Annotated in this window: 52 protein-coding genes, 1 rRNA gene and 1 riboswitch (1 of these 54 cut by a window edge); of the genes, 41 read left to right on the top strand and 12 right to left on the bottom strand. The window is 39.7% G+C overall.

The genetic code is table 11. The features are described from left to right. Positions 1–82: 82 nt before the first annotated feature. Positions 83–385 carry an EthD family reductase gene (locus tag RCG25_RS21215; RefSeq protein ID WP_308080798.1) on the bottom strand — a complete coding sequence of 101 codons (303 nt, stop codon included), beginning with the start codon at positions 383–385 and terminating at the stop codon, positions 83–85. A gap of 392 nt (positions 386–777) precedes the next feature. Between RCG25_RS21215 and RCG25_RS21210 the strand changes: the two genes are divergently transcribed. The 23 genes from RCG25_RS21210 (at position 778) to RCG25_RS21100 (ending at position 30019) form a co-directional block, all read left to right on the top strand. Then, entirely contained in the window at positions 778–969 is a 192-nt protein-coding gene (locus RCG25_RS21210) for a hypothetical protein (protein WP_308080797.1), read from the top strand. A 263-nt stretch (positions 970–1232) separates the two neighbouring features. Beyond that, the gene (locus RCG25_RS21205) at positions 1233–2000 is read left to right on the top strand and encodes a MerR family transcriptional regulator (RefSeq protein WP_308080796.1); all 768 of its coding nucleotides are present in this window, start codon (positions 1233–1235) and stop codon (positions 1998–2000) included. Positions 2001–2162: 162 nt separating this feature from the next. Next, positions 2163–3776, top strand: coding sequence for an acyl-CoA dehydrogenase family protein (locus RCG25_RS21200; RefSeq protein WP_308080795.1), 1614 nt, complete (start codon positions 2163–2165; stop codon positions 3774–3776). 206 nt (positions 3777–3982) lie between these two features. Then, on the top strand, positions 3983–4993 hold the full coding sequence (locus tag RCG25_RS21195; RefSeq protein ID WP_308080794.1) for an ABC transporter ATP-binding protein: 1011 nt from the start codon (positions 3983–3985) through the stop codon (positions 4991–4993). Then, positions 4974–5942 carry an ABC transporter ATP-binding protein gene (locus RCG25_RS21190; protein ID WP_308080793.1) on the top strand — a complete coding sequence of 323 codons (969 nt, stop codon included), beginning with the start codon at positions 4974–4976 and terminating at the stop codon, positions 5940–5942. Before RCG25_RS21195 ends, RCG25_RS21190 begins: the two co-directional genes overlap by 20 nt. Before the next feature lie 51 nt (positions 5943–5993). Beyond that, entirely contained in the window at positions 5994–7613 is a 1620-nt protein-coding gene (locus RCG25_RS21185; protein ID WP_308080792.1) for an ABC transporter substrate-binding protein, read from the top strand. An 88-nt stretch (positions 7614–7701) separates the two neighbouring features. Next, complete coding sequence (locus RCG25_RS21180) at positions 7702–8709, top strand: ABC transporter permease (protein WP_308080791.1); 1008 nt, start codon at positions 7702–7704, stop codon at positions 8707–8709. A 12-nt stretch (positions 8710–8721) separates the two neighbouring features. Next, positions 8722–9621, top strand: a complete 900-nt coding sequence (gene nikC / locus RCG25_RS21175) for a nickel transporter permease (protein WP_308080790.1) — start codon at positions 8722–8724, stop codon at positions 9619–9621. Positions 9622–9732: 111 nt separating this feature from the next. Continuing rightward, a complete protein-coding gene (locus tag RCG25_RS21170; RefSeq protein WP_374121011.1) occupies positions 9733–10269 on the top strand; it encodes a shikimate kinase in 537 nt (178 codons plus the stop codon). A gap of 5 nt (positions 10270–10274) precedes the next feature. Continuing rightward, entirely contained in the window at positions 10275–11048 is a 774-nt protein-coding gene (gene aroD / locus RCG25_RS21165) for a type I 3-dehydroquinate dehydratase (protein ID WP_308080789.1), read from the top strand. Between the two features lie 119 nt (positions 11049–11167). Next, positions 11168–12331, top strand: coding sequence for a DUF4317 domain-containing protein (locus RCG25_RS21160; RefSeq protein WP_308080788.1), 1164 nt, complete (start codon positions 11168–11170; stop codon positions 12329–12331). Between the two features lie 543 nt (positions 12332–12874). Next, positions 12875–13303, top strand: coding sequence for a DUF4395 domain-containing protein (locus RCG25_RS21155; RefSeq protein WP_308080787.1), 429 nt, complete (start codon positions 12875–12877; stop codon positions 13301–13303). Positions 13304–14382: 1079 nt separating this feature from the next. Next, positions 14383–15420 carry an N-acetyl-gamma-glutamyl-phosphate reductase gene (gene argC, locus RCG25_RS21150; protein WP_308080786.1) on the top strand — a complete coding sequence of 346 codons (1038 nt, stop codon included), beginning with the start codon at positions 14383–14385 and terminating at the stop codon, positions 15418–15420. Positions 15421–15460: 40 nt separating this feature from the next. Further along, the gene (argJ, locus tag RCG25_RS21145) at positions 15461–16690 is read left to right on the top strand and encodes a bifunctional ornithine acetyltransferase/N-acetylglutamate synthase (RefSeq protein ID WP_308080785.1); all 1230 of its coding nucleotides are present in this window, start codon (positions 15461–15463) and stop codon (positions 16688–16690) included. 12 nt (positions 16691–16702) lie between these two features. Then, on the top strand, positions 16703–17500 hold the full coding sequence (gene argB / locus RCG25_RS21140) for an acetylglutamate kinase (protein ID WP_308080784.1): 798 nt from the start codon (positions 16703–16705) through the stop codon (positions 17498–17500). Then, entirely contained in the window at positions 17501–18700 is a 1200-nt protein-coding gene (locus RCG25_RS21135) for an acetylornithine transaminase (RefSeq protein WP_308080783.1), read from the top strand. Between the two features lie 6 nt (positions 18701–18706). Beyond that, on the top strand, positions 18707–19783 hold the full coding sequence (locus RCG25_RS21130; protein WP_308084240.1) for a carbamoyl phosphate synthase small subunit: 1077 nt from the start codon (positions 18707–18709) through the stop codon (positions 19781–19783). Next, complete coding sequence (carB, locus tag RCG25_RS21125; protein WP_308080782.1) at positions 19770–22997, top strand: carbamoyl-phosphate synthase (glutamine-hydrolyzing) large subunit; 3228 nt, start codon at positions 19770–19772, stop codon at positions 22995–22997. Before RCG25_RS21130 ends, carB begins: the two co-directional genes overlap by 14 nt. Then, a complete protein-coding gene (argF, locus tag RCG25_RS21120; RefSeq protein WP_308080781.1) occupies positions 22990–23958 on the top strand; it encodes an ornithine carbamoyltransferase in 969 nt (322 codons plus the stop codon). The genes carB and argF overlap by 8 nt, the downstream gene beginning before the upstream one ends. A gap of 81 nt (positions 23959–24039) precedes the next feature. Continuing rightward, complete coding sequence (locus RCG25_RS21115; protein WP_308080780.1) at positions 24040–25251, top strand: argininosuccinate synthase; 1212 nt, start codon at positions 24040–24042, stop codon at positions 25249–25251. 63 nt (positions 25252–25314) lie between these two features. Beyond that, positions 25315–26691: an argininosuccinate lyase gene (gene argH / locus RCG25_RS21110; protein WP_308080779.1), complete on the top strand. Its 1377-nt coding sequence runs from the start codon at positions 25315–25317 to the stop codon at positions 26689–26691. 629 nt (positions 26692–27320) lie between these two features. Next, positions 27321–27432, top strand: a riboswitch (SAM riboswitch). A gap of 41 nt (positions 27433–27473) precedes the next feature. Further along, a complete protein-coding gene (locus tag RCG25_RS21105; RefSeq protein ID WP_308080778.1) occupies positions 27474–28757 on the top strand; it encodes a homoserine dehydrogenase in 1284 nt (427 codons plus the stop codon). Between the two features lie 767 nt (positions 28758–29524). Next, positions 29525–30019 (top strand): DoxX family membrane protein, encoded by a 495-nt coding sequence (locus RCG25_RS21100; protein ID WP_308080777.1) that lies wholly within the window; start codon positions 29525–29527, stop codon positions 30017–30019. A gap of 126 nt (positions 30020–30145) precedes the next feature. Here the strand turns inward: RCG25_RS21100 and RCG25_RS21095 are convergent, their stop codons facing one another. From RCG25_RS21095 to RCG25_RS21085, 3 genes are all read right to left on the bottom strand, one after another. Continuing rightward, the gene (locus RCG25_RS21095) at positions 30146–30331 is read right to left on the bottom strand and encodes a YfhD family protein (RefSeq protein ID WP_308080776.1); all 186 of its coding nucleotides are present in this window, start codon (positions 30329–30331) and stop codon (positions 30146–30148) included. 135 nt (positions 30332–30466) lie between these two features. Next, positions 30467–30601, bottom strand: a complete 135-nt coding sequence (locus tag RCG25_RS21090) for a YfhE family protein (protein ID WP_308080775.1) — start codon at positions 30599–30601, stop codon at positions 30467–30469. A gap of 121 nt (positions 30602–30722) precedes the next feature. Further along, positions 30723–31628: a TIGR01777 family oxidoreductase gene (locus RCG25_RS21085; protein ID WP_308080774.1), complete on the bottom strand. Its 906-nt coding sequence runs from the start codon at positions 31626–31628 to the stop codon at positions 30723–30725. Between the two features lie 264 nt (positions 31629–31892). On the opposite strand from RCG25_RS21085, the gene recX reads away from it, so the two are divergent. Continuing rightward, positions 31893–32714 carry a recombination regulator RecX gene (gene recX / locus RCG25_RS21080; RefSeq protein WP_308080773.1) on the top strand — a complete coding sequence of 274 codons (822 nt, stop codon included), beginning with the start codon at positions 31893–31895 and terminating at the stop codon, positions 32712–32714. Between the two features lie 47 nt (positions 32715–32761). Here the strand turns inward: recX and RCG25_RS21075 are convergent, their stop codons facing one another. Further along, on the bottom strand, positions 32762–33433 hold the full coding sequence (locus RCG25_RS21075; RefSeq protein WP_308080772.1) for an SDR family NAD(P)-dependent oxidoreductase: 672 nt from the start codon (positions 33431–33433) through the stop codon (positions 32762–32764). A gap of 90 nt (positions 33434–33523) precedes the next feature. Here RCG25_RS21075 and RCG25_RS21070 point away from each other — a divergent pair, with 90 nt between their 5' ends. Then, complete coding sequence (locus tag RCG25_RS21070) at positions 33524–33847, top strand: YfhH family protein (protein ID WP_308080771.1); 324 nt, start codon at positions 33524–33526, stop codon at positions 33845–33847. Between the two features lie 201 nt (positions 33848–34048). Here the strand turns inward: RCG25_RS21070 and RCG25_RS21065 are convergent, their stop codons facing one another. Continuing rightward, positions 34049–34219: a small, acid-soluble spore protein K gene (locus RCG25_RS21065; protein ID WP_308080770.1), complete on the bottom strand. Its 171-nt coding sequence runs from the start codon at positions 34217–34219 to the stop codon at positions 34049–34051. Between the two features lie 131 nt (positions 34220–34350). Here RCG25_RS21065 and RCG25_RS21060 point away from each other — a divergent pair, with 131 nt between their 5' ends. Further along, the gene (locus RCG25_RS21060) at positions 34351–34620 is read left to right on the top strand and encodes a YfhJ family protein (protein WP_308080769.1); all 270 of its coding nucleotides are present in this window, start codon (positions 34351–34353) and stop codon (positions 34618–34620) included. A gap of 39 nt (positions 34621–34659) precedes the next feature. Here the strand turns inward: RCG25_RS21060 and RCG25_RS21055 are convergent, their stop codons facing one another. Beyond that, on the bottom strand, positions 34660–35637 hold the full coding sequence (locus RCG25_RS21055) for a metal-dependent hydrolase (RefSeq protein ID WP_308080768.1): 978 nt from the start codon (positions 35635–35637) through the stop codon (positions 34660–34662). A gap of 125 nt (positions 35638–35762) precedes the next feature. Here RCG25_RS21055 and mutY point away from each other — a divergent pair, with 125 nt between their 5' ends. Next, a complete protein-coding gene (gene mutY, locus RCG25_RS21050; RefSeq protein ID WP_308080767.1) occupies positions 35763–36866 on the top strand; it encodes an A/G-specific adenine glycosylase in 1104 nt (367 codons plus the stop codon). A gap of 73 nt (positions 36867–36939) precedes the next feature. Here mutY and RCG25_RS21045 read toward each other — a convergent pair whose 3' ends face one another. Next, positions 36940–37164, bottom strand: coding sequence for a hypothetical protein (locus tag RCG25_RS21045; RefSeq protein ID WP_308080766.1), 225 nt, complete (start codon positions 37162–37164; stop codon positions 36940–36942). 155 nt (positions 37165–37319) lie between these two features. Here RCG25_RS21045 and fabL point away from each other — a divergent pair, with 155 nt between their 5' ends. The 5 genes from fabL to RCG25_RS21020 all read left to right on the top strand — a co-directional run bounded on the left by fabL (position 37320) and on the right by RCG25_RS21020 (position 41659). Beyond that, positions 37320–38069, top strand: a complete 750-nt coding sequence (gene fabL, locus RCG25_RS21040; protein WP_308080765.1) for an enoyl-[acyl-carrier-protein] reductase FabL — start codon at positions 37320–37322, stop codon at positions 38067–38069. Positions 38070–38328: 259 nt separating this feature from the next. Continuing rightward, positions 38329–38649, top strand: a complete 321-nt coding sequence (locus RCG25_RS21035) for a gamma-type small acid-soluble spore protein (RefSeq protein ID WP_308080764.1) — start codon at positions 38329–38331, stop codon at positions 38647–38649. Between the two features lie 173 nt (positions 38650–38822). Further along, positions 38823–39080, top strand: a complete 258-nt coding sequence (locus RCG25_RS21030; RefSeq protein WP_308080763.1) for a YgaB family protein — start codon at positions 38823–38825, stop codon at positions 39078–39080. Between the two features lie 199 nt (positions 39081–39279). Continuing rightward, the gene (locus RCG25_RS21025) at positions 39280–39810 is read left to right on the top strand and encodes a nucleoside tri-diphosphate phosphatase (RefSeq protein ID WP_307289779.1); all 531 of its coding nucleotides are present in this window, start codon (positions 39280–39282) and stop codon (positions 39808–39810) included. Between the two features lie 79 nt (positions 39811–39889). Further along, a complete protein-coding gene (locus RCG25_RS21020) occupies positions 39890–41659 on the top strand; it encodes an ABC transporter ATP-binding protein (protein WP_308080762.1) in 1770 nt (589 codons plus the stop codon). Between the two features lie 176 nt (positions 41660–41835). Here the strand turns inward: RCG25_RS21020 and RCG25_RS21015 are convergent, their stop codons facing one another. The 3 genes from RCG25_RS21015 to RCG25_RS21005 form a co-directional block, all read right to left on the bottom strand. Then, the gene (locus RCG25_RS21015; RefSeq protein ID WP_308080761.1) at positions 41836–42909 is read right to left on the bottom strand and encodes an FUSC family protein; all 1074 of its coding nucleotides are present in this window, start codon (positions 42907–42909) and stop codon (positions 41836–41838) included. Between the two features lie 183 nt (positions 42910–43092). Further along, positions 43093–47562: a glutamate synthase-related protein gene (locus RCG25_RS21010; protein ID WP_308080760.1), complete on the bottom strand. Its 4470-nt coding sequence runs from the start codon at positions 47560–47562 to the stop codon at positions 43093–43095. Positions 47563–47883: 321 nt separating this feature from the next. After that, positions 47884–49179: a glutamate-1-semialdehyde 2,1-aminomutase gene (locus tag RCG25_RS21005; protein ID WP_308080759.1), complete on the bottom strand. Its 1296-nt coding sequence runs from the start codon at positions 49177–49179 to the stop codon at positions 47884–47886. Positions 49180–49513: 334 nt separating this feature from the next. Between RCG25_RS21005 and RCG25_RS21000 the strand changes: the two genes are divergently transcribed. From RCG25_RS21000 to perR, 7 genes are all read left to right on the top strand, one after another. Further along, a complete protein-coding gene (locus tag RCG25_RS21000) occupies positions 49514–50521 on the top strand; it encodes an ABC transporter ATP-binding protein (RefSeq protein WP_308080758.1) in 1008 nt (335 codons plus the stop codon). Continuing rightward, positions 50522–51313 carry an ABC transporter permease gene (locus RCG25_RS20995; RefSeq protein ID WP_308080757.1) on the top strand — a complete coding sequence of 264 codons (792 nt, stop codon included), beginning with the start codon at positions 50522–50524 and terminating at the stop codon, positions 51311–51313. A 3-nt stretch (positions 51314–51316) separates the two neighbouring features. Beyond that, entirely contained in the window at positions 51317–52102 is a 786-nt protein-coding gene (locus tag RCG25_RS20990) for an ABC transporter permease (RefSeq protein WP_308080756.1), read from the top strand. Between the two features lie 103 nt (positions 52103–52205). Beyond that, positions 52206–52598, top strand: a complete 393-nt coding sequence (locus RCG25_RS20985) for an ion channel (RefSeq protein WP_308080755.1) — start codon at positions 52206–52208, stop codon at positions 52596–52598. 83 nt (positions 52599–52681) lie between these two features. Next, positions 52682–53152 carry a thioredoxin-dependent thiol peroxidase gene (gene bcp, locus RCG25_RS20980; protein WP_308080754.1) on the top strand — a complete coding sequence of 157 codons (471 nt, stop codon included), beginning with the start codon at positions 52682–52684 and terminating at the stop codon, positions 53150–53152. A gap of 227 nt (positions 53153–53379) precedes the next feature. After that, positions 53380–53937: a cob(I)yrinic acid a,c-diamide adenosyltransferase gene (locus RCG25_RS20975; RefSeq protein WP_308080753.1), complete on the top strand. Its 558-nt coding sequence runs from the start codon at positions 53380–53382 to the stop codon at positions 53935–53937. Between the two features lie 102 nt (positions 53938–54039). Next, positions 54040–54477 (top strand): peroxide-responsive transcriptional repressor PerR, encoded by a 438-nt coding sequence (gene perR / locus RCG25_RS20970; protein ID WP_308080752.1) that lies wholly within the window; start codon positions 54040–54042, stop codon positions 54475–54477. Between the two features lie 95 nt (positions 54478–54572). On the opposite strand, the gene RCG25_RS20965 is transcribed toward perR, so the two are convergent. Further along, positions 54573–54920, bottom strand: coding sequence for a YgzB family protein (locus RCG25_RS20965; protein WP_308084239.1), 348 nt, complete (start codon positions 54918–54920; stop codon positions 54573–54575). Between the two features lie 146 nt (positions 54921–55066). Between RCG25_RS20965 and RCG25_RS20960 the strand changes: the two genes are divergently transcribed. Next, the gene (locus tag RCG25_RS20960; protein WP_308080751.1) at positions 55067–55942 is read left to right on the top strand and encodes a nucleotidyltransferase-like protein; all 876 of its coding nucleotides are present in this window, start codon (positions 55067–55069) and stop codon (positions 55940–55942) included. A 271-nt stretch (positions 55943–56213) separates the two neighbouring features. Continuing rightward, positions 56214–57671, top strand: a 16S ribosomal RNA gene (locus RCG25_RS20955); it runs 90 nt beyond the window's last position.

Raw genomic sequence — 57671 nt, 5'->3', positions numbered from 1 at the left:
GATGGTCGCTTTTATATACATTTTGGATTTTTGTGACAGGTAACGGAACCCGTTACTTTGTGGGACCTTTTTTTGTGGGGAATTAATCTACTATTGAAATTACCGGTGGTTTATCCAAGAATCTCATCAGATTTAATACGTCACCTTGAACTTCCTTTCCTTCAGGGGATGCTAATGCTTGACTTAATTCTACGGGATTATCAAAATGTAGCTCAGCAAAAAGGTATAAAGGTTCTGTCGTGTTTTGAAATTGTAAGACACGATGAACTTCAGCACCTTTAAGATGTGGAAGTTTCTGTACTAGTGGAATATGTACATTGTAATAATATTGTTCAAATCCTTCCTGATCCTTAGGTTGATTATAAATAACGTAAAGTTTAGCCATCTAATCGCTCCTTTTATTATGGGGATTTTTACCTAACTCTATTATAAAAGGAGAAAAGAACTATTATTATCAAAACTAGTCGACAACTTTTTTGGTGTAACATTCCCTAGTCAGTGTGTGCCCGAAGTGGTAGATGAAAAGGGAAGAGGGTAACGTAGAAGCGGTCTATGTTACCGAAGCGGTAGGTGAAAAAGGGAATGGGTAACGTAGAAGCCGTCTATGTTACCGAAGCGGTCTATGTTACCGAAGCGGTAGATGAAAAAGGGAACGGGTAACGTAGAAGCCGTCTATGTTACCGAAGCGGTAGATGAAAAAGGGAATGGGTGACGTAGAAGCTTCTATGTTACCGAAGCGGTAGATGAAAAAGGGAATGGGTGACGTAGAAGAGGTCTATGTTACCGAAGCGGTTGATGAAACGAAGAATGGGTAACGTAGAAGAGGTCTATGTTACCGAAGTGGTAGATGAAAAGGGAATGGGTAACGTAGAAGCGGTCTATGTTACCGAAGCGGTAGATGAAAAGGGAATGGGTAACGTAGAAGCGGTCTATGTTACCGAAGTGGTAGATGAAACGAAGAACGGGTAACGTAGAAGCGGTCTATGTTACCGAAGTGGTAGATGAAACGAAGAACGGGTAACGTAGAAGCGGTCTATGTGCCTGAAGTGGTAGATGAAAAGGGAAGAGGGTAACATAGAGGCCGTCTAAGTGCCCGAGATGATACAGGTAAAGAGGAACGGGTAGCATAGTGGAGCTTGATTAGTGTAGAACCCATACAAAAAAATAGGCAAACTAGTGATTGACATTAACGCAGCGTAAAGGTGTATCGTTTAGTTATAGGAGGTGAACGAATGGAGTATACAGTGCAAAAGCTGGCACAATTGGCGGGTGTCAGCACCAGAACCCTTCGGTACTATGATGAAATTGGAATTCTTAAGCCGGCAAGAATAAATTCATCAGGTTATCGAATTTACGGCCAAGCAGAAGTGGACCGCCTGCAGCAAATCATGTTTTATCGAGAACTAGACATCAACTTAGAAAGCATAAAGGATATCATAACTGCCCCTGATTTTGATGGTGCCGCTGTACTTAGAGAACATCGTAAAAAACTCCTTGAGAGAAAAGAACAATTAGATCGCTTAATTGCCAATGTAGATAAAACAATTGCATTAACAGAAGGGAGAAGAATAGAGATGTCTAATAAAGAAAAATTCGAAGGCTTTAAGAAAAAAATGATCGACGACAACGAGAAAAAGTACGGAAAGGAAATCCGTTCAAAGTACGGAAATGACACGGTTGACCAATCCAATGCGAAACTTCAGAACATGACGGAAGAACAATATGACCATGCTACAAAGTTAGCAGAAGAAGTGACAATAACCTTAGCAGAGGCGTTCAAAACAGGAGATCCCGCAGGTGAACTCGCACAAAAAGCGGCCGACCTTCACAAGCAGTGGTTAGGTTATTATTGGAATAAATATAGCAAGGAGGCGCATGCCGGCCTCGCCCAAATGTACGTAGATGATGAGCGATTTACCGCATATTATGATAAAGAACAGCCTGGTACGGCAGAATTTTTAAGAGATGCCATTCACATCTACACAGGTTTGAAAAAATAAGATAACTAAGACCCTGATACTAGGCTAGCCGCCAGTACAGGGTTTTTTTATGGGAATGTTGAGAATGTTATTTCGTAAAAATGTCATTGTCCTTAGCGAGTGGGAACGTTTATAATTAAATTGAATTTTTAGAATAATTTAACAAAAAGGAGTGAATTAACTATGAACATCGCTTCTCAAGGCACTGAGAAAAGAGGAGAAAATACCTATACATTTGATGCATTTGTTGAAAAGCGCGACAACCTGGATTGGTATCAAGATGAGCCATTTTTACAAAAAGCAGTGAAACATTTTACTGGGAGTCGGTATGAACAAATTCATAAAAAAATTACGGAATTTTCACCTACAGTATCTAATGAATGGAATCGTCTAGCTGAACGAACGGCTAGACCAGAGGTACGTCCATATATGCTCCACTTTGATGCATTTAACCATCGAATTGACCGGGTTGTCCGTCCGATGGAAGTTCACAAACTTGAACAAGGTGTTTTCGGTGAAGGGTTATTTTCTAGTCAAATGGAGCCGTGGGAGAGCTTTGTGAAGAGAATGTTAATTCACCAATTAGGAGAGGCAGGAGTAACTTGTCCAATGACCTGTACGCATGGACTCATTGCCCTCCTTGATCAATTTCCAAATGAAGAATATCCCGAACTTCAAGATATATTACAGCATTCAAAAGAAGGAATAAGTGGAGAGTTTGCTATTGGGGCACAATTTATGTCAGAGATTCAAGGTGGTTCTGACTTACCAGCTAATCTTCTTGAGGCGGTTCCGGAGGGAAAGAATTTCCGCTTATATGGAAATAAATTCTTCTGTTCGGTAGCCCATGCTGATTATTCTGTGGTAACAGCAAAAGTAACGGGTACTAATAAAGTTTCGACCTTTATTGTCCCGTCCTGGCTACCGGGGGACAAAGAAAAGGAGAAGAGAAATGGCTATCAAATTAATCGAATAAAATGGAAAATGGGAACGTCTGAAGTACCAACAGGTGAAATTCAATACAATGGTGCACTGGCCTATCCAATCGGTCCTTTAGATAAAGGAGTGGCAGTGGCGGTAGGAATCGTACTTACCCTGTCCCGTTTGGAAATCGGGATTGCCTGTGCTGGGTTTATGCTTCGTGCTTCTAGAGAAGCAAAGTTATATAGTGATTTTAGAACGGTTTTTGGAAAAAAAGTGAAAGATTATCCGCTGGCTGCGAGCAAATTAAAACGGATTGAAAATGCTGCCGAGCGTACCACAGCGGGGGCATTTAAAGTATATGATTTGTTCTTGAAGCTAGAGCAGCCACTGAACCCAGGAATAAAATCGAACCATCCGTTGGAAGTCCAAAAACAGTTATTCAATCTACGGGAACTGATTTTATTGCAAAAAATGTGTGTGACTAATGAAGGAGCCGAAGTATTACGAGAGGCCATTTCCGTTTTCGCTGGGCATGGAGTAATGGAGGAGTTCTCCTCGCTACCACGCATTTTCCGAGATGTAGTAGTCAATGAGCAATGGGAAGGTCCGCGTAATTTATTGTTAACACAAGTATACCGTGATCTTCAGAGAGTATCAGAGTGGTATGCTCCCGCTGAATTTGTGGAAAGTGTATTGGAAGGGGCATCTATAGAAACGATTAAACAGTTCACGGAACAATTAGAAGATTTACTGCAAAGGCCTGTGTTAGGAGAGGTAAGCGAAGCGTCAATCGAAGCAGCTGAAGAATGGGATTCATATTGTGATTCCCTCTTCAAAACCTATCAAAGAATAGCATTAACAGAACTGAATTAATAGTTTTTGGTGCCTGACCCCCGGTGCGTTAATACGTTAGCGTGCCGCGGTGTTAGGCACTTTTTTAAATTTTTTTTACTTAATTGACAAATTTCGATGGTAACTCTAAAGTAATATATGTCATAATAATTTTAATATTTTATAAATTTTAATATTTCAGAAGAATGTTTAGATTTACGAAATAAATAGTTAAAGTAGGTGTAAATGTGGACAAAGATCCTATTCTTCGCATAAAGGATTTAAAGGTGTCTTTTCAATCAGGGAAGAAGCTTGTCCCAGCTGTGGATGGTATTAGTTTTGATTTAAGGGACGGAGAAATCCTTGGAATCGTAGGGGAATCAGGAAGTGGGAAAAGTGTAACGTCCTTAGCTACGATGGGCCTAATTCCTTCTCCTCCAGGAAAGATCGAGAATGGAGAAATCATTTTTGAAGGAAGAGATCTGAAAAACATTTCGGAAAAAGAGTGGCGGAAGATCCGCGGAAATCAAATATCAATGATTTTCCAAGAACCCATGACCTCATTAAATCCCTTATTTACAATAGGGAATCAACTAATGGAAGCCATCAAATTACATACTGACCTAACAAAGGTCCAAATTAAGCAGCGTTGTATCGAACTACTAAAATTAGTCGGAATCCCACGGGCAGAAGGAATTCTTAAAGAATATCCACACCAGTTATCAGGAGGAATGAGGCAAAGGGTTATGATTGCCATGGCTATGGCCTGTAATCCAAAGGTGCTCATTGCGGACGAGCCCACCACTGCTCTTGATGTAACTATTCAAGCGCAGATTCTCGCATTAATGAAGGATTTAAACCAAAAGACGAATACCTCTATCATATTAATTACTCATGATTTAGGTGTGGTAGCGGAAATCTGTGAACGAGTCATTGTTATGTATTCCGGTCAAATCGTTGAACAAGGTGATGTACGAACGATACTCAAAAATCCTCAGCATCCTTACACCATTGGATTGCTAAAATCGGTTCCAGACTTAAGAGGGAAAAAGGAGCGGCTCTACAGTATTCCCGGAACAGTTCCTACACCAGGGTCTATTCACATGGGATGCCGATTTGCCGCAAGATGTTCTGAGGTATTATCACAATGCTATGAAGAAACGCCACAATTATATAAAACGGAAAAAGACGGACATGAAGTACGCTGTTTCCTACATACATTGAAGGGGAGTGACAAACATGTCGGAGTTACTTCTTGAGGTAAACGGACTGAAAAAATACTTTCCAATTACAGGTGGCCTTTTGGGAAGGAAGCAAGGAGAAGTCAAAGCGGTTGATGATGTTTCTTTTTATGTGAAAAAAGGAGAGACCTTAGGAATCGTAGGGGAAAGTGGTTGCGGAAAATCAACGACGGGCCGACTACTCATGCGCTTAATCGAAGCAAGTGACGGGAAAATCGTTTTTGAAGATAAAGAGATTACCAGCTTGTCAAAGTCTGAGTTAAGAAAAACACGAAGAGATATCCAAATGGTGTTCCAGGATCCCTATGCCTCATTAAACCCAAGGCATTCAATCGAGCAAATCCTTGAGGAGCCTTTGATTGTTCATGGAATAGGGACAAAAGAGGAACGAAAGAAGCATGTAAGAGAGATGCTCGAGGTGGTGGGCTTAAGCAGCTACCATGCGAAAAGATATCCGCATCAATTTAGCGGCGGGCAGCGTCAGCGAATTGGAATTGCCAAGGCGTTAATGACAAAACCAAAGTTAATTATTGCGGATGAACCTGTATCTGCACTTGATGTATCGATTCAGGCTCAAGTTCTCAACCTGATGAAGGAAATCCAAAAGGAATTTCAACTTACCTACATATTTATCGCACATGATCTTGGGGTGGTTCGTCATATTAGTGATCGTGTGGGTGTTATGTATTTAGGAAGATTAATAGAGTTAGCAGAGAGTGAGGAGCTTTACGAGAATCCCAAGCATCCATACACAAAAGCACTTCTTTCTGCAGTACCGATACCAGATCCTGATGTTAAGAAGAAAACGATTTTAATTGAAGGGGAGTTGCCTAGTCCAGCTAATCCTCCTTCAGGCTGTGCATTCCATACAAGATGCAAGGAATGTATGGACATTTGCAAAACTACTAGACCGCAGGAAAGCAATCTCAATGGTCATTTTGTAGCCTGTCACTTATATAACCAGTGATTGGCAGCATTGATGATATAAAAACAAAGCATATAGGGGGTAAAAACACTTATGAAGAAAAAAACGTTTAAGCTGCTGCTAGTTTCGTTATTAGCCATCAGCATGTTCTTAGTTGGCTGCAGCAGCAAAAGCAATAACGACGCTAAAGGTGGTAAAGAAACAGGCAACAATAGTGCTTCTGGAAAGGATACATTAATCTATGCCCGCGGTGTAGACTCTGTATCACTTGACCCAATCACAACGACTGAAGGCGATACCTTTAAAGTTACTGAAAACATCTATGACACTTTGCTAGATTACGGTGATACAGATACAACCCTTAAGCCGAAGCTTGCAAAAAGCTGGGAAGTTACTCCTGATGGCTTGACCTATACCTTTAAGCTCCAAGAAGGTGTAAAGTTCCATGACGGTACCGATTTTAATGCGGATGCAGTGGTGTTCAACTTTAACCGTTGGATGAATGGGGATGAAGATAAATTCCCTTATTACACGATGTTTGGCGGCTATGTGAAAGATGAAGGCCATGTTATTAAAGAGGTTAAAGCACTTGATGCTAATACAGTTCAATTTGTGCTAAAGCGCCCTATGGCTCCATTCTTAAAGAACTTGGCGATGTCACCATTTGCTATTGCCAGCCCAGCAGCTGTTGAGAAATATGGTGATGATTACAGAAGTCATCCAGTTGGTACAGGTCCATTCAAATTTGTTGAGTGGAAGCAAAACGACCGAATCACCCTAGAAAAGAACCCTGATTACTGGGTAAAAGGTCTTCCAAAACTAAACAAAGTGATTTTCCGTGTAATCCCTGAAAACACAGCACGTCTTAACGCGCTTGTGAACGGTGAGATTGACATTATGGATGGTCTTAACGATTCCGATGCTAAAGCAGTTACTAGCAACGATAAGCTGAAAATCTATGAGCGCCCATCCATGAACGTTGCGTATTTAAGCTTTACGCTTACTCGTAAGCCATTTGACAATAAGCTTGTTCGTCAAGCTTTAAACTACGCAATTGATAAAAAGGCGATTATTGATGCATTCTACGGTGGTAATGCAATTCCTGCTAAGAATCCAATGCCTCCTTCCATTGAAGGTTACAATGATTCAATTGAAGAATATAAGTATGATCCAGAGAAAGCAAAAGAATTATTAAAAGAAGCAGGATATCCGAACGGCTTCGAAATGGAATTATGGGCAATGAATATCGCTCGTCTATACATGGCTGAACCACCAAAAGTAGCTGAAGTCATTCAAGACAATCTAAGCAAAGTGGGCATTAAAGTGAAGCTTAACACTTTAGAGTGGGCTACTTATTTAGATAAAGCTGCAAAAGGCGACTTCGATGCCTTCCTGATGGGTTGGACAGGTGACAATGGTGACCCTGATAACTTCTTATACACATTGTTAGATAAGGATGCCATTGGTGCAAACAACTATTCAAGATATAGCAGTGATCCGTTACATGATCTTTTAATTCAAGCTCAACAAGGAACAGATCAAGAAAAACGTAACGAGCTTTACAAGAAAGCACAAGAGATTATCCATGAGGATGCTCCATGGGTACCATTACTTCACTCTAAGCCATTGTCTGCAGCAAGTAAGGATGTAGTTGGTTATATTCCACATCCAACTGGTTCTGAATCCCTTGATAAGGTTGAATTTAAGAAATAGGCAGCAATGAAGGAGGGGAGGGAGTGATCCCTCCCCTTTTGTTAAAAAAGTAGTCTTTATGTTCATCTTTATGAAAGAAGGTGAGAGCGTGTTAACTTACACAGTTCGCCGTATTTTTTCCTTAATTCCCGTCTTATTTGGGATGACTTTGATTGTTTTTTCTGTTATACACGCTATTCCTGGAGACCCTGCCCGTATCATTCTTGGACAAAGGGCAACACCAGAAGCCCTTGCGGCACTTACAGAACAACTGGGGTTAAATCGTCCGTGGTACATACAATATTTTGAATATCTTAAAACCCTCATTCACGGTGATTTAGGGATTTCTCTTCGTTCGAGAGGACCTATTAATGCCGAGATTTGGCCGTATTTAGCGGCAACGGTTGAACTTACGATTGTAGCAATGCTGATTGCGGTTGTAGTTGGAGTAAATGCTGGTATTATTAGTGCCTGGTTCTCCAAATCATGGTTTGATTATGGTGCAATGGTACTAGCATTAATCGGTGTATCCATGCCGATCTTTTGGCTTGGTTTAATGCTTCAGTGGGCCTTTGCTATTGACTTAGGCTGGCTTCCAACGACAGGAAGAGAGGATGCCAGGGACCCTATTTCAGCGATCACCAACATTTATTTACTGGATACACTTTTGCAGGGAAGATTTGATCAATTCATTGTCGTTCTTAAGCATATTATTTTACCGGCTTCTGCTCTTGCTACGATTCCAATGGCAATTATAGCAAGGATGACCCGCGCAACGATGCTAGAGGTGATGAAATCCGATTATATCCGGACTGCAAGAGCAAAGGGATTAAGAATGTTTTGGGTAGTTTATAAGCACTCTTTAAAAAATGCAGTCATTCCAGTGTTGACGATCATCGGCTTACAAACGGGGCTACTTTTGGGAGGAGCAATTCTAACGGAGACCATCTTCGGGTGGCCGGGAATAGGCAGGTATTTATACGATGCTATTGCTTATCGTGATTATCCTGTTATCCAGTCAGGGATTTTAATTATTGCAGCAATCTTTGTACTCATTAATTTAATCGTGGATCTTTTGTATGTATTGGTGGATCCAAGGATTAAATACACGAAATAGGAGGGATGAGTAGTGGCAGAACTTGCAAAAAGCACAGCAGATTTATCTGTGAAAGCTGTTGAAGAAAAGCTGACACCTCCGTGGAAGGAAGCTTTGCAATCCTTTGCTAAAAATAAATTAGCGGTTGCTGGCTTAGGAATTGTTGTCTTCTTTATTATTATTGCTATTTTAGCTCCTGTCATTTCACCATATAGTTACAAGGAGCAGGTGCTGTCCGACCGAATGCTGGCACCTTCTAGTGAACATTGGTTTGGTACAGACGATTTTGGACGAGATATTTTTTCGCGAATCGTGTATGGTGCTAGGATATCCTTATGGGTAGGGACATTCTCTGTCATAGGATCCGTTGTTTTTGGAACAATCCTAGGAATCGTAGCAGGTTATTATGGTCGTTGGGTGGACGGTATTATCTCCCGTATTTTTGATATTATGCTTGCCTTTCCTAGTATTCTATTAGCTATCGCAGTTGTTGCAATTCTTGGACCATCCTTAAAAAATGCTTTAATTGCGATTGCGGTTATTAATATTCCGAACTTTGGTCGTCTGGTTCGCTCAAAGGTACTTAGTGTTAAGCAGGAAGAATATATTATGGCAGCCCGTGCAGTTGGAATGAGAGATACACGAATTCTCTTCCGTCATATTTTGCCAAATAGTATTTCTCCTGTAATCGTACAAGCGACTCTTGCCATCGCTACTGCCATTATTGAGGCTGCAGCTCTTGGCTTCCTTGGAATGGGGGCACAGGCTCCAACACCTGAGTGGGGTAAAATGCTGGCCGATTCGAAAAATTATATCACGCAGGCTCCATGGACTTTATTCTTTCCGGGTGTTGCCATTATGCTTACCGTCCTAGGATTTAACCTAATGGGCGATGGGCTCCGTGATATCCTTGATCCTAAGATGAAAAATTAAGTGGTGCCTTCCGCACCACTTTTTATTTTGGACTCACTATTAGTTTCATAATTTTCGATTAACCCTTATAATTATCTAAATAGTTTGTTCATTATGGGGGATTGAAGGATTTTGAAAAATAGCGACAGAAGTATAGTGTTTATCGGGTTTATGGGTGTTGGTAAGACAACAGTTGGAAAGCTCGTTGCCAAAAAGCTTAATCGTTCTTTTATCGATATAGATGAAGAAATTGAAAAGGAATATCAAATGCCTGTCTCACAAATTTTCAAACAAATTGGTGAGAAGGCTTTTAGACAAAGAGAGAAAGGTTTGATTTCGAATCTAGCTGAACAAGAGCAGAAGATTATTTCTGTTGGCGGGGGTGCTTTTTTACAGGAAGAAATCAGACAAGTATGCTTAACCTCATGCATTGTCATTTATCTCAATATATCGTTGGAAAACTGGAAAAATAGATTGGATTTGATTATTGAGAGCCGGCCTGTGTTACAAGGTAAATCAAAAGAGGAAATGGAAGATTTATTTTATACAAGACAAGCAATCTATTCACAGCATCATTTAAAAATAGAAACAGATAACAAAGCTCCGGGTGAAATTGCAGACGAAATAGCCGATACACTAGTAACGAACTTCGGTGTAAAGAAAAGGTGAAGAAGATGACACGAAAAACTATTACCGTTAAAGGGATTACGATTGGAGAAGGCCAGCCTAAAATATGCGTTTCAATGATAGGGAGTTCAGTGGCACAGTTATTGGAGGAAGCCAAGCATATTAAAATTCTCGGAGCGGACGTGGTGGAATGGCGTGTTGACTTTTTTGAACAGGTCGAAGAAATGGATGCAGTGAAAGAGGCATTAAGGGAAATTCGTGCGGTTTTAACAGAGATTCCCTTGATTTTCACATTTAGAAGTGCAAAAGAGGGTGGCGAAAAGGAAGTCAGCCCGGCTTACTATTTTGAATTAAACAAAAGCATTGTGCTAACTGGATTAGTAGATTTGATTGATATTGAGTTATTTAATGAAGAAAATGATGTTAAAGCCGTAATTGAAGCGGCGCATGCACACGAGGTTTTCGTTATTCTTTCAAACCATGATTTTCATAAGACACCACCGAGAGAAGAAATTATTTCTCGTATGTGTAAAGCGCAGGAATTGGGCGGAGATATCCCTAAAATTGCAGTTATGCCTACCAGTTCAACCGATGTGCTGACACTCTTAGAGGCCACTAATACAATGAATGAACAATTCGCTGATCGACCATTTATCACGATGTCAATGGCAGGCAAGGGGCTCATCAGTCGATTGGCAGGTGAAGTATTTGGTTCAGCCCTAACGTTTGGTGCGGCGAAAAAGGCTTCTGCTCCAGGACAGGTGCCCGTTAAGGAATTACGTTACGTTTTAAACTTATTGCATGAGAATCTGAAACAATAAATCAAAATCGAGCATCAAATCTTAACGATTTGTATGCTCATTTTTTTCTAATATCATGGTCTCAATTATTACAATTTATATTTTTGAACAGTATAATCAAGAATAGGAGTTGAGACCAAATGAATAAAAAAGATATCGCTAATATCCGCAAGCAATTTAAACTAGACAATTACAACCTACAAATTCGAGAAATCTTTAATGTGTATGTCCAAAAGGAATCGGGCGAGATTTATCATCAAGTAAGTCAGCCTTTTCCAATGTTAGAACAGGAAACACAGGAATTATTTTTAGCCAACTTTAAAAAAGTGTTAACAGGACAACTTGATGCTAAACTGTTTGAACTGAAATTCATGCGGGATGTGGAAGACAGCACCCAAATGTTCCTTTACGAAGGATTACAACAAGAAACAACGGAAGACTGGAAAGAATACATGTTGGAAATTGTCGTGAAAATGTTTGCTAAAACGGTTTATGAATTTGATACCGTGGTAACGTTTATTCGGGGAGAATATCGAAAGCCGACCCGAAAACGCAATGCGGAATCTGAAGAAGGCGGGGATGACCAGGTCTATTCCAACGGGTTTATTCTATGCAGTCTCAATAAAACGGATGTGCCGAAAAAAGCCCTGATGTTTGATTATATTGAGAAGGAATACAAATCCTACAACGTCTTTGATCCCATTATTAATTTAGATTCTCCCTTATCAGGCTTCCTTTTCCCTGCCTTAAACGATAATGCAGCGGATGTAAACCGTATTCTCTACTGTGCAGGGAAAGCAAATCAACCGGATTTTAAATTTATGGAAGAAGTGCTTAATTGTGAAGAGATTATAACTGCCCAGGAAGATAAGGACTGCTTCGATTTCATCTTAAAAGAAGTGATAGGGGACGAAGTGGATTCCCGCGTGATTTCCAATGTGTATGAGGAAATCGATAAGCTGGTTCAGGAGAATCAAGAGAATGAAGAAAGTGAAATACCTACGTTGGATTCTCGGGATATTGAACGTATTTTAACGGTAAGCGGGGTTGAAAATGTAGAGACGGCCAAAGTGGAACATGCCCTTAAGGCAATCGTTGATGATGAAAAACACGAATTTAAGGCCAGCAACTTAGTTCCGAAAACCATCAAAATCGAGACCAAGGTTGCCAATCTTTCGATCAACCCAAAAGATCTAAAATATGTAAAATACATTACGTTCCAAGGTAAACGATGCTTATTGTTGGAAATAGATGAAGACGTGGTCGTGGAGGGTTTCCGACTTGAAGAATCAGAGACATACTAATGTGTTCTAGGCTCTACAGGGAATGATCGGTCGACCAGATGTTGTTTAAAGCAGGATGCTTCCTGCTTTTTTTTTGTGAGCTTATCGGGTTGGGAATTTGTTTCCAGCTTTTGTAGAATTATTCTATTAATTTGTAGAGTAAATTGAAATTTTGTAGAATTGTCTCTTTATATTGTAGAATAACTCTAGGAATGGGCCCTTTTGAAGTGAAATTGGGAGTGATTTACCAATCTATGTAGAATCCAATCTCGATTTTGTAGAATTAATTAAAATTTTGTAGAATTCCTCCCCAATTTTGTAGAATTCCTTCCTCATTGTATAGAACTTTCTTCTAAATTTTGTTATAAAACAAAAAATGCATAAAACCTTCCGTATATTCTCTCTATTTTTTCCGGAACTACGCTTTCCCAAACGAAAGGATGGAGTGAACATGGCACTTTATTATTTGGACGGTGATTATTGAATTATTTACTATACAAAGATGACTAATCGAGTTAAAATAACAGTAAACATATAATTCCAATAAGAAAGGTTGGTATTAAAATGTCAGAAGCTATTCGTTCAATTCCTCGTCCACTTGTAAAGACGAATCAAGTGGTGATTGTTATAAGTGTATTGTTAACATGGTTCTCTGGTTTGGAGTGGTTTTTATTGATACCGTTACTCTCTGGGCTAAGTGGACTTTTTTTAGACTTTAATCCGATTATGCGGCTAGGAAAACTATTTTTAAAGAAGGATCCAAATGCGTATATTCCCGAAGATTGGGGACAGCAGCAATTTAATCAAACGATTGCTGTGATTTGCCTCGGTATCGGATTTATCAGCTTTTTACTAGGGTGGAATGTCCTCGGATATATTTTCACCATCATGGTGGCATTAGCAGCATTTGTGGCCATTCTCGGTTTTTGTGTCGGCTGTTTCATCCACTTCCAATGGAATCAATATAAATATAGACGAACTCTTCAACAATAAAAAGTCATATTTTTTCTAATCGAAGCTCTTGCTACTAGCAAGGGCTTTTTTTAAAGGTTAGAAAAATTTTTCACAGCTTTAATCCCTAATATTGTGGTATTTTATGTCCCAATTCAATGGAAAGAAGCCCGACCGGAAAATAGAGGAAGTTTCTAATGCCCGTGGCAAGAGAAAAAGTGCGTGACCGGTAAATAGGAGGGTTTCAAATGCCCGTGGCAAGAGAAAAAGTGCATGACCGGTAAATAGGAGAGGTTTCTAATGCCCGTGACAAAAGAAAAAGTGCGTGACCGGTAAATAGGGAAGTTTCTAATGCCCGTGGCAAGAGAAAAAGTGCGTGACCGGTAAATAGAAGAAGTTTCTAATGCCCGAGCAAAGAGAAAAAGTGCGTGACCGGTAAATAGGGGAAGTTTCTAATGCCCGGGTAAAGAGAAAAACCAGCGATCGGTAAATAGGAGAGGTTTCTAATGCCCGCGACAAGAGAAAAAGCCAGCGACCGGTAAATAGGAGAGGTTTCTAATGCCCGTGACAATAGAAAAAGTGCGTGACCGGTAAATAGGGGAAGTTTCTAATGCCCGCGACAAGAGAAAAAGCCAGTTACCGGTAAATAGGAGAGGTTTCTAATGCCCGCGACAAGAGAAAAAGCCAGCGACCGGTAAATAGGAGAGGTTTCTAATGCCCGTGACAATAGAAAAAGTGCGTGACCGGTAAATAGAAGAAATTTCTAATGCCCAAGTTAAAAGAAAAAGTGAGCATCAGTATATAGAAGAATTTCTAATGTACATGGCAAGGTTGCCTGGCTACTAAAGGATAAGGACTTTTGTACGCTTAAGTGCGACTAGGTCTTTCTGCGCTCCGCTAAATCGACCAGTCTTCTTGATTGGGGATGATCAAGACACTTGCGCTTTTCCTTATGAATATGCATGGAATCTGTATAATCTTACAAACATTCATGTAAGCGTTTTCAAAATAATATATAATAATTTTCAGTTAAAAGCGAAAATTAGGTAATTTTTATATTGAATAATTATATATGTGTATGTATAATAATTCATTATGTAAGCAACATGGGAGTTGAAGAAATGAAAGCAGCAATCATTGGTGGAACAGGGTATGGGTCTGTAGAACTTATTCGCTTGATTCAGAAGCACCCATATTTGGAGGTGGGTTCAGTAGTATCCAACTCTAAAGCGGGCTATAGCTTTAGTGAAACATATCCTCATCTTTCTGAGATAATGGATCAACCATTAGAGACATTTGATGCAAAAAGATTATCTGAAACGAACGATATTACTTTCCTTGCTACTCCATCTGGTGTCAGCAGTAAGCTTGTTCCGCAGCTGCTAGAGCACGGTATGAAATGTATTGACCTCTCAGGTGACTTTCGATTACGGTCAGGCGCAGAATACGAAACCTGGTACAATCACACACCTGCAGATGAGCAGTATTTAGAGAAAGCAATTTATGGTTTAAGTGAGATTTATAGCGAAAAAATTAAGACTGCTAATTTAATAGCCAATCCAGGCTGTTATCCTACCGCATCCAGTTTGGGCCTACTCCCAATCTTAAAATCGCAGCTAGCTGATAAAAATTCAATCATCATTGACGCGAAATCAGGCGTGTCAGGTGCAGGAAGGGGACTTTCATTAACCGCACACTACGCCGAAATCAATGAAAATTTTAAAGCTTATAAACTTGGAAAACATCAACACATTCCAGAAATTGAGCAAGTCCTTACAGATGAGAGTGGAGATTCCATCACGGTTTCTTTTACTACCCACCTTGTCCCAATGACACGAGGAATCATGTGTACGATGTATGTGAATCTAAAAGAAAAGATTTCAACAAAAAAAGTTATCGATTTATATAAACAATTTTATCAAGACTCTCATTTTATAAGGGTACGGCCTGAGGGAACGATCCCTTCTACAAAAGAAGTATCCGGGTCAAACTATTGTGATATTGGACTACATGTCGATGAACGAACCAACCGCTTAACGATTATCTCTGTTATCGATAATTTAGTTAAAGGAGCGGCCGGGCAGGCAATCCAAAATGTAAACCTGATGAATGGCTGGGATGAACAAACGGGGCTAACCGATATACCAATGTATCCATAGGGAAATTCGACCCATAGGGGATTTGAAGGGGGAAATTAAATTGACACAAGCAACATCAACAAATGAAATCGTGGTACTAGAAGAAGGAAGTGTCACTTTACCAAAGGGGTATAAAGCAGGTGGCATGCACTGTGGAATTAAAAGAAAAAGACTCGATCTTGGCTACATCGTATCGGAAGTTCCAGCAACCGCTGCAGGCGTGTATACAACAAATATTTTTCAAGCGGCTCCTTTATTAGTTACTCAAGAAAGCGTAGCAAAAGAAAATAAACTCCAAGCCATTATCGTTAATTCTGGTAACGCCAATGCTTGTACAGGGGAACAAGGATTACTTGATGCCTACACCATGCAAAAGGATTTTGCAAATGAACTTGGAATTGAAGAGCATCTTGTTGCAGTGACTTCCACAGGGGTCATCGGAGAATTGATGCCGATGGATAAAGTGAGAGCTGGTGTTACACAAATACTTAATAAAGAATATGAAAATGAGAGCTTATTTAAAGAAGCCATTCTAACTACTGATACATGTGTCAAACATACAGCTGTGCAAATGACTATCGATGGAAAAACGGTTAGCATCGGCGGCGCATCAAAGGGTTCTGGAATGATCCACCCAAACATGGCTACTATGCTTGGATTCGTAACTACAGATGCAAATATAGCACAGGAAGACCTGGTAGCCGCCCTTCGAGACGTCACCAATCAAACCTTCAATATGATCACGGTTGATGGCGATACAAGTACGAATGACATGGTTCTCGTCTTGGCCAATGGGTTAGCAGAAAACAGTCAACTAACCAAGGACCATCCGGATTGGGATGTGTTTAAACAGGGTTTGAAAATGGTTTGTGAATCACTTGCTAAAAAGATCGCACGAGATGGCGAGGGGGCTACCAAGCTAGTAGAAGTTCAAGTGACTGGCTCCTACAGCCGAAATGCTGCAAGTGCTGTCGGTAAAGCCATTATTTCTTCTAACCTAGTAAAAACAGCTATTTATGGAACAGATCCAAACTGGGGAAGAATTGTGACGGCAATAGGCTACAGTGGTGTTCCAGTTGAACCGAATGCCATAAAAGTATCAATCGGACCTTATACGGTATTCGAAAACGGTCTACCAAGTATGTTTGTAGAAGAAGAGGTTAAAGAATACTTACAACTTGATGTTATTAAAATACATGTTGAATTAAACCAGGGTGAATATAGTGCAACTGCATGGGGATGCGACCTTACCTACGATTACGTAAAAATAAATGCATCCTACCGCACGTAAGGGAGGACGAAAATGAAATACCTAGTCATTAAGTGTGGCGGAAGTGTGTTAGAAAATCTGCCAAGATCTTTTTATGAAGATGTCGTTCAGATGCATCAATCAGGTGAATGGACACCTATCATAGTTCATGGCGGAGGTCCTCTTATAACGTCCTTATTAAAAAATTTAAATGTGGAAACTACTTTTGTAAATGGTTTACGGGTAACCAACCATGACGTGCTAGATATTGTGGAAATGGTTCTGAGTGGTTCGGTTAATAAGCTAGTTGTCAGAAACCTAGTCGAGGTTGGCGGAAATGCTTTTGGCATAAGTGGAGTAGACGGCGGATTATTGAAAGCAGTTCCGATAGCAGATGCAAAAACGTTAGGGTTTGTGGGTGAAGTAGTTGGTGTAAATCAAAGTGTCATAGAAGGAATCGTCAATCAAGGGTATATACCGGTTATTTCTCCCATCGGCATTGATGCTAGTGGTCAACGCTACAATATCAATGGAGACATAGCAGCTAGCGCGATTGCAAAAGCACTGGGAGCCAATCTTTGTTTTATTAGTGATATTCCAGGGATATTAATTGAAAAAAATGGTGTGAAAACAAAGCTTGATAAAGCAACCAAAACAACCATTGAAGAACTAATCGATAATCAAACCATTTACGGTGGCATGATTCCGAAGGTAAAGGCTGCCATAGACGGCCTTGTTCACAACATACCTGAAGTGGGGATTATCAATGGTTTTGATAAAAATAGTCTGATAGATTACACAGCAGGTAAAGATATCGGTACAAAAATTGTCTTAGAAGAGGAGATTGCGTAAATGGTAAACGATACTTCCGTTTCTCTATCCTCCCCAATAATGGCCACGTACAGCCGTTTCCCGGTCACTTTAGTAAAGGGAAAAGGAAGTTATGTGTGGGACGATCAAGGGAAGCAATATTTAGATTTCACGTCTGGGATTGCAACTTGTAATTTAGGTCATGTTCCAGACGCTGTAAAAGAAAAACTAGAAGAACAGTTGCAAGACCTATGGCACTGTACAAACCTTTATCATATTCCAAATCAGGAAAAGCTTGCGGCACTACTTGCTGCCAATAGCTGTGGAGATCAGGTTTTCTTCTGCAACAGTGGGGCGGAAGCAAATGAAGCAGCGATTAAGCTGGCAAGAAGATATGCGAACAAGGTAAAGGGAAGCGGATCTTCTGAAGTCGTGACCTTTCAGCAATCCTTCCACGGTAGAACACTAGCAACCTTAACAGCAACCGGTCAGGAAAAAATCCAACAGGGTTTTTCACCACTTATGCCAGGTTTTAGTTATCTTCCATTTAATGATGAAGAAGCGCTTGAAGAGCTAACCACACGAAAGCCTGCAGCAGTCTTACTTGAGCTTGTCCAAGGTGAAGGCGGAGTCATACCAGCAAACCCTGAATGGGTAAAAAAACTAGCAGCAATTTGTAAGGATAACGGTATTCTGCTGATGGTCGATGAAATTCAAACTGGGATTGGCAGAACGGGTACACTTTTTGCTTATGAACAGTACGGAATTGAACCAGATGTCATTAGTCTTGCAAAGGGGCTAGGTTCAGGTTTCCCAATTGGAGCCATCATCGCAAAAGAAGAAGCGGCCAAGGGATTTGAACCGGGCAGCCATGGTAGTACTTTTGGCGGAAATCCATTAGCGACGGCTGCAGGACTGGCAACTGTTACTCATATACTTGAAACCAACTTACTAAAACAAGTGAAAGAAGTCGTGACATACCTTGATAGTCAGCTGGAAATGTTGAAGGAAAAATACGAGTTTATTAAAAATATACGTGGTAAAGGACTGCTAAAGGGACTGCTTGTTGAAACGAACGCACTTGGTATCGTACAAAAAGCGATTGCAAACAACCTTCTTATTTTAACAGCCGGACCGAATGTCGTTCGGATTTTACCACCGTTAACGGTAACAAAAGAAGAGATAAATGAATTTATTGAAGCATTGGAAAAAACATTCCAAGGTATAGAGAAAGGCGAGTGAGTGTTTTTGGAACAGGGATACCTTACTTTGGAAACGGGAGAAGTGTTTGAAGGTGTACTAATTGGTGCAGAAAAGGATTCTCTCGGGGAAGTAGTTTTTAATACAAGTATGACTGGCTATCAGGAAATCATCACGGATCCTTCCTACGCTGGGCAAATGATTACATTCTGCTATCCGATTATTGGAAGCTATGGAATCAATGCAATGGACGATGAAAGCATTACACCCGCTTTATCAGCGGTAATCATTAGTGATTTATGTGAAACACCAAGTCATTATCAATCCATTCACAAATTTTCAGAAAAACTGAAGCAGGCTGACGTTCCGGGAATCGCCGGTGTTGATACAAGGCTCCTTGTGAAAACCATTCGCAGCCGCGGGACAGTCAAAGGCTATTTAAGCAAAACAAAACAAGGGGATTTTTCTGCAAACGAAAAATCAACGTTATGGGTGGAGAAAGTATCCACTAAGAAGATGCAATATTTCAATAATAGAGGACCACATGTGGTATTAATGGACTATGGCTTTAAAAAGTCGATCCTTACTGCTTTATTAGAAGAAAATTGTGCAGTAACAGTGGTTCCTTATTATACTCCTTTTGAAAAAGTAAAATCCTTGAATCCTGATGGTGTTCTATTTAGCAACGGACCTGGAGATCCAATGGATTTAAAGAAATGGTTCCCAGAAATTAAAAAAATTAGCCAGCATTATCCTACACTTGGAATTTGTTTAGGCCACCAGCTAATCGCTTTAGCATATGGGGCAAAAACAGCAAAGCTTGCCTATGGTCATAGGGGCGGTAATCACCCGGTGAAAGAGATTATGACTGGAAAAGTGAAAATAACGGCACAAAATCATGGGTATGTCGTTGTTGACGATAGCATCGACCAAACGGTCTTTGATATTACTTACAGAAATGTCAATGATCAATCAATTGAAGGACTAAAACATCAAAGCTATCCAATCCAAACGGTGCAATTTCATCCGGAAGCACATCCCGGACCAACCGATACCGCACACATTATTACAGAATTCGTAAGCCAGATAGCTTCATTGGGAGAGACCGTATATGCCATTAAATAAAAACTTAAAAAAAGTACTTGTCATTGGGTCTGGTCCGATTGTCATTGGTCAGGCAGCAGAATTTGATTATGCCGGAACACAAGCTTGTATCGCCTTGAAAGAGGAAGGAATTGAAGTTGTTTTAATTAATAATAATCCGGCAACCATTATGACTGATGAGGCCATTGCTGATAAGGTTTATATTGAACCTTTAAACGTGGCTACCATCGAAAAAATCATTCAAAAAGAAAAACCCGATGGGGTCATTGGCACCCTAGGGGGGCAAACGGGCTTAAATTTAACCGTTCAGTTATATGAACAAAAGATTTTAGAAAAATACGATGTAGCGCTATTAGGAACTTCGGTTGAATCGATCAAAAACGGTGAAGATCGGGAAAGATTCCGTAATCTCATGCTTACAATCGGCGAACCTATTCCTGAATCTGCAATTATTCACAGCTACGAAGAAGGGGTAAAGTTCGTTCAAGAAATTGGATTTCCAGTGATTATCCGTCCTGCCTATACATTAGGGGGAGAGGGCGGTGGCTTCGCTTACACCTTCGATGAACTTGAAATTGTTTTGAAAAAAGGGCTAGCTGCCAGTCCAATTGGTCAGGTACTGGTTGAAAAAAGTATTAAAGGCTGGAAGGAAATCGAGTACGAAGTCATGCGTGATGCAAATGACACGTGCATCATTGTGTGTAATATGGAAAACATGGATCCTGTCGGCGTTCATACAGGGGATTCCATTGTAGTTGCTCCGTCGCAGACACTTAATGACGTTCAATATCAAATGCTTCGTGATGTGTCCATTAAAGTCATTAGAGAATTAGCAATCATCGGAGGCTGCAATATTCAGTTTGCCCTCCACCCAGAATCCAATCAGTATTATATTATTGAAGTAAATCCAAGGGTGAGCCGTTCATCCGCACTTGCCTCAAAAGCAACGGGTTATCCGATAGCAAGGATGGCAGCAAAGTGTGCGATTGGGTATCATTTGGATGAAATTGTGAATCCTATAACAGGTAACACGTTTGCTTCATTTGAGCCAGCGATTGATTATATTGTGGTGAAACTACCTCGCTTCCCATTTGATAAGTTTCCAGAGGCAGACCGTACACTTGGAACGCAAATGAAAGCAACAGGTGAAGTAATGGCAATTGACCGCACATTTGAGGGAGCTCTAAACAAAGCGATTCGGTCGATGGAGATGAATGTGTATGGTCTTTGTCTTGAAGGGAATAAAACAGCAGAAGATGCCACCCTTTATGATCTTCTTACAACCGCAAATGACAGACGATTATTCATCATTGCCGAATGCTTTAGAAGAGGGACTACTCTTGAAAAAATACAGCAGTTAACCGAGATTGATCCATGGTTTTTGCACAAAATTAGTTCAATCGTTGCGATCGAAAAGGAATTGGCATCCTATCAATGGGAACAAGTTCCTGTCCTCCTGCTTAAACAAGCAAAACGAAATAATGTGTCCGATAAGCTTTTATCGGAAATATACGGTATTCCTGAAAAACAGATTCGTAAAAAGTGGAAAGAATTAAACTTGAAACCTGGCTATAAAATGGTTGATACCTGTTCGGCAGAATTTGATGCTGTCACACCTTACTACTATTCTACGTGGCACGGTTTTGACGAAGTAGAAGTAACTGATAAGAAGAAAATTCTTGTTATTGGTTCTGGCCCGATTCGAATTGGTCAAGGAATCGAATTTGATTATTGTTCTGTCCATGCGGCAAAAGCGATTAAGAAGAATGGCTATGAAGCCGTTGTCATAAATAACAATCCAGAGACAGTGAGCACAGACTATTCTGTTGCGGATCGTTTATATTTTGAACCTCTTGCAGCAGAAGATGTTCTGCATGTGATCGAGAAGGAAAAGGTTGACGGGGTCTTGATTCAGTTCGGCGGACAAACGGCAATTAATTTGGCCCATTCTTTAGAAGAAGAAGGAGTGACCATTTTAGGTACCTCTGTTAAAAATGTCGATCGTTTAGAAGATCGAAAGGAATTCTATCAGCTGCTTGAAGACTTAAATATTCCCCATATTGAGGGTCAAACAGTCTCACACCCAGATGAATTGAAGGAAGCAGCAGAAAAATTAGGCTACCCAGTTCTTGTTCGTCCATCGTATGTAATTGGCGGTCAATCGATGTTTACTATTTTTTCAGAAGAAGAGCTTAGCCAATATATTGTACAGCTTGAGCAGAATTCACAGGCGTCCATGTGGCCTTTATTAGTAGATAAATTTTTACCTGGAGTAGAATGCGAGATTGATGTCATTTGCGACGGGGGAACGATTGTGGTTCCTGGAATTTTTGAGCATATTGAAAAAGCTGGAGTCCACTCTGGTGATAGTATCACGGTATTCCCACCGATTTCTCTAACAGCAAAAGTCAAAGAAACATTAATTGATCATGCAGGGAAGATTGCCAAGTCAGCTTCTGTCATTGGGATGATGAACATTCAATTTGTTATCTATGAAGATGAAGTCTATGTACTAGAAGTGAACCCGCGCTCATCGAGAACCGTGCCGATTATCAGTAAGGTAACAGGCATACCAATGATTGAGTGGGCAACAAGTATTCAATTAGGTCAATCGTTAACTAAGTTATCACCAACCGAAGGGTTACTCGCTGAACCAAACTACTATTCTGTAAAAACACCAGTGTTTTCATCGAGTAAGTTAAAGGGTGTAGATCATGTGCTTGGGCCAGAAATGAAATCAACGGGTGAAGCCTTGGGAATGGGAGTAACGTTTCAAGCGGCATTAGAAAAGTCGATTCTCTCACTTGGTGAAGAGACAGAGAAAAATTATCTGTTTTGCTCCATTTCAGACCGTGAGAAGCCTGCTAGTCTTGCAATTATTGAACAATTTATAGATAAAAATTACAAAATTGCTGCTACAGAAGGAACTGCACTTTTCCTCCAGGATAACGGAATCCCTGTTGAGGTAATGGTCAAGGATGATGCGGATGTAAGTGAATTTTTCCGAAAGCAGTTAATTCAAGCAGTCATTAACATTCCAAATCAAGGTCGAAATAAAATGAAATTTGGTTTTCAAATTCGTGAGCATGCTGTTCGTTACAAAATCCCTGTATTTACCCATTTAGATACGATTGAGGCGACATTTGGTCTACAAAAAGGATCTCCATCGGATTATCAGGTACGAACGGTTAGTGAGTATTATACTATTGAAAAAGAAGGTGCCGTTCATGGTTGAAGCCATTAAATTGAACGAAAAAAGTAACCCGCAACTGAAGGGGAAAGATTTTTTACAGCTATCGGATTTCACTACTGAAGAAATCCTTTACCTGTTAAACGATGCACTTGAACTAAAGCAAATGCAAAAGCAAGGGAAACCACAGCCTTTCTTAAATGGAAAAGTGTTAGGCATGATTTTTGAAAAATCATCTACCCGTACAAGGGTTTCATTTGAAGTAGGAATGCTGCAGCTTGGGGGGCATGCGATTTTCCTAAGCTCAAAAGACATTCAGCTCGGACGCGGGGAAAGTATATCCGATACAGCTAAAGTGTTATCACGCTATGTGGATGGAATCATGATTCGAACGTTTTCACATGATTCTGTAAAAGAATTAGCAGAGCACGCTACTGTTCCAGTGATCAATGGGTTAACCGATTTACAGCACCCAACCCAGGTATTAGCTGACCTTTTAACCATTCTTGAGCACAAGGGAAAATTAGAAGGGTTAAAGCTTTGCTATATTGGAGACGGAAATAATAATATGGCCCATTCGTTGATGGAAGGGGCAGTAAAGGTAGGAATGGATGTTAGTATCGCCAGCCCGCCGGGTTATTTACCTGATGGGAAAATTACGGAGGCGGCTATTAAAGAGGGCTTACAAACGGGAAGTTCAGTTGTCATTACAAATAATCCACTTGAAGCGATTAAAGACGCGGATGTTGTCGTAACAGACGTCTGGACCAGCATGGGGCAGGAAGAAGAAACGGAAAAAAGATTAAAGGCGTTTGAAGGCTTTCAAGTCAATGAAGAACTATGCAAACAGGCTAAAGCTGATTATATCTTTTTACACTGTCTACCTGCTCATCGTGATGAAGAAGTAACGGGAGCTATTATTGACGGTACTCATTCAGTCGTGTTTGATGAAGCCGAGAATCGCCTGCATGCGCAAAAAGCAATTTTAAAACATTTATTAGCATAATAGTTTCACTTTTTGTGAGAGTTGTTGTATAATAATTCTATTGATTGAATAAAAATTCACAAAAGCACGAGGAGAATACAGATGGCAAAAGAAAAAATTGTTCTAGCATATTCAGGTGGTTTAGATACTTCCGTTTCGGTTAAATGGATCCAGGAAAAATATGGTTATGATGTTATTGCTCTAGGTCTAGATGTAGGTGAAGGAAAAGACTTAGAAGCTATTAAAAATAAGGCGTTAAATGTTGGAGCCGTTAAAGCATATATGATCGATGCAAAAGAATTATTGGCAAAGGAATATATTTTACCAGCTTTAAAGGCTAATTGTTTATATGAAGGAAAATATCCATTATCTTCAGCGCTTTCTCGTCCACTTATTTCAAAACTATTAGTAGAGGTGGCGGAAAAAGAAGGGGCTAAAGCTGTTGCTCATGGCTGTACTGGAAAAGGCAATGACCAAGTCCGTTTCGAAGTGTCCATTCAAGCGTTAAACCCAAGTCTAAAGGTGGTTGCTCCGGTACGTGAATGGGGAATGACACGTGATGAAGAAATTAAGTATGCTGAGGAAAACGGTATTCCGATTCCAGTAGATTTAGATAATCCATTCTCAATTGATGCAAACATTTGGGGACGTGCTTGTGAGGCTGGAGTACTTGAAGATCCATGGGCAGAAGCGCCTGAAGCAGCATTCGATTGGACGAATCCGATTGAACTAACTCCAGATGCCGCTGAATATGTAGAAATTGAATTCGAACAAGGGGTTCCTGTTGCCCTCAATGGTGAGAAACTTCCACTTGTTCAGTTAATTGAAACGTTAAACGCACTGGGTGGTAAGCACGGTGTTGGTCGTATCGACCATATTGAAAATAGATTAGTAGGAATTAAATCAAGAGAAGTGTATGAAAATCCGGCTGCATTAATTTTAATCAATGCGCATAAAGAATTAGAATTCTTAACATTAACTCGTGAGGTTACACAATTTAAGACTCAAGTGGAACAGCAGATGGCAAAAATCATCTATGAAGGACTTTGGTATTCACCTATCAAACCAGCGCTTGATGCGTTTATTGAAGAAACACAAAAAACTGTTACAGGAACGATTCGTGTAAAGCTTCATAAAGGAAATCACACAGTTGTAGGCCGTAAGTCTCCATTTAGCTTATACAACGAGGAGCTTGCTACCTACTCAAAAGGTGATGCATTCGATCACAATGCGGCTGTTGGCTTTATTAAGATTTGGGGCTTACCAACAAAGGTATATTCAGAGGTTACTAAAAAAGAAACGATTGTAAAATAATTCGGATTGCCCTCGAATCCTATTTCGGGGGCTATCTTCTTTCATTTTAAGGAGGAGCATAACATGTCTAAGTTATGGGGCGGACGATTTACAAAGGAAACCAACAAGCTCGTAGAAGAATTTACAGCATCCATATCTTTTGATCAAAAGTTAGCAAAAGAGGATATTGCCGGAAGCCTGGCACATGTGCAAATGCTTGGTGAATGTGGCATTATCCCAGTTGAAGATGCTGAAAAAATTAAGGACGGACTTCTTGCTATTCAAAAAATGGTTCATGCAAACGAAGTGGAGTTTTTGGTAGAAGATGAAGATATTCACATGAATATCGAAAAGCTGTTGATAGAAAGAATCGGACCGGTTGGCGGTAAGCTACATACGGGTCGTAGCCGGAATGACCAAGTAGCTACAGATATGCACCTTTATTTAAGAACAAAAACGACGGAGCTTATTAAATTGATCGAAGATGTTCAGGAAGCTTTAGTCGAGCAGGCAAAAGAACATGTCCAAACCTTAATTCCAGGTTATACTCATCTCCAGCGTGCGCAGCCAGTATCGTTTGCTCACCATTTAATGGCTTATTTCTGGATGTTTGAACGTGATAAAGAGAGATTGATTGATAGTCTGAAACGGGTGAACTGGCTTCCGCTTGGTTCAGGTGCGTTAGCTGGGACTACTTTTCCTATCAACCGTGAACGTGTAGCAGAACTACTAGGCTTTGAAACGGTGTATCCGAACAGTATGGATGCTGTCAGCGACCGCGATTTTATTCTTGAATTTCTATCAATTGGTTCTATTATCATGACTCATATTTCTAGATTCTCAGAAGAACTAGTAATTTGGTCAAGTCAGGAATTCCAATTTGTTGAGTTAGATGATTCTTTCTGTACTGGCTCAAGCATTATGCCGCAAAAGAAGAATCCAGACGTACCAGAGCTGCTTCGTGGAAAAACAGGCCGTACGTATGGCAATTTGATTGGGCTGCTGACTGTTTTGAAAGGTTTGCCGCTTGCCTACAATAAGGACTTACAGGAAGATAAAGAAGGTATGTTTGACACTGTTGAAACATTGGAAGGGTCATTGAAACTTTTAGCTCCGATGATTGAAACGATGACTGTTAAAAAAGATGTGATGCGTAAAGCAATTAACAATGACTTCTCTAATGCTACGGATATTGCTGATTATCTAGTTACAAAGGGATTACCGTTCCGTGAGGCCCATGAGGTTATTGGAAAAATTGTTTTATACTCGATCCAGTCCAATAAGTTTTTACTAGATTTAAGCTTTGAAGAATATCAAGAGTTTAGTCCTTTATTTGAAGAAGATATTTACGAGGTATTAGCTCCAGAACACGTAGTTGCCGTTCGAAACAGCTTTGGTGGTACTTCTCCAGAGCAGGTGGAGAAGCAAATTGGGCTTGCTGAGGGAAAACTGAAACGATAAAATGTGAGAAACCCGCCATTGGCAGGTTTCTTTTTGCTGTTGTATGGCGATATCTACATACTTTTGCGTTTTATCTACACGTTTTTGAGATATATCTACACACTTTTGCCTTTTTTCTACACGTTTTTGAGATATATCTACACACTTTTACATTTTTTCTACACAGTTTTATAATATATCTACACAAATTGATGGTTTATCTACAATTTACCATTTTTCTAAGGAGTGGTTTTCCATTAGCGGTTTTATCATTGATTTACTTGTTGATATCGCAGGGGGAGTCATTGAATTTCTCATTCCTGATTGGTCACCTAAATCGAAATTTGAAAAGAATATAATCAGATTAAGGGAAGAAGACTGGTTTGCTACACTGGAAAAGGATGTTAGATACTCATATATCATTCACCAAAATAGGAAGGTGAAACGGTTCTTAAGTAATGAGAATAATATCAAAATGATCACCAGTATGGATTTTGAGAGAGAAAATTTTATCCACTTAGTAAAAGAAGAACATGCCAAATTTACAGGTTTACGATCGTAATGAGTTGAAAGAATATATTGACATTTAACATTACATCAACTAAAATTTTCTTTATAACTTGGAAATTTAATGAAAAATCAAATAAAAACTCTTATCCAGAGTGGTGGAGGGACTAGGCCCGATGAAACCCGGCAACCTTCAAGGTATTCCTTGAAAAGGTGCTAATTCCTGCAGGTTATTTTTAACCTGATAGATAAGAGGAGGAATCCAACCCTCTTCTTATTGAAGAGGGTTTTTCTTTTTGAAAAATAAACAGTTTCGTGTCAAAAATCGTGTAGTGAAGGGATGGATGTATGTGTCTGTAATCAAAGTAGCAATCCTTGGATTTGGAACAGTTGGTGAAGGAGTATATCGAACAATACAATCACACAGTGAGGAGCTTACGGCTACATTAGGCAAGAAGGTTGAAGTTGCCGCTGTTCTCATCAGAAACACGCAAAAGAAAAGAAATATTAGTGAAAATGTATTAGTAACAACAGAATTTGCGGATATCTTAAATCTCGAACAGCTTGATGTTGTTGTGGAGGCTATTGTCGATAAAGAGCCGACATTTACATTTTTAAAATCAGCCATACAGCGGGGATGCCACATCATTACAGCAAATAAGGAAATGTTTGCCCATCACGGGAAAGAACTGCTTGAGCTCGCAGCGGAGAAAAATGTTTCTGTTGGATTTGAAGCCACTGTAGCAGGTGGAATTCCAGTCATACAAACACTTAGACAGCTTTTAAATATTAATCGTGTCAAACAGGTCCGAGGAATTCTAAATGGAACTTCCAATTTTATTCTTTCAGAAATGAGGGAAAAGAAGCAGTCATTTGCACAGGCACTAGTATTAGCACAAGAGAATGGCTATGCTGAAGCTGATCCAACAAATGACGTGGAGGGCTTTGATGCCTTTTATAAAACTATGATTCTTAGCAGGCTCGCTTTTGGAGAAGAACCTAATTGGCAGGATGTTGAACGTGAGGGGATTACATCCATAACCAGTGAATTGATTGAAGCAGCCGAAATTGCAGGGCTAAGGTTTAAACATATTGCGAGTATAACAAGGCTGGGCGGTCAAATAAAAGCAACGGTCAAACCAGCGCTAGTGGGAAAAGAGCATCCATTTTACCATGTAGAAGGCGTTCAGAACGCAGTAAATGTCCAATCGGATATTGTAGGTGAAATTACGCTTCAGGGGCCGGGAGCTGGAATGTTTCCTACGGCGAGTGCTGTCATTGAGGATTTAGTCTATGTGTGTCAAAATCCTCCGGGAAAACGCAATGTTACACGTTCTCAAGAAGTGGTAACGGGGTTTAGTAAGAGTGACAAGAAGAAAACATGGCTGGTGCATGGAGTGAAGCATAAACAGGTGACTCCTTCCATTATTTGGATTGAAGAAGTGGCGGAGGAAACGTTTGTAATCAAAGCGACAGATAGAGAAATTGCTCTTCTGGCCAAACAAAATAATCTTATCTATTTTCCGATTATTGGAGAATACGAGAAGGTGAAACAGATAAATGCGCTTAAGGCTTTATAAGAATCTACAAACAATGAAAGAGCTATACGGCTCTTTTTTTCATTTTAAGAAAGCCAGGTCCTAGATCTACTTTTTTCAGAGAGAAGAAGGAAAAAGTAGAAGTAGCGAGGTCCTAGATCTACTTTTATCAGAGAAAAGAAGGAAAAAGTAGAAGTAGCGAGGTCCTAGATCTACTTTTTTCAGAGAGAAGAAGGAAAAGGTAGAAGTAGCAAACCTCTAGGTCTACTTTTTATAGATAAAAGAAGGAAAAGGTAGAAGCAGCGAGGTCCTAGATCTACTTTTATCAGAGAGAAGAAGGGAAAAGTAGAAGTAGCAAACTTCTAAATCTACTTTTTTTATTTGAACAAGATGTAGAAATTTAATTCAATAGTCACGGATATTCCGTGTTTATCCACTGCATTGTCCACACCGAAAGTCCCGGTTTAAATGTATTCCACAGATTTATTCACAATATCCACAAAAATCAGAATAATTATCCACAAGAATGTACAAATCGGTTTCTAATATTAACAACTTATTAAGTTCACATTCTATTCAATTTTCTAACATTAATATGTTAAGAAACTGTGAAAGCCGTTGTCATTTAAAAAACAGGAGAGTATATTATAAGTGTAGAGAAGATAGTGAAACAATTCACAAACCAAAAAGCACAAACTAACTTCCCTATACGACACAGCTAGCTGAACACCCCTCATCGAAAGGGGAAAGAACTTATCATTACACTTTATTGTGAAAATATTCACAAATATTAATAGGAGATGATTGTGATGAGATGGTATAAAACCCCTCAAGCAGCCGTTGTTTGGACAGTTCTAAGAGTTTGGCTTGGATTACAATGGATTGAAGCAGGTTATCATAAATTAACCGGTGGATTTGACGCTGGCGGATTTTTAAAAGGTGCACTCGCAAATGCAACGGGTGATCATCCAGCAGTGCAGGCATGGTACGCAGATTTCTTACAACAATTTGCCATTCCAAATGTTCAAATCTTTAACGTATTAATTCCTTGGGGAGAATTACTTGTTGGTTTAGGATTAGTTGTTGGATTAGCCACTCTTCCAGCATTAATCGCAGGTGCATTTATGAACTTAAATTTCATGCTAGCAGGCACAACAAGCACGAACCCAATTCTTTATACAGCAGCAATGATCCTTCTATTCGTAGGAACTGGAGCTTACCTCTTCGGTCTTGACCGATACACAGTTCCGTTTATCAAAGGCTATTTCAAAAAGGCACCTGTAAAAAATGTAAACACTAATTAACAGTAATACCGAGTTCTAACAGCTTAGCACGCTGAAGCCTCTCATTAGAGCTCGCTGATATACCATTTATTTCCCCCTTTTATATACTTTAAGAAGCAGGGCAAAGCCTGCTTCTCTTTTTTATGCTTATCTTTTCTTATTCTTCACACGCTGGTTAGCGGCATTAGCACGGGCTTGTGCTTCAAGATCTGCATGATCCGCAAATTCTTGTGAGTATTCTACATCGTTTCCATCTGTTTTCATATTTTTCGGTGTTTGTGGAAGTGATGCTTTATTATTTTTGTGAGAACCTCCATTATGCATTCGACCCATTACTAAAACCCCTTTCAATTTCAGCTAGAGGGAGAAAGATATCTCTCACTCCCTAATAGCTTTTACAATTTGAAAGGGGCTCATTAATGGAAAAACTTTAAATTAATTTTTTGTATACGTATGGAATTCCGTCACTTACAGCTTAGTTTTGCTGTCATGATAGCCGGCGGCACGGTCAGCCATCTTAAAATCACGCTGGTATAAAACCTCTTGTGTACTTGTTAAGGTATATTTACCTCTACCTAAATCTTTTTTCTTTTTTCCCGCCATTTTGCTCATTCCTTTCAACATTTTTTGTTTGTTAATTGTCATCAAGCTAAGTGGTAAAAATGAAGCACTAAATATGTACTTATTTCCATTTTTACCTTTTGAGAGAGGAATGATACTTTTTTTAGGAAAATATATTTTTTAATGCTTTTTCTAAAGTAGGGTACTGAAATTGGAATCCATGATCTAAAAGTTTATTCGGTAAAACCTTTTGCCCATCTACCACTAAGGTGCTCATTTCACCAAGGAGTAAACGAAGGGCAAAGCTAGGTACAGGAAGCCAGTGCGGTCGATGCAATACTTGAGCAAGTGTTTTGCCAAAATCGCTCATCATCACAGGATGTGGAGCAGTGAAATTTACAGGGCCTTGAATTTGTTTATTTTCAATGGCAAAAATAATACCTTTCACTACATCCTCAAGATGAATCCATGACATCCACTGTTTGCCACTTCCAATATTGCCTCCTATAAACCACTTATAAGGCATCAGCATCTTAGGAAGAGCTCCAGCATCCTTTTCAAGAATGATACCAAATCTGCATAAGACCGTTCTAATTCCTAATAAAACCGCCTTGCTCGCCTCTTGTTCCCACTTTACAACTGTTTCTGCTAAAAAATCCGTGCCTAGTTTTTCGTTATTTTCAGTAAAAACTTCTGTTTCTGATGTTCCGTAAATACCAATCGCACTGGCGTTAATAAGCGCCTGCGGTTTCCGGTCTAATTGGTTTATTATGTCCAGGACTGCATCAACTGCTTCCATTCGACTAGATAAAATTTTACTTTTTCTCTCTTCGGTCCAGCGCCCGCTGTTAATCGACTCACCTGCGAGGTTAATAAAGATATCCGTATCTTGGAGGTCCATAACAGGGTTCGCATTATCAGTTAACCACTGCGTATATCGAACGTTTGCCTTCTCGCTAGACTTCCTTGCTCGGCGAGTTAAAATGACTATTTCGTGATTATATTTACTTAGTTCATTGACAAGTGCCTTCCCAACAAAGCCTGTTCCACCTGCAATTGCAATTTTCATGTAGATGACCTCCTTTTGCTTTATTTTACCTTATTTTAATAGGCTTTGTTAAATTTGTCTGTTGATTTCCGTTCCAGGCGCGAGCGGTTCGCGGGCGTTCCGGGAGCCTCCTCGTCGTTCCTCCTGCGGGGTCTCCCGAGACCGCTACTCCCGCAGGAGTCTTCGCGCCTTCCACTCCAATCAACAGGTTATAAAAATCAACATTGTTCTTTAACACAGCCTTTTAATAAAAAAGTATGGTAAAGTGAAAGTGAGGTGAAGGAAATGGCCATTATTACGAAAATCACCACACAGCAAAAAAATGTAGACCGTTTTAATGTTTTTATGGATTATGGCAAGGGCAAGGGTGAAGAATTTGCCTTTAGTGTCGACAGCGATGTGTTAATTAAATTCAATTTAAAAAAAGGGATGGAGCTTGATGATTTTTCTTTCTTGGAAATTCAGTATCAAGACGATATCCGTAAGGCCTACAACTTAGCGGTCAATTATCTGGCAAGAAGGATGAGATCGGAAAAAGAAATCAAGGATTACCTTATAAAAAAAGAACTTGATGAAGCCGTCATTAACGAGGTTCTCCATAGGTTAATCTCGCAAAAATATATTAATGATCAGGAATATGCATTGGCTTATGTAAGGACCCAGGCGAATACGACAGATAAAGGTCCTGATTTAATTAGGTTAGAGTTAAAGGAAAAAGGGATTGGAGAGGGGACTCTTATGCAAGCACTAGAGGAGTATCCCCGTGAGCAGCAGATTGAAAAAGCAACAAAAATGAGTGAGAAGTTTTTTCAAAAAAACTCAAAGGAATCCTTAAAAATTCAGAAGCAGAAGCTAGAAAATTTACTCCTAAGAAAAGGGTATCCTTTTGAGGTCATAGGAATTGCCGTGAATGAAACAAAAGTAGAAAAAGAAGATGATGAGGAAATGGGAGCTGTTCGCTTCCAAGGTGAAAAAGCTCACAGAAAATATGCTCACTTAAGTGGATTTGAATATCAACAAAAGATGAAGCAGGCCTTATATCGTAAAGGATTTTCAATGGATAATATCGAGAGATTTCTTTCTGAGTTAGAAAGTGAAGAAAATTAAAGAGTAGGGGACAGACTGAGTGGAGATTGTCCCCTTATTTATTAGCCTTATTTACTCTCAATAATAATAGAATCCTGATCGATTTGATCCATAATTATTTCTGCTACTTCTTTAGGCGATCTAAACCGTGATTTGTCTGAAACATGAGTGCTTTCGTCCCAAAACGGGGTGTCCATCCCGCCCATGTACACAGCATTAAATTTGATTCCAGACCCTTCGTATTCCTTTTGTAGACTTTCCGTAAATCCTCTTACAGCAAATTTGCTGGCAACATACACTGCTTCGTTTACTTTCCCACGCAAGCCAGCAGTAGAAATAATATTCATTATTCGGCCTTCTCCATTTTGGGATAAAAGTGGAAGAATGGCCTTTGTCATCAAAATCGTTCCCCATACATTCGTCTCTAGCATTTCTTTTATTTGTGTATCGTCCATCTCGATAAACGGTCCAAAATGACCGACACCTGCGTTATTGACCAAGCCAGCAACTTGATAGCGTTCGTTAAGCCCATTTAATTTTGAAACCACATCTTCATTGTTGGAGATATCCAATGATAAAAGATCAGCTTTTCCACCTAGTGCTTCAATTTCTTGCTTGGCTTCCACTAATTTTTCAATTGTTCTTCCAACTAATAAAAGATGAAAGCCTTTTTTCGAAAATAAGAAAGCTAATTCTTTGCCTAAGCCTGATCCTGCTCCAGTTACAATCATTGTTTTCATAGTGTGCTCTCCTTTGTGTGAGTTTTAAGCCTTTATTAATCCTATAAAAATTACTATACTAAAAAAAGAAGATAAAGGGGAGTGGATTGGATGCAGCAGGAGAAACGATACAGTGATATGACAGAGCATGAATTAAAACAGGAAATTGCTTCACTTCAAGAAAGAGCACGAAAAGCTGAACAAATGGGAATGGTTAGTGAGTTTGCGGTGCTTGAAAGAAAGGTACAAATGGCAAGAGCATATCTGATTAATCCCGAATCGTTTCAACCGGGCGAAATATATGAAATTGAAGGCGATCCCGGCCAATATTTTAAAATAGATTATATGAACGGTGTGTTTGCTTGGGGATATCGTTTAAAAGGCGATGGAAAAGAAGAGGCTCTTCCGATTTCTATGTTAAAAGGGCTAAAATGAAGACAAACCAGAGAGAGATCTCTGGCTTGTCTTATTTATGGAACTTTGAGAATTGTCTAGTTCCAGCTCCCAGCGACTAGTGGCTATCCCACTCCTCCCTACGATAAGTCAACATCGGATCGCTAACGCTCTCCGTGTTTCCTTTATCTCAGTCGGACCGGGCCCCTAGCCATACGTCGCTAAACGGTCGCTTCCACTTTTCTAGTACTGAGGGGATTCGTCATCTCGTTCCCCTGAAGCACGCATACGCTCTTGTGGATGGGTATTGATGGTGCCATCGGCTCTTTTAGAAGCATATTCTGCTTTCGCTCTTGGCTCGCCCTCTAACTTGTTATTATTTTGCTTGGGGAAATTCGTTTCTTTATTTCTCATGCTGTACCTCCATTTTGGGAATGAGAAAAACGTGAAAAGCAAAGGCGGCATCTCAGTGCTTACCACGTAATGTTAGTATTCGCGCTTTTTACATGGGTTATGTTATAAGAAAATGGCAATGAGGTGTGTGTATGAATGTATATCAGGAAGAATTAACAAGGTTGTTGTTAGAAAAAAATAACGAGTTATCCTTTGATCAAGCAAGGACCTGGGTAGAATTGCTTTGGGATGATTTCGAAACTAGTTATGCAAAAGCTGGCAGGGAGTATAAAGGCAGTGAAATGACTGAGAAAATTGTGAGGCAATGGATTGAGAATTATGGAAATAGACTTCATGATTTCGTCACCACCAATCCGAAATATAAACATTTTTTAAATCAGGAGAAGAATCAAACAAATTAAAAGAAAACTCGCCCCAACGAGTTTTCTTTTTTCATGATATCAACTTATGATACTTAGTTTTTTTCTTAGTTTTTTCTCACTAAAAACCCAACCTGTATAGGAACTAATCGGATTTAAATCGCAATCTAACTGAACCACGGCGACGAACGGGTAGTGCCCATTGCTTCGGTAGCGAAGATCAATGAAGCGCACCTCGTAAAAATTATCGTATTCATCCACTTCCCATCGGTAAACAGGGGAGAAGGATAGAAAGGCGGACAGATTTTTATCTTTTTTGGCTGCCTCGATAACAGGTGTATTGGGTACAGGAATACGTTTGAAGTGATCTAAGATTTCCACTTTACCGTCGACTGCTCTACCAACAAAAAATTGTTTCTTGTTCATAGCGGCTATCCGCCAATGATGAAACTTCATAGTAGGAGCGATAATAATTTCCGTTGCATCTGGAATCAAAGTTCTTACTTCCACTAATACTCTTTTCTTTGCTTGATATCGCATTAAATAGTAGCCCAAGATGACCAAATACATGATGGAAAACGTAATACCTGGTTTTGCTCCAATAACCCAAATGAGAATTCCAACAACATGAATCCCAAAGATAAAAGGGTCAAAGGTATTGATGACCCCTAAAGCAACCCATTTTGAGGAAAAAGGTCGCAATGCTTGCGTCCCGTAGGCATTAAAGATATCAACAAAAACATGAATAAATACTGCTGCAAAGGTCCAGGCCCATAGATGAAGAAGATTAGCATGAGGGAAAAAAGGATAGACCACTGCTAAAATCACAAGCGGCCATATTAGAACCGCCGGAATGGAATGAGTAACTCCTCGATGATTACGTATATAGATAGCATTATTTCTAAGCTTTAAAACCGTGTCAATATCTGGTATTTGTGATCCTGCGATTGTTGCAATCAACACACTGGTAGCAGTGGCATGGCTGCTAGCTACAACAGGGTCAAGTGTAGCAAGACCGCCAAGAGCAATGCCCATTACAACATGAGTTCCAGTATCCAAAAGGATAGCCTCCTTCTATGATTTAGGTTCTTGTCAAAATCGACAAATTCGCTTATTGTAAAACGAATGCATATTATTATATTCCCTTTTTTCATTGTGTTTAACAATTTGGAGGACTAAAAGTTATGATAATTGAACAAGAAAATTCAGAAAAAATCAATATAAATGCTTTTCAAAGTGATCTCATTTCCTGGTTTAAAGCTGAACAACGAGATCTACCTTGGAGAAAGGACCAAGATCCTTACAAGGTTTGGGTTTCAGAAATCATGTTACAACAAACAAGAGTCGATACAGTTATACCCTACTTTAATCGTTTTATTGAATGGTTTCCCACGATTGAAGACTTAGCTGAAGCAGAAGAAGAGAAAGTCCTAAAGGCTTGGGAGGGTCTTGGCTATTATTCCAGAGTTAGAAATCTTCAATCTGCCGTTAGGGAAGTAAAAGAGAAATATAATGGGGAAGTGCCTAACACACCAGAGGATATTTCCTCTCTTAAGGGAGTGGGACCCTATACTGCGGGTGCCATTTTAAGCATTGCCTATGGAATTCCAGAGCCAGCTGTTGATGGAAATGTGATGAGGGTATTATCCCGAATTTTGTTAATTCGGGAAGATATTGCGAAGGCTTCTTCAAGAAGGATATTTGAAAAAGCAGTTCGAGATATCATTTCACATGAAGACCCTTCTGCATTTAACCAAGCATTAATGGAATTGGGTGCTTTGATTTGTACACCGACTTCTCCCTCTTGTTTATTGTGTCCTGTTCGTGAGCATTGTCATGCTTTTCATGAAGGTGCCCAACAAGAACTCCCAATCAAAACAAAAAAGATCAAAACACGAGATGTGCAACTAGCAGCAGCGGTCGTTGAAGACGAAAATGGGAAAATACTCATTCATAAACGCCCAACTAGTGGCCTACTCGCTAATCTATGGGAGTTTCCAACTGTCGAGCTTCATCACCCATTACAAAATGATCGAAAGCAGATTGTTGAATTGTTTAAACAATCATTGGATTTAGACATTCAATTTGGGCAGATAATCGGACAAATTGAACATGTTTTCTCGCACCTAGTGTGGAATATCAAGGTGTATACCGGTACTGTTAAGCATTTTGTACCGGAAAGTGAAGAGTGGAAATTCGTAACACTTGAAGAAATGAAAGAATACGCATTTCCTGTCCCATATCAAAAAATGTTCAAGCTATCTCAAGACCATAAAAACCATGAATAGGGGGTCAGCCCCCACTAGAAAAACATTATCTAGTGGGGGCTGACCCTTTTTTGTATTTCAGCCAAACCTATTTTTAATCGTACGTAATTTTAGTCCCGTGGGTGTAATCTGCTTCCTGTCTTTTCATGCCCCCGCGGTTTTCAATTTCTTCGATGATTTCTCGATGAATGGTTTGCCCCTCGCTGTTTAAATAAGGGGCTATTTGCTGCAATGAATGATGAAAAAAAGCAAGCTCACTATTCTGCCAATCCGTCTTAGGCATCATAGAAAGCTCAGTCATATCTCTTCCTACATACATAATCTTCCCTCTCCTTTCAATCATTTTGCCATTAGTTTTCTATATTAATTGTCTTCTATTCATGGAAAAGCTAAAATGAAATGAAAAGCGCGTAGCTATGCGTAGGAGATACACACTTAACCAATTTGAACTTGAAAATAGAAGGGAATAGAAGAATGACACAAAAAGTAGCATTAATAACTGGAAGCAGTAGGGGAATAGGAAAAGCGACTGCCTTAAAATTGGCTGAGGCAGGCTATGATATTGTTATTAACTATGCCAGAAGTAAAAAAGGGGCCTTAGAAACGGCTGAACAAGTAGAGGCATTAGGTAGAAAGGCTTTCATTGTAAAAGCTAATGTTGGTGACGTAGCTAAGATTAAAGACATGTTTGCTCAGATTGAACAGGAGTTTGGGCGGTTAGATGTATTCGTTAACAATGCAGCTTCTGGTGTGCAGCGTCCTATTATGGAGCTTGAAGAGTCTCATTGGGATTGGACGTTGAATATTAATAGCAAAGCATTATTATTTTGTGCACAAGAAGCAGCAAAACTGATGGAGAGAAATGGCGGAGGGAAAATTGTTAGCATAAGCTCACTTGGATCCATACGTTACTTAGAAAATTACACAGTTGTGGGTGTTTCGAAAGCAGCTCTTGAGGCGTTAACGAGATATTTAGCTGTCGAATTGGCTCCGAAAAATATTATTGTCAATGCGGTTTCTGGCGGTGCTGTTGACACGGAAGCATTAAAACATTTTCCAAATCGCGAAGAATTGCTGCAAGAAGCAAAAGAGAAGACGCCAGCAGGAAGAATGGTGGAAATCGAAGATATGGTTAACTGTATCATGTTCCTTTTATCAGAGGATTCAAGCATGATTAGAGGGCAAACGATCATTGTTGATGGAGGAATCTCTTTACTGGTTTAAATTATTGGCTTTGTTAAAGTTGTCTGTTGATTTCCGTTCCAGGCGCGAGCGGTTCGCGGGCGTTCCGGGAGCCTCCTCGTCGTTCCTCCTGCGGGGTCTCCCGAGACCGCTACTCCCTCAGGAGTCTTCGCGCCTTACACTCCAATCAACAGGGTATAAAAATCAACAATGTTCATTAACACAGCCAAATTATTTTTAAATAATTTTTTGGATAATCTCCACGATACCGGGATACATTAATCTCGTGGAGGTGATTACAATGGCAAACTTTAATCAACAGCCAAACAAAACTTCAGCTGGAACTAACATCCAGGAAGTTAAACAACAAAACGCTCAATCTGCTCAAGGTTCTGCAGGTGCAGCTGGTCAATTCGGAACTGAATTTGCTAGCGAAACAAACGCTGCTGAAGTAAGACAGCAAAACGCTCAATCTGCTAGAGGTGCATCTGGTGCAGCTGGTGCAGCTGGTCAATTCGGAACTGAATTCGCTAGCGAAACAAATGCTGCTGAAGTAAGACAACAAAATCAACAATCTCAAGCTAAGAAAAACCAAGGTTCTGGCCAATTCGGACAAAGCTAATAGGCTTCAATGAAAGAAGGCACTCTTTATGCGCAAGAGTGCCTTTTTTCTTTGTTTATATGGTTTTCGACAAAACCTCCTTTCTGTCTACAGAAGTAGTCAAAGGAAATAGGGGGTTACTAAAGAATACATAGTAAGTAGGAAGATAGATAAAGTATAAGGCGGTGAGGGAAATGAATCATTTCAACCGATTAGTTTCCGAGCAGATGGTGACTATGGAAAAATTGCTCTATCTTCAAGCCGAGCTTGAGCGTTGTCAACAGATCGAAGATGAACTTCAGACATTGCAGCATGCTACAGACCTTGAGAGCATTCAAACAGACATTCAATTGATGAAAAATGAATTAAAAGAGATTCAGTTAATTTTTGAAAAGCAAACAGAAGAGGTAATAAATTCGTATCGGGAAACGAATTTAGCATCAACATTGTAGAAAAACAATAGAAAAGTTGAAAAAATACGCAAATTTTTACAAAGAGCCATCGAAATATGGCTCTTTTGTTTTAAATTCCGGGCTCAACCGTTATAATAATAATAAATAGGAATTGGACTTTGTTACCTTTTGTCGTTATTTATTTTATTTATGGTTGGAATAGGTTACAAAGCGTTCAGGAATGAAGGTAGGGGAGAATATGGGCGTACCCATCGAAGGTGAACCAATGCAAATACATAGCTATAAGCACAATGGGCACATCCATCGCGTCTGGGAAGAAACAACCGTATTGAAAGGATCTCAGAATTTGGTGATTGGTGGGAATGATCGGACACTTGTAACAGAATCAGATGGAAGAACGTGGATAACCAGAGAACCAGCTATTTGCTATTTCCACTCTCAATACTGGTTTAATGTAATAGGAATGATTCGTGAGGACGGCATTTATTATTACTGTAATATTAGTTCACCATTTATATTTGATGGTGAAGCACTAAAGTATATTGATTATGACCTTGATATCAAGGTGTATCCTGATATGACTTTTAACTTATTAGACGAGGATGAATATGAGCGGCATCGCCGCGAGATGAACTATCCGGATGTTATTGATCAGATCCTTAAAAGAAATGTTGAAAAATTAATTCAATGGATAAGACAGCGTCAAGGCCCCTTTGCACCAGATTTTATTGATATTTGGTATGAACGTTACTTAACATATAGACGCTGATCGTGACATTGAGGCTGACCCCTTAGAGTTAGCCTCTTTCGTTTGTTATTTAAACTATGTATGAAAGAGGGACACCCGCTTGAGCAGTATCCGCCGATACCTACAATTTGTTAAACCGTATCGCTTACAAATTATTGGTACGATTATTATTGGTGTAATTAAATTCTCCATACCACTAATTATTCCGATGCTCATTAAATATGTGGTCGATGATATTGTTGGGAATCATGGGCTTACACAGGATGAAAAGATACATAAACTAATGCTTATAATGGGTGTTATGATTGTTGTATTTGTCATCGTTCGCCCACCCATCGAGTATTACCGACAATATTTCGCCCAATGGACATCAAGTAAAATCCTTTATGATATTCGTGACACCATGTATACACATATTCAGAAATTAAGTTTCCGATATTTTTCTAACACTCGGGCTGGTGAAATCATCTCAAGAGTAATTAATGATGTGGAGCAGACGAAAACATTTGTGATCTCCGGATTAATGAATTTATGGCTAGATATTGCCACTATTGTAATTGCTATTATTCTTATGTTTTATATGAACGTACCATTAACCATTGTGTCGGTCTTGCTGTTTCCTCTCTATGCCTTTTCAGTCAGGTATTTTTTTGGGAATCTACGCACGCTCACAAGAACGCGTTCACAAGCTTTGGCCGAGGTCCAAAGCTATCTCCATGAGCGGGTTCAAGGTATGCCGGTAATTAAGAGTTTTGCCATTGAAGAGTATGAACAAAAACAATTCGATAAACAAAATAAAAACTTCCTAGAAAAAGCCCTCCAGCATACAAGCTGGAATGCAAAGTCCTTCTCAGCTGTTAATACCATTACTGATATTGCTCCATTAATTGTTATTGGCTATGCCGCTTATTTAGTCATTCAGGGAGAACTATCACTTGGAACAATGGTTGCGTTTTTTGCCTATATAGACAAGCTTTATAGTCCATTAAGAAGGTTAGTTAACTCTTCCACTACAATCACTCAATCATTTGCCTCAATGGATCGAGTATTTGAATTTTTAGATGAAAAATATGACATTATTGATGATCCAAATGCCCAAGAATGCAACCACGTACAAGGGGATATTTCATTTGAGAATGTTTATTTCTCTTACGACCAAACGGATGAAATGGTTTTAAAAGATATAACCTTACATGTCAAAAAGGGTGAAACAATTGCGTTTGTGGGAATGAGCGGCGGTGGAAAATCAACACTAGTTAGTTTATTTCCACGATTTTACGACGTCACTAAAGGGCGGATTACGCTAGATGGAATAGATATCCGTAATTTTAAAGTGCAAACATTACGGGACAAGATTGGTGTTGTGTTTCAGGATAATATTCTATTCAGTGAATCTGTGAGAGACAATATCCTGTTAGGAAAGCCTGGTGCCTCAGATGAAGAGGTATATCGGGCAGCAAAGGCGGCCAATGCCCATGAGTTTATCTTAAACCTTTCTGATGGCTATAACACAAAGGTGGGGGAACGAGGGGTCAAATTATCTGGGGGTCAAAAACAACGGGTAGCCATTGCTCGAGTATTTCTAAAAAACCCTCCAATATTAATTTTAGATGAGGCTACCTCGGCATTGGATTTAGAAAGTGAGCATTCCATTCAAGAATCATTAGAAGAGTTAGCTAAGGACCGGACCACTTTTATTGTTGCTCACAGGTTATCAACCATTACACATGCTAATCGAATTGTTTTAATTGAACATGGTCAAATTGTCGAAGTAGGGACACATGAAGAATTAATGGCTAAGCAAGGCAATTATTTTAAATTATTTCAGGTCCAACAACTTGAACATAAAGAAACCGAAGCAGAGGTATAATCCGCTTCGGTTTTTTTAAAATTACAAGGAAGTATAAAGTTCGACTTCGAGAATTGCCCAGCTCCAGCGCCTAGCCCCTCGGGTCAAATAACCTTCGGCAATAAAAGTCAAAAAGCGGACTTTTATTGCCGAAGAACATTTGCCTATCGGGGCTGAACAAGGCGCTTGCGCTTTTCTTATTCGCTTTCTTCTTCAATAGATAATTCATTATCATGATATGAATGAAAGCTTGTTATTAATGTGTCAAGATGTTCAACCTGCTCACTATAATCAATAATAGAGGCGATAATTTGCATGGTATGATAAAGATGTGGAGAATCTTTTTCTGCTACTTCTTGCTGATGAACTAAAAACAAATCAAATAATTCCTTTTTGTCTAAACAAATACTACCTTCTACAATGGAAGGTGGGGTAGGTATTTTACCGATGAATCGTAGCATAAGTTGTTCATGGTGATAAATAAGACAATCTAACTGTTCCTGAATTGCTTGTTGAAACTTTTCAGGGAGGTGTAAAAGTTCATTTTCAAATCGATGCAGCCGCTTCAATGTATCAAGTGATTTTTTGGCTGTTAAAATCATTTGCCGGTATATAACAAGCTTTCGAGATTTTTCTAATGTGTTCTTTTTAAAATAACTTCTTTCTTCTTTGTACATGGAATAAAACTGTCCCATTTGTATCAAGTTCTCTTTCAGTTTCTCAATATCTGTCTTAAGAAGATTATGATCGAAGTCGTGTCGGGTGCTTAAGCGAATCCACCTGATTATTTCTTCTGTCGTGGTAGTGATTTTAAAATAAAGCTTGTTTTCGTATTTTGGGGGCATAAATACAAGATTAACTATAAATGCCGAAAATACTCCAATCATAATGGTGGAGAAACGAACTCCAGCAAATTGGATAAAACTCCCACTATGAGTTTCCATTATGGAAATTAACGTGACAAGTGAAAGTCCGATTGTGTTTTCAAGTCTAAGCTTGAGATTTAGAAGAATAACAATAATTGCAGCCAATCCAATAACAATGAAATGATTTCCGAGAAGAAGCACAAAAATAACTGCAAGTAATGCACCAATAATATTTCCTTGAATTTGTTCAATAATGGTTAAATAAGAGCGGTAAATAGTCGGTTGAATCGCAAAAATCGCAGCAATTCCAGCAAATACTGGGGAGGGCGAATGCAGCAACTGACTTAGGTACAGGGATAGAACAATAGCAATTCCCGTTTTTAAGATGCGGGCACCTAACTTCATCCAAATAAATTCCTTTCAAGAAAAAGATTTATACGAGTCTGTTCAGACACATTTTAGTACTATACATGGATTAATGAATATTATCAAGAGATATTATATGAAAAATTTATTCAAATTGTGACGGAAAAATGTAACAAAAAAACGTCCGCTTGCTGGAGCGGACGTTTTTTTATGACCTTTGGATCATTCTGTTGATACAGATGGATCTGCTTGTTCTTTAACAGGCAGAATCTGCACAAAGTGATTTTCCGGGTCTGTTAGAAGACTGCGAAGTTGATTTGCTTCGTCTGCCTGACCATTTTGTTCAAGCAAGTCTGTATATTTTCCTAAAAGCTCATTAATATCTTGTTTTCCTTTTTCATTTAAGTCAGCAACGGATACTTTTGCACCTTTAGCAATACGTCTTTTAATCGCTTCTTTCGTTAAACCTAATTCAGGTTGGTGTCGGATATAGACGACACCTCCGGTCATACCGGCACAAATCCATGGACCAGGATCACCTAAAACTAAACCACGGCCATTGGTCATGTATTCAAAGGCAAACCCTTTGATATTTGCATTTGAGCCAATATTTCCAGCTTCTTTAGCAGGAATTGGCTTCTTCACCGCACCACCAATGATTAGGTCTGCACCAGAGAGACGAATTCCTGCACGGGCATCTGCGTTACCTTGTGCGACAAGTAATCCTTTTTGAGCTCCGTATCCAAATCCTTTTCCGACAGATCCATTATAATATTGGCCATTTTTCCCTTTTGATTTAAGCACGTGAATATTACCACCAAAGGATGTCTTACCGACACCGTCTTGACCTCCGCCATTAACGGTAATTTCGATTCCTTCGCTATTATAGGCACCTAAGCCATTTCCTGGAATGGAACCATTTTTATATTTCAGCTGGACCGGTGGAAGCTGCTTGTAAGAACCATCAAGTCTACCGCGAACACGGTGACAGGACACGCGGCTTCCTAGGACGCGCTGTTCAGATGTTACACTTTCAAACTCTCTTGAAGAATGTAGTTGGTCTACACTTCCATCAAGATACTCTGCACCAACCGCTACTTGCATTTGTACCTCTTCGATAGATTTTGAAGCAGCTGTTTTTGCAAATTGACTAATTTCAAGTGGCTTTAGTAAATAAGAAAGGCTAAGCTGACCTTCACCCTTTACTTGCTCTAATAATTCTGAGCGACCAACAGCATCTTGTAGATTCTTAATACCTAATGATGCGGCAAGATCTTTTAACTCTGTACCAAAGGCTGTAAAGAGATTCATAATTCCTTGAACAGCTAAGTCTAATTGTCTTGGAACGAAACGTCTTAGACCGTGTTCTTTTGCTTGTGCTTCAGACTCGATTTGAGTGGCAATTCCAACGTGACATGTATCTAAATGACAGCCACGGCAAGTCGTACAGCCAATAGAAAGCATAGCTAATGTTCCAAAGCCAACTCGGTTTGCACCAAGGAGCATGATTTTCATTACATCCATAGCACTCTTCATACCGCCATCCGCCCAAATTTCAACTTTATGACGAAGCCCGCTCTCAAGCAACGCATTGTGTGCTGCTTTTACACCAATTTCTACTGGTAAGCCTACATGTTGAAGCGCATGAATTCTTGCTGCCCCTGTACCGCCATCAAAGCCGCTTAGGGTGATAATATCTGCTCCTGCTTTTGCAATCCCAACAGCGATGGTGCCGATATTTGGAACAACTGGTACTTTGACAGCAATTTTTGCTTGGTCATTTGCTGTTTTTAATTCAAGAATCATTTGTGCTAAATCTTCAATTGAATAAATATCATGGTTATTTGATGGAGAAATCAAGTCTGAACCAAGTGTCGCATTACGAGCTTCTGCTACTTTTGCAGTAACCTTTGAACCAGGTAAATGCCCACCTTCTCCAGGCTTAGCTCCTTGACCAATTTTGATTTCTAAGAGATTAGAAGAGTTTAGAAGCTCTGCATTTACTCCAAATCTTCCAGAAGCAACTTGTTGTCCTCTTGTTTTAGGATATTTACCAAGCATATCCTTGATTTCTCCACCCTCACCATTTAGGCTGACCATGTTTAAACGGTCTGCACCTTCAGCATAGGCTCTAAATGCTGTTTCGTTCTGTGATCCAAACGACATCGAAGAAATAATAAACGGTAAATCATGGTCGCCAACACGAAGGTCGACTTCTGTTGGTGCCACTGTTTTCGCACCGTTCTTCAGCTGAACTAAATGGCGAATAGTAGTTGGATTTTCTGTTTCCTGCTCGGAAATTTTATCTCTATATACACTATAGTCACCTGTTGCTGCTACTTCCCCAATCGCTTTCCAAATACGAGGGAATAGGTGGAATGTCTTTCCGACTCTTTCTTTTTCATTTTGGTAATCTTCTGCTCTTGAAAAAGCATCTTGCTTCATTGCTTCAAAATCAGTTTCAATTTCCTTAGAGCCAAAGAAGTTGACGATATTTAATACATTGGCGATAGATTCATGTAAGCCAATGCTAGAGAACAGTCTTCCATACCCACGAAGCTCGTGAATCCCAATCGTCGAAATGACTTTTTCTAAGCCCTTTGTTAATGCACCGTAGAGATTAACTAGCGGTTTAGTAGATTCATCAAGAATGGTTAAGAACATGTAATACGGGCTAATTAAATCTGCTCCCAAACCAAACACTGTAATAATATCATGAAGGGAGCGAATGGCTGCAGAACGAACCAATAAAGAACTATTTCTTCTTAACTCCGCCTTTACAAGCGCCTGGTCGATAGCTGAAGTCACTAAATGTGGATCAATCCAGTAATAGTCTTCTTGGTGTGCTTTTGCATCGTCCAAGACAAGAAGCGTTTTTCCAGACTCAACAGCCTTAACCGCTTCATTAGCAAGTCGGATAAGTGCTTGATCAACTGTTTCTTCTTTTTTAAAGGTTGTGGAGATATAGGCAGCTAATTTTTGTTCCTGGAAATGCTGAACCAGTTGATCAAAGCTTGGCTGGCCTAAAGACTCTGCACAGGTAAATCCAGCCTTTCCTTCGACGAGAAGGGGAGTGGCTAATTCTATGACAGTCTCTGTACTTTCATGTGTAAATAAAGTCGGACGTTTTCCAATGATTACACGTGTAGAAAAATGTTCTGTTTCCCTGTCACGGTCAATCGCTGGGTTTGTTACGACTGCCACACTTTCTTTAATATAATCGGCAATATTTACTCTCTCAGGATTAAGGGCAGCAAGTGGAGCATCATGACCTAGGGAACGAATAGGCTCTACGCCTTTTTCAGCCATTTGCTCGATCAGTTGAATGTGATCACGTTCCCAACCAAAAGCCTTATATTGTCCGTTATGGATTTTGTCTGGATAACTCATTGTTACCGTTTTATTTAAAACGGGTGGCTGTAAGCGTAGTCTAGACTCTCTAAGATTTAACCGGTTTGAATAGCGGTTAAACACTTCAGTTTGGAAGCGATTCTGTTCATATACATCTAATTTGGCGCCATTCCATTTAAAACCAACCTTTTCACCCGGTGCCAAAGGCTTTGGCTCATTTACATATTCACTGGAAGGAATAATTCCAGGCTCTGAGGAGAATAGGTATGAGCTTTCTGTTTCAAGCATCCAAAGTGGGCGAAGCCCCAGGGCATCTACGCTAAACACGGCTTCATCAGCATAACGGGAAATAATACCTGCCGGGCCTTGTGCAAAGTGTCCCCATGCCTCTCTTAAATAAGTATATAAATCTTGTAGTTCATTTGAATACGCCTTTATTTCATTGATGATTGGAGGGAATAAAAGATCGATTGCTTCGAATAAGGAATAGCCCTGACGGCAAATTAATGTTTCCATTGTTCGACTTAGATCTTGTGAGTCACTTCCGTCTTTTACAAGTGGAACACCAATCATTTTTGCCTCATCACGAAGTTTAGCGATCGTGTTGATTTCTCCATTATGACCAAGCACACTAAAAGGCTGTACTCGGAAAAAGCTAGATAACGTATTAGTAGAATATCGATTATGTCCAAGAGTCATCGTTGATGCAACGAGTGGATGCGCTAAATCATGGTAGTAGCGAGGGAGGATATCTCCTGCACCCATTACTTTATAGACGACATGATTTTGACTTAAAGATGCTACATGAACCTCGTCATTCGTTTCAAAATCAATTAGTGTTTCGAAAAGAGCTTTCGTTAATTCCTGCCCTTTTTTATTAGATACACAGGCAAACTGCCAAAACACAGGATTTTCTTGAATGGCAATAGGCCCAAGTGCAGAAGGGTCCGTTACTTCATCTGACTCATAAACTAACTTAAACTCATATTTAGCGAGCTTAGTAAGTAATTCCTGTTTAGTAGATTCCCAGTTAACCTTCTGGCTAACGAAAACATGGCCAACTGCGAATTCCTCTTTCTCAACAATCGACGGATCAATACCTGCTTGGGATAATTTTTCTTTCCATAGATTGATAGGAATATCAGTATGGATTCCAACCCCGTCACCTTCACCGTTAATAAAGCCGGCGCGGTGATTCATCGTAACAAGGGCTTCAATACAATCGAAAATATTCTTCTTTGTTGGTTGTTTTGATTTTTCAAGACAAGCAACAATACCACAGGCATCATGTTCTTGTTTATGGAATTCTTTAAAAAGGGAAGGGCTCCATTTTTGTGTCATTTTATAGGGCTTAGCGGGTTGCCCGCTGAAGCCTAGTCACCTCCTATGAAACTTTAAATTAGAGAATATTTTATTATTCGTAGTTTGTAATCGATTTGATACTTTAACGGGGTGTTTGGTTAAAGGATTTAAAATAATAATAATCTTATAGTATCATATGAATTTTCAGAAATCAAATAAATATACAAAACTTTGGATACAAAAATAGCGTTAAATGGGGATTGGATAAATGACGAATATATTAGTGTAAACGTTTTCATTTGCTTTTGAAAAATAAAAGGGAGTGATCCTCACTCCCTTTTGTGCATAAAATGTGTATATTTATTCGTTGTTTAGTTGAGAAAATGCATTTCTTACTGCATGTAAAGTAGCTTCTACGTCTTCTTCTGTATGAGCGATGGTTAGGAACCATGCTTCATATTTAGATGGTGCTAAGTTAATTCCTTGATGAAGCATGAGTTTGAAAAACTTAGCAAACATTTCTCCGTCGGTATTCTCCGCTTGTTCATAATTTACTATTGTTTCATTTGTGAAATAAACGGTAAATGCTCCTTTAAGTCTGTTAATCGTAATTTGAATATTAAACTCTTTCGCTGCTTCTAAAATTCCTTCCTCGAGCATAGCACCAAGTCGGTCCAAATATTCGTAAACCCCTTCTTGCTTTAGAACTTCTAGGCAGGCAATTCCTGAAAGAACGGATGCTGGATTACCGGCCATGGTTCCTGCTTGATAGGCTGGTCCTAGTGGAGCAACCTTTTCCATTATTTCCTGCCGTCCGCCATAGGCACCGATTGGCAGGCCTCCACCGATAATTTTTCCAAGCGCTGTTAAATCCGGCTTAATCCCTAATAAGTCCTGGGCACCACCGTACATAAAACGGAAGGCAGTAATGACTTCATCGTAAATAACCAGTGCGCCTGCTGCGTGTGTAAGATCGTTCACTTGTTGAAGGAAGCCAGGCTTTGGTTCAACAATGCCGAAATTCCCGACAATTGGTTCCACTAATACCGCTGCAATTTGATCTCCCCATTTTTGTAAAGCTTCTTTAAAGGGTTCGATATCATTAAATGGTACCGTGATCACTTCTTTTGCAATGCTTTTTGGTACTCCCGCAGAATCTGGGGTGCCTAGAGTAGAAGGACCTGATCCAGCAGCAACGAGCACAAGATCGGAATGGCCGTGGTAGCAACCCGCAAACTTAATGATTTTATCTCTCCCTGTGTAAGCCCGAGCAACACGGATTGTAGTCATGACCGCTTCTGTTCCTGAGTTAACGAAACGTACCTTATCTAGAGCAGGCATCGCTTCCTTAATCATTTTAGCGAATTTTACTTCGTGTGGAGTTGGTGTTCCGTAAAGTACACCACTTTCTGCAGCACGTGTAATGGCTTTTGTGATATGTGGATGAGCATGACCAGTAATAATTGGTCCATATGCTGCAAGATAATCAATGTATTGATTCCCGTCAACATCCCAAAAATATGCGCCTTGTGCACGTTCCATTACTACCGGTGCGCCGCCGCCAACTGCCTTGTATGAACGGGATGGACTGTTTACACCACCAACAATGTGCTGAATCGCTTCGTTATGTATTGTTTCAGAATTTGTAAATTGCACTATTTTTCCTCCTTCAATTGTATCTACCCTATTTTATCACTTTTTTATTAGTCTTTTATCTATTTCAACTTTTAGAAAATTTCGCCAGCATAACTAAGAAGGTATAAAATTTGACTTCGAGAATTGTCCAGCTCCAGCGCCTAGCCCCTCGGGTCAAATAACCTTCGGCAATAAAAGTCAAAAAGCAACTTTTCTTGCCGAAAAACATTTGCCTGTCGGGGCTGCCCAAGGCGCTTGCGCTTTTCTTAGTGCAGGTTAGTTGTTTTAACCACTTGATTTGGCTAAACTAATGTTTTGGGAATGCTATATAGGAACATGCTTTGGGAGGTACTGGATGAAGAATATTATAGAAGTACAAAACTTAAGGAAAGAATTTAAATCTTATTCAAGTAGAAGTGGTCTAAAGGGTGCGTTTAGGGATTTGTTCACTAGAAATTATAAAGTGGTTCCTGCCGTTAATGATATCAACTTTTCAGTGAAGCAAGGGGAGATGGTTGGCTACATTGGAGAAAATGGGGCGGGGAAATCTACCACCATTAAAATGCTGACAGGCATATTAACACCTACGTCTGGTGACATCATTGTCAATGGGATGAATCCTCATCGAGAAAGAGAAAAATTTGTCCAAACCATTGGGGTTGTTTTCGGACAACGATCGCAATTGTGGTGGGATATTGCCGTGCAGGAATCGTTCCGTCTTTTGAAAAAGGTATATAAAGTATCAGATGAACAATACGATGATCACATGAATCATGTTATAAAAACCTTGGACATTGAACCACTCTTAGATAAACCGGTTCGTAAATTATCCCTTGGACAACGGATGCGTTGTGAACTTGCGGCCGCACTCATTCACAATCCCCCATTATTATTTTTGGATGAACCGACCATTGGTTTAGATGTGCTAGTAAAATTAAGAATCCGTGAATTTTTAAAAGAAATAAATGAGAAATATAATACAACGATTCTGTTAACAACACATGATTTATCAGATATCGAGGCATTATGTGAGCGCGTCATTATGCTTGATGAAGGAAAAGTGATTTATGATGGTGCCCTTAAGAACCTTCAGGAAAAATGGGGCGAGGGGAAGGAACTGCGTTTTCAATTTCTTGAAAAAGTAGACTTAGCTGCTGTTAGAAATCTGACAAAGAGCTTGCCTGTTAAGTGGGAATTGGATGAAAAGGACCATGTTTTTATTGCGGTTGTAGAGGAGAACGACGAACTAATCTCTCAGGTTATTGCTATGGTGGTAGCTGGATTTAAAATAAAGGACATTAAAATTAACGAGACGTCCACAGAAGAGATTATTCGAAATATATATGAGAAGGGTGCTGTGTAAGTGGATAAGTACTTAGAAATGATCAGAATCCGCTTTTTAATGATGCTCGCTTACCGGACTAATTATTACACGGGGATTCTAATTTATAGTATCAACATTGGAGCCTATTACTTCCTATGGAATGCGATTTATGGGTCAAAGGAACAAATTGTTGGCCTTTCCGTTATGCAAATGACCACCTATGTCGCTGTTTCCTGGATGGCACGTGCGTTTTATTTTAATAATCTGGACCGTGAAATGGCGTTAGAAATAATGGAAGGAAAAGTAGCAATCGAGTTAATCCGCCCCTACAATTATCTGACGATGAAAACAATGCAAGGACTTGGAGAAGGGATCTTTAGGTTATTCTTCTTTTCAGCACCTGGTATGATCATTGTTTATTTCATTTTCCCTATTCATTTTACTTGGGAACCTAGTGTGTGGGGATTGTTTGGTGTATCCATTTTATTAAGCTTTTTTATCAATACAGAGTTGAATTTATTAACAGGGATAACCACTTTCTTCTTATATAATAACTCTGGTCTGATTCGAGCGAAACGAGTGGTTATTGATTTGTTCTCAGGACTTCTTTTGCCCATTAGTTTCTTTCCGGGCTGGGCTCAAGAAATTATGAAATTTCTTCCCTTTCAAGGGATCAGCTACTTTCCAAGTATGATTTTGACAAAAGGTTTCTCACACCAGCAAGCAATCGATGCGATTATGCAGCAATTTGTTTGGGTTATTGTATTAATCGTGCCTATTCAAATTCTGTGGTACTTGGCGAGGAAACAGTTGATTATTCAGGGGGGATAAGGGTTGTTTTATTTATCTATGTTTTTTCAATACACATCACAGTACATAAAAACTAGATTTCAATATCGGGCAGATTTATTTGTAGAGTTCTTTTCAGATTTACTGTCCCAGGCGATTAATCTTGTTTTTATATTAGTAGTTTTTGGTCATACGAGTTTACTTAATGGTTGGAGCAGAGATGAAATTATCTTTATTTATGGTTTTTTTCTAGTACCTTCTGCCGTGTTCTCTGCCTTTTTTAATATATGGGATTTTAACGAACGATATATTGTAAAGGGGGAGCTTGACCGAATACTCACAAGACCCATTCATAGTCTCTTTCAGATTATTCTAGAGCGAATTGAACTGGAGTCCCTATTAGGAGCCGTAACGGGACTTGCTGTCATGTTCTACGCCGGAAGTCGATTAGGCCTTGAATTGCATTGGTATGACCCGTTTTTATTTGTCATTTTTGTTATTGGCGGTGCACTCGTCTATGGCGGGGTTTTCATCATGATTGCTTGCATTAGTTTTTGGGCGGATGCAAGAACCTCCCTTATGCCGATGATGTACAATATTAGCAGTTATGGAAGATATCCAGTTAACATCTATAATAAGTTAATTCGCTTTGTATTAACCTGGGTCATCCCGTTTGCTTTTGTTGGTGTGTATCCTGCTGCCTTTTTTCTTGGGAAAAAGGAATGGCTTTGGTACTCCTTTTTAACGCCAGTCATTGGTGTCGTCTTTTTTATACTTTCAATCCTTCTCTGGAATCAGGGGGTAAAGAAGTATAGGGGAGCTGGGAATTAAAGAATTTATGCAAAATCAGGCTTTTGCCTGGTTTTTTGCTATTTTATTGACCAAGCCCGCATAGGAATAGAATAACTCTCATGGATTGTAGGGGTGGTCAAACATGTTTTATTTCTTACTTCCGATTGTCATCTTTTGTATCTTTATGAGTTTGCGAACATTATTCATCCCTAATACTCTAAGGGGGAAGTTTGCATCTGTGCAAAACTTCCTTTATCTAGGCTCGGTCTACTTAACCGTTATTATAGGATTTGGACTGATTTATCTATTGTTTTACTTAATTGGTTTGCCATTACTAAAAGAAGTAAATCAAGATTCTCAAAATAATATCTTTGAGACCAGTTTTTATTTTAGTGCGATGACCCTTTTTTCTGTTGGAAATGGGGATGTCCTCCCTAATGGAGTAGGGAGAATTATTGCTGTAATCGAAGCATTAATTGGGTATACGCTTCCGGCTGCATTTGTCGCAAAAGTGATGTTAGATAGGGAAAAGTAATTCGCATCGGTGAATTATTTGTATTATCAGGAAAGATTCGTTACGCTATAGATAAGGAATATTTTACAATTGGAGTGATTAGAATGACAGTTGAAACGGGCAAAAAAGCCCCTGAATTTGAGCTGGAAGCTAGCAATGGTGAGGTAGTTAAACTTTCAGATTTTCGCGGAAAAAATGTTGTCCTTTATTTTTATCCTAAAGATATGACCCCTGGGTGTACAACAGAAGCATGTGATTTTCGAGATCAAACCGAAAAGTTTAATGAATTAGATGCTGTAATCTTGGGAGTGAGTCCAGATCCAACTTCTCGTCATCAAAAGTTTATTGAAAAATACGGATTGCCATTTCTCCTTTTAGCTGATATCGATCATCAAGTTGCTGAAGCATACGATGTATGGAAATTAAAGAAAAATTTCGGCAAGGAGTATATGGGGATTGAAAGATCTACCTTTATAATCAATAAGGATGGTCAACTCGTTAAAGAATGGCGAAAGGTTCAAGTGAAAGGTCATGTAGAAGAAGCGTTAACTTACATACGTGAACACCTTAGCTAATGAAAGCTTTCTAGCCTATTTTCTTTAGAAGAGGCTTTTGTCCAATGCAAGAAGGGTGATTTTGAATATCATTTTATTAGGGCATACCTCCTCAGATAAATTTTGGGTCCATAGTGACCCTTTTTTTTATGTCTAAAAAACGATACTATCATAATGTCTGATATCATGGGAATATATGTGTATAAAACTGAAGCTAACATTATCAATACATAGGGGAGGAAAAGAGTATGAAGATCTATACAAAAACAGGTGATAAAGGGACAACATCTCTTATTTATGGTCAACGGGTATCGAAGAATGATGTGAGGGTTGAAGCGTACGGAACATGTGATGAAACAAATTCAATGATTGGTCTGGCCCTTAGTCATTTAAGAAATGAAAATTTTCAAGAGAAAGAAATAATAGAAAATGTATATCATAAAATACAAACAAATCTTTTTCATGTGGGGGCTGAGCTGGCAACTCCGAAAGGTAAAGAAGTTAAATGGTCACTCACTTCTCTTGATGTGGAGGAAATGGAAAAGCAGATTGATGAATGGAATAGCTCGTTATCCGAATTAACCAATTTTATCCTGCCGGGAGGCCATCCTGCAGCAGCGGCTTTTCATGTAGCCCGGACAATGGCAAGGAGGGCTGAAAGGTGTGCGGTTTCGTTAGGTGAGGAAGTAAATCCGCTTGTATTAGCCTATTTAAACCGACTTTCAGACTTATTATTTATTACCGCTCGGTATGTAAATAACCGGTTAGGGGCAGCGGAACAAACCTTGCATGAAAAAAGTAAATAATCATTGGGGTTTGTGAGGTTGCAATATTGACAAAAGTATAAATATGTTAGTAAAATTAATTATAACAATTATAATCTAAGAATATTTTTGGAAAAGAGGTGCATGGCGATGAATCAGTTAAAAGAAGCGTTGGATACCTTAAAGGAAACTGGGGTACGGATTACTCCACAACGTCATGCGATACTTGAATATTTAATAAGCTCGATGTCACATCCTACTGCTGATGATATTTATAAAGCATTAGAAGGAAAATTCCCTAACATGAGTGTGGCAACAGTTTACAATAATTTACGAGTATTTCGTGAAGTCGGTCTTGTTAAGGAATTAACCTATGGTGATGCATCAAGTCGTTTTGACTTTGTTACGTCTCATCACTATCATGTAATTTGTGAGCAATGCGGGAAAATAGTTGATTTCCATTACCCGGGACTTGATGAAGTAGAGCATCTTGCCTCACATGTAACAGGATTTAAAGTGGAGAACCACCGAATGGAAATTTACGGCTCTTGTCCTGAATGCGCAAGTAAAGAAGTCCATTAACTTTAGATTACGGGCTCTTTTTTACAATAAAAAAGAGGGTGCCTGAACCTTTACGGCTTGTAAGCTGTTAGGTCTCAGTCATCCTCTATTTATTTTTATTGCTTTTTATTATAGGTCTCATCGAACTCTTCGCCTTCAAGTTTAGAATCAAGGGTTAAAGGTTCTCGACAATACATACACATATCCACTCTGCCTAGCATTTTCGTATGTTTCCCGCAGCTAGGGCATTTAACCTGGATGGATTTTGTTGATAACATCCCAATCCAAAAATAAACGACAGTGCTTGCGATAATAAAAATTAGTCCTAAAAGCATAAAGATGGTCATAATAACAGGTGAGGTACGAAAATAAATACCTCCATACATAACAATAAAGCCAATAAAAATTAATGATAGTGCAAAGCTGCGAATTTTATTTATTTTACTCGAATATTTTGCCATGATACTCCCTCCTAGAGAAACTATATCATATTTATCTATGGAGAAAAAAGGATACGCAGAAGAATGTCGAAATTTGTCTTTGAAGAAAGAAGGAAATCTGTTTTCACTGTCGAAGCTATATATACCCGAAAAAATTGGAGGAATGATGAATGGAAGACATCCTTCGGCCTATTTACCAAGAAAGGGCGAGCCAATCAAATACCCTTGGAGTTTTGTTGATTGAAAAAAAACAAAAATTAAGTCATATTACTGATTCCTTTGATGTCATATTACTAGTGGTTGTTAAAGAGGCAGAACGGCCTGTCTTTATAAAGCATTATACGTATGACAATAAAAAGGCAGCGATGCACATCATTACAGAAGAGCAACTGCAGGAATGGCTCTTACTAGGTACTAATCGGAAAATTTTTGAATGGCTTCATGATGCGAAAATTCTCTTTGATCGTAATGAATATGTAGCCAATCTAAAGACAGAACTACGAGAGTTCCCTTTTAATGGACGGAAAATTAAGATGGGATTAGAGTTTGCCAAATTAATCCGCCGCTATGTTGATGGGAAAGCGTTATTTGAAAGTAAACAGTTTTTGGATGCGTATAATCATGTGGTTCACTCCTTGCATCATCTAGCGAGGTTAGCTGTAATAGAAAATGGTCTACATCCAGAATTGACTGTGTGGCACCAAGTGAAACAAATTGAACCTGAAATTTATAAATTATATGAAGAACTGGTTAACAGTGAAGAAACACTAGAGAAACGATTAGAGCTTTTATTCTTGGCAAGCGAATTTATGATTCATTCAAGAACCTCGATTTGTAGTGTTCATTTATTAGAGGTACTTAGCAGTAAGGAACATTGGTTATTTAATGAGATAATGAACGAAAAAGAATTAATACCTTATTCTGTGGATTTAGTGGTCATGCTTGAGTATTTAATTGAGAAACATTTAATAGATATCGTTAATATTGAAACCAAGGGTCATGGGGTTTATCACCGTTGTTATCAGGTGGCGAAAAAATTATCGTGAAAAAACATTAATTCCTATTGACCTTTTATTTATTACTTGGTATATTAATAACCGTCGCTGCGAAACGATTAATTAAAGCTTTCGCCGGTGACGGTTTTTCTTTTAAAAAGATGTTGACATCGTAAATAACTTTATGTTATATTGATAAAGTCGCTTACGAGCGATATCGAAGATTGTTCTTTGAAAACTAAACAAACATAAACGTCAACAAACAAAAAATTATTAGTTTCTTATGAAACTAAGCCAACGTAACAAAATGAGCTAATCAACTTTCTTGGAGAGTTTGATCCTGGCTCAGGACGAACGCTGGCGGCGTGCCTAATACATGCAAGTCGAGCGAATCAATAGGAGCTTGCTCCTGTTGGTTAGCGGCGGACGGGTGAGTAACACGTGGGCAACCTGCCTATAAGACTGGGATAACTTCGGGAAACCGGAGCTAATACCGGATAATCCTTTTCCTTACATGAGGAAAAGCTGAAAGACGGTTTCGGCTGTCACTTATAGATGGGCCCGCGGCGCATTAGCTAGTTGGTGAGGTAACGGCTCACCAAGGCGACGATGCGTAGCCGACCTGAGAGGGTGATCGGCCACACTGGGACTGAGACACGGCCCAGACTCCTACGGGAGGCAGCAGTAGGGAATCTTCCACAATGGACGAAAGTCTGATGGAGCAACGCCGCGTGAGCGATGAAGGCCTTCGGGTCGTAAAGCTCTGTTGTTAGGGAAGAACTAGTACCGGAGTAACTGCCGGTACCTTGACGGTACCTAACCAGAAAGCCACGGCTAACTACGTGCCAGCAGCCGCGGTAATACGTAGGTGGCAAGCGTTGTCCGGAATTATTGGGCGTAAAGCGCGCGCAGGCGGTCCTTTAAGTCTGATGTGAAAGCCCACGGCTCAACCGTGGAGGGTCATTGGAAACTGGGGACTTGAGTGCAGAAGAGGAAAGCGGAATTCCACGTGTAGCGGTGAAATGCGTAGAGATGTGGAGGAACACCAGTGGCGAAGGCGGCTTTCTGGTCTGTAACTGACGCTGAGGCGCGAAAGCGTGGGGAGCAAACAGGATTAGATACCCTGGTAGTCCACGCCGTAAACGATGAGTGCTAAGTGTTAGGGGGTTTCCGCCCCTTAGTGCTGCAGCTAACGCATTAAGCACTCCGCCTGGGGAGTACGGCCGCAAGGCTGAAACTCAAAGGAATTGACGGGGCCCGCACAAGCGGTGGAGCATGTGGTTTAATTCGAAGCAACGCGAAGAACCTTACCAGGTCTTGACATCCTCTGACACTCCTAGAGATAGGACGTTCCCCTTCGGGGGACAGAGTGACAGGTGGTGCATGGTTGTCGTCAGCTCGTGTCGTGAGATGTTGGGTTAAGTCCCGCAACGAGCGCAACCCTTGATCTTAGTTGCCAGCATTCAGTTGGGCACTCTAAGGTGACTGCCGGTGACAAACCGGAGGAAGGTGGGGATGACGTCAAATCATCATGCCCCTTATGACCTGGGCTACACACGTGCTACAATGGATGGTACAAAGGGCTGCAAGACCGCGAGGTTTAGCCAATCCCATAAAACCATTCTCAGTTCGGATTGTAGGCTGCAACTCGCCTACATGAAGCCGGAATCGCTAGTAATCGCGGATCAGCATGCCGCGGTGAATACGTTCCCGGGCCTTGTACACACCGCCCGTCACACCACGAGAGTTTGTAACACCCGAAGTCGGTGGGGTAACCGTA

It is taken from the genome of Neobacillus sp. PS2-9, assembly GCF_030915525.1.
Classification (GTDB): domain Bacteria; phylum Bacillota; class Bacilli; order Bacillales; family Cytobacillaceae; genus Neobacillus.
The sequence above is the reverse complement of the archived record's forward strand: the minus strand, read 5'-3'. Positions and strand labels throughout refer to the sequence as shown.

What these genes read in the sequence shown, in the direction of transcription:
- RCG25_RS21215 (WP_308080798.1), bottom strand. Translation starts at nt 385, where the DNA reads ATGGCTAAACTTTACGTTATTTATAATCAACCTAAGGATCAGGAAGGA.
- RCG25_RS21210 (WP_308080797.1), top strand. Translation starts at nt 778, where the DNA reads ATGTTACCGAAGCGGTTGATGAAACGAAGAATGGGTAACGTAGAAGAG.
- RCG25_RS21205 (WP_308080796.1), top strand. Translation starts at nt 1,233, where the DNA reads ATGGAGTATACAGTGCAAAAGCTGGCACAATTGGCGGGTGTCAGCACC.
- RCG25_RS21200 (WP_308080795.1), top strand. Translation starts at nt 2,163, where the DNA reads ATGAACATCGCTTCTCAAGGCACTGAGAAAAGAGGAGAAAATACCTAT.
- RCG25_RS21190 (WP_308080793.1), top strand. Translation starts at nt 4,974, where the DNA reads ATGTCGGAGTTACTTCTTGAGGTAAACGGACTGAAAAAATACTTTCCA.
- RCG25_RS21185 (WP_308080792.1), top strand. Translation starts at nt 5,994, where the DNA reads ATGAAGAAAAAAACGTTTAAGCTGCTGCTAGTTTCGTTATTAGCCATC.
- aroD (WP_308080789.1), top strand. Translation starts at nt 10,275, where the DNA reads ATGACACGAAAAACTATTACCGTTAAAGGGATTACGATTGGAGAAGGC.
- RCG25_RS21160 (WP_308080788.1), top strand. Translation starts at nt 11,168, where the DNA reads ATGAATAAAAAAGATATCGCTAATATCCGCAAGCAATTTAAACTAGAC.
- RCG25_RS21155 (WP_308080787.1), top strand. Translation starts at nt 12,875, where the DNA reads ATGTCAGAAGCTATTCGTTCAATTCCTCGTCCACTTGTAAAGACGAAT.
- argC (WP_308080786.1), top strand. Translation starts at nt 14,383, where the DNA reads ATGAAAGCAGCAATCATTGGTGGAACAGGGTATGGGTCTGTAGAACTT.
- argB (WP_308080784.1), top strand. Translation starts at nt 16,703, where the DNA reads ATGAAATACCTAGTCATTAAGTGTGGCGGAAGTGTGTTAGAAAATCTG.
- RCG25_RS21135 (WP_308080783.1), top strand. Translation starts at nt 17,501, where the DNA reads ATGGTAAACGATACTTCCGTTTCTCTATCCTCCCCAATAATGGCCACG.
- carB (WP_308080782.1), top strand. Translation starts at nt 19,770, where the DNA reads ATGCCATTAAATAAAAACTTAAAAAAAGTACTTGTCATTGGGTCTGGT.
- argF (WP_308080781.1), top strand. Translation starts at nt 22,990, where the DNA reads ATGGTTGAAGCCATTAAATTGAACGAAAAAAGTAACCCGCAACTGAAG.
- RCG25_RS21115 (WP_308080780.1), top strand. Translation starts at nt 24,040, where the DNA reads ATGGCAAAAGAAAAAATTGTTCTAGCATATTCAGGTGGTTTAGATACT.
- argH (WP_308080779.1), top strand. Translation starts at nt 25,315, where the DNA reads ATGTCTAAGTTATGGGGCGGACGATTTACAAAGGAAACCAACAAGCTC.
- RCG25_RS21100 (WP_308080777.1), top strand. Translation starts at nt 29,525, where the DNA reads ATGAGATGGTATAAAACCCCTCAAGCAGCCGTTGTTTGGACAGTTCTA.
- RCG25_RS21095 (WP_308080776.1), bottom strand. Translation starts at nt 30,331, where the DNA reads ATGGGTCGAATGCATAATGGAGGTTCTCACAAAAATAATAAAGCATCA.
- RCG25_RS21090 (WP_308080775.1), bottom strand. Translation starts at nt 30,601, where the DNA reads ATGGCGGGAAAAAAGAAAAAAGATTTAGGTAGAGGTAAATATACCTTA.
- RCG25_RS21085 (WP_308080774.1), bottom strand. Translation starts at nt 31,628, where the DNA reads ATGAAAATTGCAATTGCAGGTGGAACAGGCTTTGTTGGGAAGGCACTT.
- recX (WP_308080773.1), top strand. Translation starts at nt 31,893, where the DNA reads ATGGCCATTATTACGAAAATCACCACACAGCAAAAAAATGTAGACCGT.
- RCG25_RS21075 (WP_308080772.1), bottom strand. Translation starts at nt 33,433, where the DNA reads ATGAAAACAATGATTGTAACTGGAGCAGGATCAGGCTTAGGCAAAGAA.
- RCG25_RS21070 (WP_308080771.1), top strand. Translation starts at nt 33,524, where the DNA reads ATGCAGCAGGAGAAACGATACAGTGATATGACAGAGCATGAATTAAAA.
- RCG25_RS21065 (WP_308080770.1), bottom strand. Translation starts at nt 34,219, where the DNA reads ATGAGAAATAAAGAAACGAATTTCCCCAAGCAAAATAATAACAAGTTA.
- RCG25_RS21060 (WP_308080769.1), top strand. Translation starts at nt 34,351, where the DNA reads ATGAATGTATATCAGGAAGAATTAACAAGGTTGTTGTTAGAAAAAAAT.
- mutY (WP_308080767.1), top strand. Translation starts at nt 35,763, where the DNA reads ATGATAATTGAACAAGAAAATTCAGAAAAAATCAATATAAATGCTTTT.
- RCG25_RS21045 (WP_308080766.1), bottom strand. Translation starts at nt 37,164, where the DNA reads ATGTATGTAGGAAGAGATATGACTGAGCTTTCTATGATGCCTAAGACG.
- fabL (WP_308080765.1), top strand. Translation starts at nt 37,320, where the DNA reads ATGACACAAAAAGTAGCATTAATAACTGGAAGCAGTAGGGGAATAGGA.
- RCG25_RS21035 (WP_308080764.1), top strand. Translation starts at nt 38,329, where the DNA reads ATGGCAAACTTTAATCAACAGCCAAACAAAACTTCAGCTGGAACTAAC.
- RCG25_RS21030 (WP_308080763.1), top strand. Translation starts at nt 38,823, where the DNA reads ATGAATCATTTCAACCGATTAGTTTCCGAGCAGATGGTGACTATGGAA.
- RCG25_RS21025 (WP_307289779.1), top strand. Translation starts at nt 39,280, where the DNA reads ATGGGCGTACCCATCGAAGGTGAACCAATGCAAATACATAGCTATAAG.
- RCG25_RS21015 (WP_308080761.1), bottom strand. Translation starts at nt 42,909, where the DNA reads ATGAAGTTAGGTGCCCGCATCTTAAAAACGGGAATTGCTATTGTTCTA.
- RCG25_RS21010 (WP_308080760.1), bottom strand. Translation starts at nt 47,562, where the DNA reads ATGACACAAAAATGGAGCCCTTCCCTTTTTAAAGAATTCCATAAACAA.
- RCG25_RS21000 (WP_308080758.1), top strand. Translation starts at nt 49,514, where the DNA reads ATGAAGAATATTATAGAAGTACAAAACTTAAGGAAAGAATTTAAATCT.
- RCG25_RS20985 (WP_308080755.1), top strand. Translation starts at nt 52,206, where the DNA reads ATGTTTTATTTCTTACTTCCGATTGTCATCTTTTGTATCTTTATGAGT.
- bcp (WP_308080754.1), top strand. Translation starts at nt 52,682, where the DNA reads ATGACAGTTGAAACGGGCAAAAAAGCCCCTGAATTTGAGCTGGAAGCT.
- RCG25_RS20975 (WP_308080753.1), top strand. Translation starts at nt 53,380, where the DNA reads ATGAAGATCTATACAAAAACAGGTGATAAAGGGACAACATCTCTTATT.
- perR (WP_308080752.1), top strand. Translation starts at nt 54,040, where the DNA reads ATGGCGATGAATCAGTTAAAAGAAGCGTTGGATACCTTAAAGGAAACT.
- RCG25_RS20960 (WP_308080751.1), top strand. Translation starts at nt 55,067, where the DNA reads ATGGAAGACATCCTTCGGCCTATTTACCAAGAAAGGGCGAGCCAATCA.